This window comes from Bacteroidales bacterium (assembly GCA_041671145.1).
Lineage (GTDB): Bacteria > Bacteroidota > Bacteroidia > Bacteroidales > JAHJDW01 > JAQUPB01.
On sequence record JBAZBZ010000001.1, the window covers coordinates 1 to 57,671 of the forward strand.

Consider the following 57,671-nt stretch of genomic DNA (forward strand, 5'->3'; position numbering starts at 1 on the left):
CAGAATACATACCACAAAAATACACATTAGTGCGGTAAAATTCATTTTTTTAGATTATAAACTCCTTATTTTCTGATGTTTGTTTTTTTGGAATTTTAAATTTTTAGCAAATGTCACAACTCAGGACATATTATAAAATTATTTTTTTATCTGTGAATTTGCGGCGATTTTTATTTTGAAATTTTAATTTTAGAATTATTCAAGAAATCATATATTGAACTCGGCACCTGTGTAAGCAAGAAAAATATCGAGTTTTGGTAAAAGTTCTTTTATGTGCAGCAATTTATCAATTCTTATTTTTCCGATAATATAGCTAAAATCCCTTCCAACATATCGTTCCGAAACGTAATCAAGATGGAAATGATTTAAATCCCTTTCATTATAATAGCGGATATAAATTTCAATTGCAGCATCAGTGGTATAACTGAAGCCGCCATAATATTTCATTTTTTTATACTCATATTTATAATCGTGAGTTGTTGCGGTAATATCTGACAAAACTGCCGAACCTGTGGGATTTCCGCCGGCTCCTTTGCCAAACATAAATTGCTTGTCGTAAAACAAACCTTCTATTACAACTCCGTTAAACTGATATTCCACGTTGTAAATATATTCATCGGGTTTTACAAATTTAGGCAAAACAAACAATGATATTTTTCGCTCATTTATTTTATTCACCTGAGCAACAAGCTTTATTTTATAACCTTTTTCACGGGCATAATTTATGTCATGCTCCGAAATATTTTGTATTCCGTAATTCAGAACATTATCGGGATTCACAATCACACCAAAACTGTGAATGGTAATTATTATCAGTTTATATAAAGAATCAAAGCCGCCAACATCAAGCAGGGGTTCACTCTCGGCATAACCAAGTTCCTGTGCTTGTTTTAAAGCTGTTGTATAATCGAGCTTTTCATTAAATATTTTTGAAAGAATATAATTTGAAGAGCCGTTTAAAATACCGCTTACAGAAAGCAACAAATCATTATCATAGTATTCTTCAAGATTTCTTAAAACGGGAATACTTCCGCATGAAGACGCTTCATATAGCAAGGAAACATTGTTCTTATGCTGCAATTCTATTAATTCTTTCAGGTGATAAGCAAGCATTTTTTTATTGGCAGAAACAACATTTTTCCCGTTCATCAACGATGATTTCACGATTTGATATGCTGCATCGGCATCGTCAATAAGCTCAACAACCAGATTTATTTCGGCATCATTAATAATTTCATCTGTGTTGTATGTAAATAATTCTTTTGATATTGAACGTTGCTTGTCTTTATTTTTCACACAAATTTTTTTTATTTGTGCATCGTGTCCTTTGCTCTCTTTTAAAACGTGATAAAGTCCTTGCCCAACCGTGCCGAACCCGAATAATCCTATTTTTATTTTTGAATTCATAATTATTTTTTTTGATTTTTTTTAGACTCTGACAGGTTGAAAAAACCTGTCAGGTCTAATTAGTTCCATAAAATCGAGAATTTGGTTCAGAATGTTAGAGTTCGAGGCTTTCGAAGTTTTAAAAATCAGGAGTCCCGCATGTGCGGGATGACTGATTTTTAAAACGAGAATAACGAAGAAATAGGACATTCTTTAACCTGTTTTCATAAGACCTGACAGAGTTTTTTCAACCTGTCATAAGACCTGACAGAGTTTTTCAACCTGTCATAAGACCTGACAGAGTTTTTCAACCTGTCAGAGTCTATTTAATTTAAATTTTTACCAATGCCTGTTCAAAATCCGCAATAATATCATCTATATGCTCAATACCCACAGAAACCCGCAATAATGATGGCTGAACACCCGCAGCAAGTTGTTCTTCATCCGACAATTGCTGATGAGTTGTTGCAGATGGCTGAATGATTAATGTTTTTGCATCGCCAACATTTGCAAGATGACTAACTAATTTGAGCGAATCAACAACTTTTGTTGCATTTTCTTTTTCTCCTTTTACAATAAAAGATAACACACCGCCAAATCCTTTTTTCAGATATTTTTTTGCAAGCTCATGATACGGACTGCTCGGCAATCCCGGATAATTAACTTTTTCAACTTTCGGATGTTTTTCGAGCCAGTTAGCAAGTTCGAGTGTGTTTGCCACGTGACGTTCCATTCTCAAAGATAATGTTTCCAATCCTTGAATTAGCTGGAACGAATTAAACGGACTAATTGCCGGACCAAAATCCCTAAGTCCTTCAACTCTTGCACGGATAATAAATGCAATATTTCCGAACTGACTTTTTGAACCGAACACATCCCAGAATTTTAATCCGTGATATCCTTCCGATGGTTCTGTAAATTGAGGGAATTTTCCATTGCCCCAGTTAAAATTACCACCGTCAACAATAACACCACCCATGCTTGTGCCATGTCCGCATATCCATTTTGTTGCTGATTCGACAACAATGTTTGCTCCATGTTCTAATGGTCTGAATAAATATCCTGCACCGGCAAACGTGTTATCAACGATTAATGGAATTTCGTGTTTTTGCGCAAGCTTTGCTATTGCATCGAAATCGGGAATATTAAATTCAGGATTGCCGATAACTTCCAGATAAATTGCTTTTGTTTTTTCATTAATTAATTTATCAAATTCATCGGGATTATCATTTTTTGCAAAACGAACTTCAATGCCTAAACGCTTGAATGAAACTTTGAATTGATTGTAGCTTCCACCATATAAATATGAAGTGGAAACAAAATTATCGCCAACTTGCAAAATATTATTTAACGCAATAAATTGCGCTGCATGTCCCGAAGAAACCGCCAATGCGGCAACTCCGCCTTCGAGTGCTGCTATTCGTTTTTCGAAAACGTCAGTTGTAGGATTCATTAATCGCGTATAAATATTTCCAAATTCCTTTAATGCAAAAAGGTTTGCACCATGTTCGGAATTTTTAAATAAATACGAGGTTGTTTGATAAATAGGTACTGCTCTTGACAAAGTAGTTGCATCAACTTCCTGTCCGGCATGAACCTGTAATGTTTCGAATTTTAAATTGTTTTTTTCCATTTTATTTTTATTTATAAGTTTAAGATTTATTTATTTTATTTAAATCAAACGGTGTTGTTTGATATACATAGTAATTTAGCCAATTTGCAAATAACAAATTTGCATGACTTTGGCATCTCGTCAAAGGTGGTTTTGTAGCATCATCATTTGGAAAATAGTTTTTGGGTATTGCTATTTTCAATCCTTTTTTGATGTCTCTTTCATATTCATTTTTCAAAGTATCGGGCTCGTATTCGGGATGACCTGTTACAAAAACTTTTCTTCCATCCTTAGATGCAACCAAATAAACACCGGCTTCTTCAGATTCTGATAATATAACAAGTTCTTTTATTTTTTCGATATCTTTCCTTTTCACTTCGGTATAACGCGAATGAGGAGCAATATAAATATCGTCAAATCCACGAACTATGGGATACTTCTTGTTACTCACATTATGCTCAAAATTTCCCGACACTTTTTCTTTTAAAGGATATTTAGGAATTCCGTAATGATAATAAAGTCCCGCCTGCGCTGCCCAGCAAATATATAAAGTTGACGTAACATTATTTTCCGCCCAATTCATTATTTCTTTCATTTCATTCCAGTAATCAACATCTTCAAACTCCATTTCTTCAACAGGAGCGCCTGTAATTATCAATCCGTCATATTTTGAACTCCTTATTTTACTAAAGGTTTTATAAAATGATTTTAAATGCTCAGATGATGTGTTTTTTGAAGTATGCGTTTCGGGAAGAAACATATCAATTTCTATTTGTAATGGCGTATTGGAAAGCAGCCGTAGAATATGTGTCTCGGTTACTATCTTTACCGGCATTATATTGAGTAATGCAATTTTTAACGGTCGGATATCCTGATGAATCGCCTTTGATTCCTTTATTGTAAAAATATACTCCTTATTCAATATCTCTATAGCCGGCAGTTTATCTGGTATGTTAATTGGCATAAAAATTCAATTTTAATTGTTTATAATAATAATTAAATAATTTGATTTTGCTTCCTGAATAGCCCCTGTTTTGATAGTTTTTAATTAAGTAAAAAAAATAAAACATCAAAAGGGGCATTGCATGCAACATAATTTGCATGTAATTAATTCGATTGAAATGTGTGTGTTTTTCATGTTTGTAATTAATTTATATTTCCCGTTCGGGTCAGGAGTTGGCACCTTTTCCACGTTGGAGGGTTGCCAGAAGGTTATAGAGCCTGTTCTCTCGCTTCTTCTTTATAAATCAATTGCTATCTTTTTGAAGGGTAGTAATTGAAATGCGTTGCAAATATACAAAAAATATTTTATTTAAAAAATTTTAATTTTTTATTTTAGCTTTACTAAACTTTGAAAGTTTAGTAAAGCAGTTTAAAAAGCATAAAGTAATGTTGATAAATATCTTTCACCTGTATCAGGTATTATCACAACAATATTTTTCCCTTTGTTTTCCTGTCGTTTTGCAATTTGTAATGCTGCATATACAGCAGCACCTGAAGAAATTCCTACAATTAATCCTTCTGTTCTTGCTAATTTTCGACCTGTTTCAAATGCTTCTTCATTTTTAACAGTTATAATTTCATCTATTATTGATTTGTTTAATACATTTGGAATAAAGCCGGCACCAATTCCCTGAATTTTGTGTGGTCCGGCGTTTCCTCCTGACAACACAGGAGAATCGGTAGGTTCAACTGCAATAATTTTAATATTGGGATTTCGTTCTTTTAATACTTCTCCCACGCCCGTTATGGTTCCACCTGTTCCAACACCCGAAACAAAGATATCAACCTTACCATCGGTGTCTTTCCATATTTCTTCTGCGGTAATTTTTCTGTGAATATCGGGATTTGCAGGATTATTGAACTGTTGAGGAACAAACGAATTTGGTGTTTTAGAAGCTAATTCATTTGCAGCTCGGATTGCACCCGACATTCCTTCTGTTCCGGGAGTTAAAACCAATTCGGCTCCCAGCGCTTTTAAAAGATTTCTGCGTTCAACACTCATTGTATCGGGCATTGTTAAAACAAGATTGTATCCTTTTGCGGCGGCAATAAATGCAAGAGCTACACCTGTATTTCCGCTGGTAGGTTCAATAATAACTGTATCTTTCTTTATTAATCCTTTTTCTTCAGCATCTTTGAGCATTGAATATCCGATTCTATCTTTAACGCTGCCACCAGGATTGAAATATTCCAGTTTCCCGATTATAGTTGCTAAGGTGTTATTCTCTTTATTAAAATTTGATAATTCCAGTAAGGGAGTATTACCAATTAGCTCAGTTAAATTTTTTGCTATTTTTGACATGGCTTTAATTTTTAAATTTTATAATGCAAATTTAGATGTTTATTTTAAACTGTGCAATACCTTAAAATAGGTATTTTAATCTATTTTATAATTTAATTTCACAACTTCGCCAACAATAATAAGCAAAGGAGAATTAAGCATATTTGCTTTAGGAATAATATCGTTGAGCATACCAATAACTATTTGCTGTTCTGGCATCGAAATATTTTCGATTAATGCTATTGGCGTATTTGGCAACCTTCCAGATTCAATCAACTTATCTATAATAATATTAATATTTGAAGCCGCCATATAAAAAACTATTGTATCTGTATTTGGTATAATAATACTTTTTTCGGGATGTCCGGTGCAAAAAGCTACAGATGATGATATGCCTCTGTTTGTGAGCGGAATTGCGGCATAAGCTGCTGCTGCAAGTGCTGAAGTTATGCCGGGAATGATATCTACTTCAACGGCTTTTTGTTTAAGATATTGGTACTCCTCCCCGCCACGACCAAAAATCATCGGGTCGCCACCTTTTAATCGAACAACAATATTTTTTTCTAAAGCATATTTATATATGATTTGATTTATTTCTTCTTGATTTTTACTGTGCAACCCTTTTCGCTTGCCTACATATATTTTTTCTGCTTTATATTTATTTAAAGCATCTTTATTAATTAAATCATCGTAAATAATTACTTGGCTTTGATGCAAAATTCTATCGGCTTTAACCGTCATTAATTCGGGGTCGCCCGGACCAAAACCTATAATATATACTTTACATTTTTCTGCCATTTACGTTTTATATTAAACATCATATTTCTTCTTTTTCAAACATCTTTTTTATTCTATTTCTCCACTCAATAGCTTTTTTTACATTTGTTCCGCTTGAACTAACGGCAACAGTAATATTTTCTTCTTTATATATAGCAGGAGAAATAAAGTCGCACAATGAAGGGTCGTCAACTACATTTACCAATATATTTAATTTGGCAGCATCAGATTTTATTTGAGCATTAATCTCTTTGTTATTCGTGCATGCGTAAACAATATAGAAACCATACAAATCAACTGTATTATATTCTTTATTTATTTTCTTGAAATTAGTTTTCTTAATATTATCATTAATTTCTTTTGAAAGAATAGTTATTTTATCGGTAAACGCAGAAATGCTAAATAATTTTTGTTCGGCTATCTTTCCGCCACCAATAATAAGAATACTTTTATTTGTGATGTCTAAAAAAACAGGTAAATATATTTTGTTATCTGGCATTTTTTAGTTTTGTTAAGTTGCAATATGGAAGTTAAACTGTTTGCTGATTTATTCCATTTTACTTTTGCATTTCGCATTAATTTTTTTTAATTAATACCGACCAATAATCTCCATTTCTTTCTTGTTTTAAAATATCATGACCTTCACTTTTTACCGACCCTGGAACGTTTTCAATTGGTTCGCCATCGTCGAGTAGCACTTCTAACAATTCGCCCTGCTTTAAAGTAGTAAGTTCTATTTTTGTTTTTACAAAATTCATCGGACATTTTATTCCCCTCAAATCTTTTGTTTTATGTGTATTTTCCTTTTTCTCTGTTACAATTACTTTAGCAGATTCTGTTTTAAATTGGAGCGAATCGTCCATGTTTTCGTACAATTCAATTACGTCGGCAGATAACATATAAATATTATCTTTGTCCGGAGTAAAATCAAGAGTTTTGTTATTATTAGCTGCTTCTATCAAGTATTTATATTTGCTGTTTACTAAACCTTCATTGATAAAATTATTAATAAATGAATTGTAAAGTTCGTTATCATTTTTGGGCTCAATAGCTTTTGTTATCAATAGCATTCGCGATGATGAAAAAATAATTTTATATAACAATTCATTAATATATTTTTTATCAGATGTTTTTGAAATTTCATCTTTGCTTTGCTTTATTATGTTCATGTCAATATCTATCATGTCAAAAAGACCAACGGAACATTCGCCCAAGCCACGCCCTATCAAAGAGAAAACATTTTCACTTCCCCAGTCGAAATAATAATTTTTGTCATCTTCAAAATTAGGGATAATAAATTTGCTTGAAAGTTCGGCTATATCTTTCTTTCCTTCAGATGATATATATTCAGAGAATTTTTTATATTTAGTTTTTTTATTTAAATATTTTTCAAAAAGCTGAATAGTAAATTTAGGTAAATCGCGTGCGTTTATTTCGCCAAATTGCTCTGCAAGTTTTGCGTCATATTCAGATTGAACAGCACCTGCAAATATTTTATAAGCCGGATACATTCTGTCGTTACGTCCTACCACACCATAAAAACCTAAATCGGCTGCTGCTTGTTGTCCGCATGAATTGGGGCATCCTGAAATATTAATTTTTATTTCGTTTAATTCATCCAATGCCAGTGTGCTTTTCGCCAACTCTTTTCTCAATCCTTTTATTACACCTTTTGACAAGCATATTCCCAAGCGACATGTATCGGCACCGGTGCACGAAACCAAAGAGTTTAAAATAACCGGCTCGTTAGTTTGCACGCCTGTTTTAACAAGCAAATTATAAATATTGCCCACAAATTGCTCCGGAATATTTCGCAAATGAATATCCTGCCGCATCGAAAATCTAATAACATCATCTCCAAATGCCTCAAAGTATTCGCCAATAATATTAACTGTTTCGGCAGAAATATTTCCATTTAAAAATGGTACCGTTATGCTAAATAACCCCGATTGTTTTTGTGTTTTAACATATCTTTTTTCCCAAATATAAAACTCAGGAGTGTTTGCTATTTCTGGTTTTACGGAAGGAATGGTATTTTTATAATTAATTTCAGGAATAACTACTTTGTTGATTTCATTAGTTTTTACTTCATTATAAATATCATTAAACAACTCGAAAGTTTTTTCTTTTCCGAGTTTAAAAAACACATAACGCAAACGAGCTTTATGTTTATTTTTTCTGTTGCCATAACGAGAAAATAATTGTTTTGCTGCATCAGCAACAATGCCAATTTCATCAACGGAAATAAAATCGAACAAAACCGGACTAACCATTGGCTTAGAGCCAAGCGAGCCACCAAGAAATACCTTAAAGCCCTTTTTCCCGTCTTTTAATTTTGCAATAAAACCCAAATCGTTGAAAGCTGCATTGGCTGTATCTTTATCGGAGTTTGAAAATGCAATTTTAAATTTTCGTGGTAAAGTCCATGAATCGGCTTCGGCAATAAGTTTATTTGTTAGAGCAACAGCATAAGGATAAACATCAAAAACTTCATCTTTATTAATTCCCGAATCAACTGAAGTTAAAATATTTCTTACAGTATTGCCTCCGCCACCACGCGACGAAAGCCCAATTTCATAAAGGTCATTAAGAACATTAACTGTATTCTGCAATGTAATATTTTGTATTTGAATTTCCTGTCTTGTAGTTATATGTAGTAATTCCGAGTTGTATTTTTTTGCAATTAATGCAACTTGTTTCAAATGCGAAGGATTAATGTAGCCACCTGCACAACGAATGCGAACCATAAATGTTCCGTCTTTTCGTTGTTCGTAAATACCCATAGGCACTCGCACTGTTTTAAATTTCAGCGGCTCTATTTTTTTATTAATAAAATCGGAAACAACTGCTTCGTAATTTTTTATTTCGTCTAATAAATTTAATGGTAATGTGTACATAATTTAGCTTGGGATTATTATTCAACAATAATTATTTGTTCTTCTTGGGTATTAAATTCAATAATTTTAAATGCTTTTAAAACCGGTATGTTTTCGGCTAAGGAAATTATAAAATATAAAATATTTGGGTCGAAAGCTAATTTAATATCTTCTTCCGATGGGCGTGATGGTGTTTTTGGATGACTATGATAATTGGCTATTATTTCCAATCCGTTTTTTCTTGAATTTTTTAAAACTTCAAATTGTTCAATTTTATCAAATGAAAAATGTTCTTGGCTATTGTCAATATTTTTCATTTCATATATTTTTGTTATTGTATTAGCACTACCAACTAAATAACCGCAAGCTTCTATTGGATTTTCTTTTTTTGCATGTGCAATAATTTTATCAATAATTTTTTGTTTTATCTTTATCATTTTCCAACGATTATTTTTTCATTATTAATATTCCGTAATGATATGGTTCAAGCACAAATGTTTTTTTTATTAATTTCCATTTTGATTTATTTAACAATACAATAATCTCATCAGGTTTTGGCCTTATTGATAAATCTGGTCCCCGCGGTGTTTTTATATCGCTTCTCCAGTGAATAATTCCAACCTTTCCTTTCGGGCGCAAAATTCTATATGCTTCATTGAACAATTCTTCCGGATTTTCATGATGCAGAATATTAAATAACATAACATAATCAATAGAACCGCTCTTTAAACATGTCGTCTTTTGTATTATGTCTTTATGATAAAGTTTAATATTCCCTTTAGATTCACACTGTATTCTGTTCTTCACAAATTTTATCATCTCTTTATCAATGTCGAAAGCATACAGAATGCCTTTTATTCTTTTTGATGCGGGTATTGTAAAAGTTCCATAACCACATCCAATTTCAACTAAGTTATTGATACCTGAATTGATTTCCAAACCGGATAAAATTGTGTCAACATCAAAGAATGATTCCCATAATTTTTGCTCCGGCATCCCACTGTCTCTTATTTTCATATTTCATTTTTTAAATGATACATTTATTTCTATTTTGCAAGTTGTTTTTTTATTATTTGTGTTTTAAATCGCATACCGGCATTTCTTCCTGTATTAATTCTGTAATTGAAGGGTGCGAACCACAAACAGGACAATTGTCATTTCTTTTAAAATCAGATGTTCTGAAATTCATGTTAAGTGCATTAAATATTAAAAATCTATTTGTAATTAATTCGCCGATACCTGTTAAATATTTTAGTGCTTCTGTTGCCTGAATAGTTCCAAGCATTCCGGCAATAGACCCTAAAACTCCGGCTTGCGAACAAGCAGGAACGAGCCCTTTTGGTGGCAGTGTTTTAAAAACACATCGACAACACGCATTGCCCGGAGTGTGGGTCATTGTTTGTCCGTCGAATTTCAATATGCCTCCGTGAGAGAATGGCTTACCAAACATCACGCATGCATCATTAATTAAAAACTTAGTAGGAAAATTATCAGTTCCGTCAATTATAAAATCATATTCCGAAATAATTTTTTTTATATTATCAACAGTTAAAAGCTCTTGGTATGTTATTACATTTACATCGGGATTTATTTTTTCTATTTTTTCTTTAGCTGAAATAACTTTTGCCCGATTTATATCAGGCGTAGTGTGTATAATTTGACGTTGTAAATTTGTAATATCTACAACATCGCCATCAATAATGCCAATAGTGCCAACACCTGCTGCAGCCAAATAAAGAGCAGCCGGAGAACCTAAGCCACCGGCACCAACTACTAATACTTTTCCTTCGAGAAGTTTCATTTGTCCTTCAACTCCAACTTCTTTTAAAATAATATGTCGGCTGTATCTTTCTATTTGTATGTCTGTAAAATCCATTTTTTATGATTTTAAATTTTCTAACGAATATTTTATGTCTTCTATAATATCTTCAATATCTTCTATTCCTAATGATATTCTAATTAACGTTTCTGTTATATTCAATTCTTTTTTAATTTCATTTGAATATTCGCTATAAATTGTAGATGCAGGGTGAATAGCCAAAGTTTTATTATCGTTTAAATTAGTTGCCCTACGAATAATTTTAAGGTTATTGAGAAATTCAAAACAATATTCTTTTTTGAGCATTTCAAAGCTTATTATGCCCCCATGAAGAGAACCAAACTGTTGATTTCCTATTTCGTGAAATTCCGAATTGCTAAGTCCGGAATAATTTATTTTTGTAATTAATTTTTGTTTTTGAAGCCATTCGGCAAGCAATTGTGCATTATAACATGACTTTTCAACCCGTAAAATAAAAGTTTCTAATCCGAGAGTTTGCAAAAACGCATTATGAGGCGATAAGCATGCACCTATATTCCTAAAAACTTCTTTTCTTAATTTTGCAATGAAAGTAAATTTTCCAAATTTTTTATTGTCTGCTGATAGTTTTGGAATATGGCTCCAGTTAAAACTACCATGGTCTATTATTATTCCGCCAACAGAAGTAGCACCACCTGAAATATATTTTGTTGATGATATAACTTCAATATCAACACCCAATTCTTTTGCTTTAAAAAAACAAATTGGCGTAGCAGTAGAATCAACTATTAACAAAAGATTATGTTTTTTTGCTATTGCTGAAATTTTTTTTAAATCGGCAATTTCATTTTGAGGATTTGTAACTGTTTCTAAAAATATTCCTCTTGTATTTGAATCAATAAGTTTTTCAATGTTTTCAACATTTTTAACATCGGCATACTTAAAAGAAATGCCAAATGGTTTCAATGTGTTTTCAAATAAAGAATATGTATTCCCGAATAATTTATTCGATGAAATAAAATTATCACCTGTTTGAGATAACCCAAAAAAAACATTCGAAATTGCTGCCATACCCGACGACAATGCAATAACTCCTGAAGAATCTGTAAGATTTTTTACAACACTTTCAAAGTATTCAACAGTAGGGTTCGATAATCGCGAGTAAACGTGAATTGCTTGCGTTCCTTTGAAAGCATTTTCCATAGTTTCAGCATTTTCAGTTTCAAATGCAGCATTGTCATATACCGGCATACGCAAAGAACCGTGAATGTCTTTTTTGTTAAAAGGAGTATGTATGGCTTTTGTAGCTAATTTCATTCTAATCTTTTTTATTCTTTTAATTTTTCAATCCTTTTAATTCATTTTTTTTATCTTCCTCCACCCATAAAATAGAGAAAATCTAACTCGTCATTTTCTTTTATTTTTATTTTATCGAAATCATTAATATCAACAAAGTTTCCGTTTAATTGTACCGAAACCATTTCAAAAGACGCTACATTATTTTGTTTAAGTAGTTCCGAAATAGTAATTTCAGATTGTTCGATTGTTTGGTCTTTGCCATTTACTTTGATTTTCATAATGATATAATATTAAGAGTTTTTATATTTCTTGGTTTTGTTTCTATTGATTATTAGTTTCACAATTCACACAGCAAAATTCGGAAATTAACAAATGCAGAGCAATACCTCAAAATAGGTATTTTTAATGTGGTTAATTGGAGATATTAAATGTAGTATTCAATTGTGTCGATAATGCCTTTTCTTACGGCATACATAATAAGCTCAGAGGTATTATTTATGTTGAGTTTATTAAGAATATTCTTTCGGTGTGTATTTACTGTATGAATGCTTATGAAAATTTTCTGAGCAATATCTTTTGTAGTTAATCCCTGAGCCAGCAACTTAATAATTTCAATTTCTTTATTTGTTAAGTGAACATCGCTATCTTCTTTTGAATCGTAATTGTTTTTATTTAATAGAATTCCTAATATATATTCATTAAAATACTTTTTGCCGTTAACAGTTGTTTTTAAAGCATTTTGGAATTCCTCAATGGAACAATCTTTTTGAATAAAATTTATTATTCCCGATTTTAATACTTTATTTATTGTTTCTTTGCTTTTGCTGGCAGTAATTACAAGAATTTTAATGTCGGGTAAAATTGACTTTATTTCCTTAATATTTTCAATTTCAAAATCCAATACATTCTCAAAATCTATTAAAATCAAATCGGGTTTATGTTCTTTGATTTTTTGAAATAATTCCTGTTTGTCGGTTGCAAACCCAATAATTTCAATATCCGGATTTTTTTGCAGAATATGTTTTATTCCTTCAAAAAATATTATTTGCGTATCAGCAATAAGGATTTTATTGGTTGTCATTTTAAATAGGAACTAAAATTCATTTGTAAAAATTATTGTGCATTTTTTGCAAAGTTAATAAGAAAAGTATTTGCGTTGGTATTTAAAGAAATTAAATATTGGATTCGGGAAGCAATAGCTCAAAAAAAGTAATGAAATATTTTATTGAAAAAATTTAAAAGTAAAATTTGTTTTGCTTAAAGCTTGGATACCGAAGACAAAGGTTTAACCCACATAATTGCTCCGGTTGGTAAAAGTGTTAATATATATACTCTCAAAACAGACAGGCTATTTGCCAAAAACTTATAAGTTGATTGTTTAAAATTGCTAATGCTAATTTGAACTGCAGGAATTAGTTAATTGTATCTCTTGTTTCGCCGCATGTGAGCATCATATTACCATAAAATGGATTCCGAATCTGTTTTTCGGTACTCAACCAAAATGCACCGATTTTTTGATTTGCCATCGGGCAAAACTGAACATATGCTTTATTCTTGCCTGTTCCGAAAGCTTTGAATACTTTAATCAGGTTTTCGGATGTTGAAACAAATGATTTTCTGATTTCATCAACATTTGAATTTATTTTTATCTCTTTTAAAGAAGTTAAAATCAAATTACTTTTTGTCATCCAATATTCATGCGAGGCACCGGAAAAAAGATTCATGTCAGTTGTTTCAATTTTTTTAATCAGGTTTTGAGCTTCGGTAAATGCACCGTTAGCATCTGATGCCACAAGTCTATTTTTAAAAAGAATATAGGCATTGAAAATCAAATTTAATTGATTGGCAAGATTTGCAGAAGTCATATTTTTAAAATCAGGAATAACTTCATTTTTAGTTTCTTTATTACGGTTCATCATGCTTGTTTTACCCGCCAACTGAGCGGCTGCATCAAGGCTGAATACACCGTTTGTAACCAATTCTTCGCCTTCCTGTAACCCGCTTAACACAACAAAACTGTTACCCAGTTCCGGACCTAAGTCAATTTCCCGCATTTCAAAAGTGGGTATTTGCTTATCGGGGATTTTAACGTAAACAACAGAGCGTTTACCTGTCCAAAGAACCGCCGAGCGAGGAATGATAATATTGTCTTTAAAATTTTCTAACTTGGCATTTACTATACCTGTTGCAAACATGCCTGGTTTAAAAATTCTGCTATTATTTGCAAGCTCGATACGAACTTTTGCAACTCTTGAAAAATCATCAATTACAGGTGCTATAAAAGAAATATTGGCAGTAAAATTTTTTCCGGGAATTGATTGTAAGATAAATTGCACTTTATCGCCTTGCTTAATCCATGGCAAATCACTTTCGTAAGCATCAAATAAAATCCAGACCTTTGATAAATCAGAAACTTCATACAACGCAGAACCCTGAGAAACATAATCGCCCTGATTTACAATTTTTTTAGTGATAACTCCGGAAACTGTTGATTTTACAGCAAAATTCGAAATTAATTTTTCTGTTTTTTCGATTTCGGAAATTTGCGAATTAGTAAGTTTCCATTGACGAAGTTTTTCCCGTGCTGCTTCCAGTACACCAGGTAAAGTATTGGCAAGTTTTTTTGCTTCGAGTAGTTCTTGTTGAGCCTGAATAAGTGTTGGCGAATAAATTACTGCAATAGTTTGTCCTTTTACCACTTCATCACCGGTAAAATTTACCAATAATTGCTCAATACGCCCCGGTACATGTGCGGGGACAGTTTGTATTAAACGTTCATCCGCTTCAATACGGCCATACAAACGAACTTCTTTTTCGGGTTTTTTACGTTTAACAATAGTCGTCTGAACATTGGCTAATTGCAAAGCATCTGTTGAAAGTTCGATGGTATTTGAACCTGAACTACCGGAGTTTTGAGTAAGCGGAATTAAGTCCATGCCGCAAATCGGACATTTGCCTGGTTTATCTTGTCTTATTTGTGGATGCATGGCACAAGTCCAGATTGTACCAATATTTTGCGAACTTAAAAGAGTATGATTGTCAGGTGGAGTTGATTTATAAAACATCAACCAACCCAAAAATATACCTAAAAGGAATATAACTGTCCTGTGAAAATATTTGTTTTTAATGAACTTTTTCATATCTCTTATTTTAATTTTTCGAAAGTAATTTTTGTAATCCTGCAATGGCAGAAAGTTTATCAACCTGTGCCCGAAAAATATTTAATTTGTAATCCAATAACTGACGATGCAAACGAATTAAAGCATCAAAATCGGCACCCGACGAGGAGTATTGCACTAATAATAAATCAAAACTTTTCTGTGTCAAAGAAATAATATCATGATAAATTGATGATTTGCGTTCTGCATCTTTTAAGGCAAACTGGTATTCGTAAAATTCCATTAAAAGTATGTTTTCTGTATTGCTCAATTGTTCATCGGATGAATTTTCCAGATATTGTGCTTCTTTGATTGATGCATTATATTTTTTGCGGTATATTGGAAGTTTTAGTGTAAGCATTGGCATGAACATATCTTTACCGTTCATTCCGGAAGTGCTCATATCGCTTTTATTTATCAGCATATAATTTAATCCCATGCCAATCATCGGATATCTCAGTTTTTTATTCATCTGCTGCTGTTGTTGATATGCCAAAACATCAGCTTTATTCATTTTTATCATCGGATTATTCACTTTAATACTATCGAACAAAGCAGGATTGTGAAAGTCGAAAAAAGGAATATTCAAACTGTCAGGGATAAAAATTTCAGTATCTGAATTTCGATTTAATAACAAATTGATTTGAATGATTAACATTTGTTTTCGATTTTTCAATAAAGCTATATTATCTTCCAGTTCTTTTATTTCAACCTGTAAACGCAATAAATCAGAAAAAGCGGAACTGCTACCCGTCATTGATTGACTGTTTATGGTAGTCATTCCCTGCTGGTTTGACAGCTGACTATTTGAATTCATGTTCATTGAATTATTTCCCTGAACTATGTTGCTATTTAATATTTGATTGCCTGTGTTTACTTGATTTGTGTTACCGGTATTGATGGTCGCGGACTTAGTTAAAAGTAATTGTTCGATGCTTTTCAGTAAAACAAAAGTTGTATCATACACCTGAATTTGTTTTTTTGTAAGAAAAAGCTGATAGTAATCATTTCTGATATTGAAAAATATCTCTTCTTTTGCAGCCCTGAATAATTCAAATGAAGATAAAGTCATTGCTGATGCTTCATTTCTCGCAGCTTTAAAAGTGCCAAACCATGGAAACATTTGCATGAGTTGCATTTGTGCCTGTTGATTTCCGTTGACCAATTCCATCGGTTTAATAAAATAACCAAACGAAATATCAGGATCGGGCAAACTGCCTGCTTGCCGGATTTTTTGTGAATCGGCAAGATATTTATTGTATTTTGCTTTTAACCCCGGATTATTTTTTGCTGCTATTTTAAGTAAGGTACCTATATTTTCCTGTGCGTTTAATTTTAAAAAAAACAATACAGAAAAGATAATCAGGATATGTTTGAAATTTACACTCATAGCTTATTGTTTTTTTATTGCATTTTCCCGCCAGATAGCTTGAAAAACAGGAACTACAAACATAGTCATCAATTGAATAATCATGCCACCAAAAGTTGGGATAGCAATAGGAACCATTATATCTGATCCTTTCCCTGTTGAAGTAAGAACCGGTAAAAGAGCAATAATAATTACAGCAGCAGTCATCATTGCAGGACGCACACGCTTTTTGCCTGCATCAACTACTGCTTCACGTACATCATGAATCGTAGCAGGTTTGCGTTCTTCGAATACCTGATGTATGTATGTTCCCATGATTACTCCATCATTAGTTGCCAAACCGAATAATGATATAAACCCCACCCATACTGCGACACTGAGGTTTATGGTGTGCATTTGGAATAAGTCACGCATGTTAACTCCTGCTACCGAAAAATTCATAAACCAACCCTGTCCGTACAACCACAATAATATAAATCCTCCTCCAAAAGCTACTATAACACCTGAAAAATGGATAAATGAAGCTGTAACTGTTTTGAATTGAAAATACAAAAGCAAGAAAATTAATATCAAACTAATTGGTATTACAATTGAAAGGCGTTTGGTAGCCCTTAACTGTTGTTCATAATTGCCTGCAAAGTGATAAGTTACACCTTTGGGAATAATCAATTCGCCACTTTCGATTTTTGATTTCAAATAATTTTCTGCCTTATTAACCACATCTACTTCGGCAAATTCAGGTTTCTTATCAAAAATTACATATCCTGTAAGAAAAGTATTTTCACTACGTATCATTTGAGGTCCACTTTCATATTCGATACTTGCAAGTTCGCCAAGCGGAACCTGAACGCCTGTCATGGAGGGAACAAGTATCTTTTTTAAATCATCCGGTGTTGTTCTTAATTCCCTGGCGTATCGAACGCGAACAGGGAATCGTTCTCTTCCTTCAACAGTTCTTGTCAGTTCCATTCCACCGATTGCTGATTGAATAACATCCTGAACTTCTCTAATTGTTATGCCGTATCGGGCAATTGCTTCACGATTAATATTAATTAATAAATAAGGAGAACCAACAACTCTTTCAGCAAATACAGAATTTGCTTCAACAGATGGAACGTTCTGCAGTTGTTTTTCAATTTCTATTCCTGTCTTTTCAATAGTTTCCAAATCCGGTCCATAAACTTTAATACCCATTGGCGCACGCATTCCGGTTGAAAGCATTACTAAACGGGTTTCGATTGGCTGCAATTTTGGAGCAGATGTTAAACCCGGTAATTGAGTTGCTTTTACAATTTCCTTCCAAATATCATCAGGCTTACGGATTTCAGGTCTCCATTGACGAAGATATTCACCTCCGTTATCGGCAATAAGTAAAGTTGTATCTATCTTTTTAAAGCCATCTTTATCGGGATTATACTTTATGCCATTTTTCAGAACATAGATACCTAACCCATCGGTTTTAAAACGTTTACGATGCCCTGCATGATCTAAAATATATTCCGGTTTATAATTGATAACAGTTTCAAACATCTGAATATTTGCAGGATCGAGTGCGGAATTTACACGTCCCCATTTGCCAACTGCAAGCTCTACTTCAGGAATTGATGTCAATCGCAAATCGAGCATTTTTGCATAATCAATATTTTTTTCAACACCTGCATGAGGCATACTTGTTGGCATAAGCAAAAATGAACCTTCGTTTAAAGCAGGCATAAATTCATTGCCTGTTCCCGGAAATACTTCTGAAATTCCTTGCCAGACATAAGTTTCGCGAATATTCCAACCGATTTTTTCAGAACTTTTTGCAACAAAACCAAACACTGTATTAAAGCCCAACCAAACTAAAATGCCAAAAAATGTTGTAAAAGCAGGAATACATAGAAATTTAATTTTGTTAGCCAAACACCAGCGAAGTATGGTTTCGTAATATTTAACCACAAGAGAAAGAATAGTAAGTACTGAGCCAATGAGGAAAACAACAAATAAAAAGTTTTTGGCGAAATGATTTTGAGCACCTAAAGGCAACCATTCAATAATTAAATAATATACTGCATATAAAACAACAATTACCAGATTTATATATTCAGGTATGCGTTTGTATTTATCTTTCCATTTGTGTTCAAATAAATTATTTATACCAATGAAAATAAGGGCAACTGCCGGCCATATATTCCAAATAACAGGAATTAAAATACCTGCAGTTATTAAAATTACATTCCATATTCGTTTAATTTTTTTTGTATCGGAACGTATCGAGAAAATGAAGTAAGCCAAAGTTGGTAATACTACAAAACCTAATATGAGAGATGAAAAGATTGCGAATGTCTTTGTATAAGCCAAAGGTTTGAACAGTTTTCCTTCTGCTGCTTCCATTGCAAATACCGGCAAAAAACTAATTAGCGTGGTTCCTATTCCAATCATAACAGCAGTTCGTACTTGTGTTGTTGCATTATATATTAATTGAATCAATGATTTGCCGCGTACATTATTATTTCCCGGCATTTCTTTATGCCGGATTATGTTTTCGATATCAACAATACCAACATCAGCCATGACTCCAATTGCGATAGCAATTCCAGATAAAGCGACTATATTGGCTTCTATACCAAAAAAATACATTAGAATAAAAGTCATTAATACTCCTAAGGGTAATAGAAATGCCACTATTAAAGATGACCTGAGGTTCATTAACAAAACAATAATAACAATAATACTTATGAGTATTTCGTGAGATAAAGCTGATTCTAAAGTTCCGATTGTTTCTCGTATAAGATCTGTGCGGTCGTAAAACGGAACAATTGTAACTTTGCTGACAGTGCCATTGTCAAGTGTTTTAGTTGGTAACCCGGGTTCAATTTCTGCAATTTTCTTTTTAACATTATTTATTACTTCCATTGGATTAGATTTGTAGCGTGCTACAACAACTGCACCTACAGCTTCTGCGCCAAATTTATCCAAGCCGCCGCGACGTGTAGCTGGTCCAAAGTTAACTTTCCCGATTTGTTTAATTGTGATAGGGACATTATCTCTAACGCTCACAACAGTTTGTTCAATATCTTCGAGTGATTTTATATAACCCAACCCTCTGACTATATATTCAACCTGATTTAATTCAATGGTTTCAGCTCCTATATCCAGATTTGCATTTTGAATTGCTTTCATCACATCCATAACAGAGACATTATAGGATTTCATGGCATCGGGGTCCATGTCTATCTGATATTCTTTAATGTAACCTCCAATTGATGAAACTTCGGAAACGCCTTCAGCAGAAGACAAAGCATATTTAACGTAATAATCCTGAATGGTTCGTAATTCCTGAGGGTCCCAACCTCCGACAGGTTTTCCTGTTTTCGGATTTCTTCCTTCAAGTGTATACCAATATATTTGTCCTAATGCTGTTGCATCCGGACCTAACATCGGTTGGATGCCTTCCGGCAAAGTTCCGGGTGATAATGAGTTTAATTTTTCCAACACACGCGAACGACTCCAGTAAAATTCAACATCATCTTTAAAAATGATATAAATAAAAGACATCCCGAACATTGATGTGCTTCGAATAGTTTTAACACCAGGGATACCCAAAAGAGCTGTTGTAAGAGGATAAGTAATTTGATCCTGAATATCCTTTGGAGAACGGCCCATCCATTCGGTTGCTACAATTTGCTGGTTCTCGCCAATGTCGGGTATGGCATCCACAAGTACAGGCGTACGCGGCAAGAATCCTGTATTCCAGTCAAACGGAGCTGTTACTATTCCCCATCCAATGAAAGTCAATAATAAAATAATTGTTATTAATTTATTGTCGAGGAAAAATTTTATGATTTTATTTATCATATATTTTTAGTGTCAATTAGTAATTTTTTAATGAAAAATAAAGAACACTTATGTTCAAAATTCTTCAATAACAAATTATTTTGCTCTCACGTATTGACAACATTTAGGCAAGGCATTGTATACCTTATCACTTGCTTTCATTTTATCGGTATCATGACCGGCACGTGCAATATTACTATGAATTTTATCCAAAGTAACAACATTTGGGTCAAAAGTGATTTTTAAGATTTGGGTTTTTATGTCCCAAACAACCGAAGACACACCTTTCACTTTTGCAGCTTTCTCAATACGAGATTTACACATTTCACAACTTCCATAAACTTTGAATGATTCTGTTTTCAATTTATCATTTTTTTGTTTACGTTGCGAATAATTACTGTTTAAATTGCTTTGACAAATTTTAGCATTTACTTCTATTGAAATAAAACTAAACGCAATTATTATTAAAATGAATTTTATCGTTTTCATAAATTTAATTTTTAATTGTTTGCAATATAAATAAAGTATTCGTAAAAAGGTACATATTGAACAATACCCTTTTGTGTAATATTCTTAAAACCAGCTTATAAACGAAAAACACAAATGTCTGAAAGTTTTACGGCACTTGTAAGCAAACTACCTGGTGGGCTATTATTACCGTATGAATTATTATATTCAAACCTTAATGGAATACATAAAAAATTCAGAAGAATTTGATTTATGTTTTCTTGTATTTGAAGTGAAGCGGGGATATAATTATTTTCAACTGTATAAACGAAAATTTTATCGCTGCAACAAATAGAACTAATGCTATTATGCGATGGGCATGTTTTTGCAGAACTTTCCATACCGCATGAAGCTTTTCTGCCTTCAAAAGAAATTTTCACGGCAACTAACTCTTCGCAACAAAAATGAACAGCAAACGAAATATGTAATACTGAAATTACAATTAACAATGCAAATAATATAGATAATATTTTTTTTGTCATTTTCTAAGCGAGAATTATCAATAAGTATATGCTTTATTTTTTTAGTAAATAAAGTTTTTGATTTTTTTCAATTTGTGTTTGCATTTAGGACAAAATCCTTTTTTATCCTGATGTATTTCAGAATCATTGGTACAGGTAAAGTAAACTTCTTTTTTTACTTTATCTGTATTATCATATTTAGTTAAATCCATACCGCATTTCGTACATTTTCCGGGAGTTTTTGCCCGAATTTCGGGATGCATAGGACACTGATAATATAATCCTTTGCATGGAGATTTATTTGAATTACTATAGCTTGAATTGTTAGAATTATCAGACCCGCCGTGACATGATTGTGCATATATCGTTTTTACATTAAATAAAAACAACATGATTGATACTATGATTATGTTTAGGATTTTATTTTTCATTGTTATTTATTAAATAATTTTAAATCTCTTGTTAAACCAAATGCTATTGAAAATTTATTTGTAATCTGTGAGCCTTTATAATTCTTATATATAGGAATATCTATTAACGTTGATATTTTCCATTTTTTTGATAACGTATAGATTATTTTTGGAGAAATAACTACCAATTGGCTTCCTGTATTTATTTGTTGTTTTGTTCCATTATAACTATAAAATTCATCGTAATTGTAGTCGGATGTTTTAATTTCGTTTCTAACTTCAACAGCTCCGGAAAACAATTCATTTAATTTATACGATACTATCAGAGCATTTAGAAAAAATCTGCCGGATTTATATTTATACGGATTTTCGCTATTCCACTCAAAACGATTATAAGAAAGAATTTTTATTTTAGAGGTTACTTCTTTAGAAATTAAAAGTTGTTCAATTAAGCCAAAAGCTCCGGTTGAGGGTTGTATTTCTTTCGGCAATTGAGTGTTGTTTTCATCGTATAGAGGTTTTGATGAAAAAGGTATTTTCCCTCCGGAACCAATTGTAATTTCAAACTTGCTTGAATCGCTTTTAAAAATAAGATATTTAAGAGATATCGAAGTAGAAGAAAACCCATATCCTCTTTTTCGAAATTCCGGCAAATCCATTACTTTCCAATTCTGAGTTTTATTAATATAATAACCTACGTCTATTTCAGTTGTTAATTTTTTTAGCAACCCATAACCTACATTAATATTAGTGAGATTATAAAAGGTGTTTAACAAAGGTGCATGATTAGGTGTTTTATCAATACTTGTTCCTCTATAAAATTTTTCCAAATAGCTGTGGCGAAACGATGCGTTCAATCTCAAAGTATTTTTTTCCAATACACCAAAATGAGCTGATGCGCAAACTGGACTACCTGTAGAACAGCATTGGGTATAAGCTTTTGTGCTAATGAAAAATATTAACAAAATAAATTTTGATAATATTTTAAGCTTAAACTTATTATTGCGATCTAACATATACTTCTTTTGATAAGGATTTCTTGTTTTCATCTGAAACTATGCATCTGATTTTAAATATGCTTGCGTGACAGACAGTCCATGAAACTTTATTTCCGCTTCCATAAAATGTTCCCCATCCATCTTCGCAACTCCATGTGTATTTTAACCTATCACCTGTTGCAGTAGCTGTTAATTCTGTTGTTGCATTAACAGTAAAAACAGAATCTTTTGCAACCAAACTTGTAAAGGTTAAAGGAGTTGTTGTATCGGCAGATTTGTCTTTTTTACAAGCAAAAATTAAAACTATTAATCCAATAAATGTTATTTTTAAGAGCTTTTTCATTTTATATTAATTTATTTTATTATAAATTTCTTACATAAAACACTTTCGTAATTTTGAATTCTAAGAAAATAAATGCCTTTATTTAAGCTATAAATTGGAATTTCTTTTTGATTATAGCCAGCATCAATTACAAATAAATTTGAGTATATTCTTTTTCCGGTTATGTCTATAATTTCATATTTAAATGTTTTATTAATTTTATTACTAAATGTAATTTTCAAAACTTTTGAATCAATAATGTTAGGATATAAGCTTATTCCGTCAACAATTGTTTTCGCTTCAGAAATTACAGTTGGGTTTTCCAAAAGTGCATTATAAATTGCATTATGAATTGAATTAGTATCAGGTATGGAGGGGATGGTGTTTTTGGTTTTATAATATATCTTATGTGAAGCACCACAAGCAATAACTACTATAGGCATACCAATTCCATATGGTGAGGAGAAATCATTGGAATATTGAAAAGTTATTCCTGGTAATAAATTATTATTTATAATCCAATTGCTTGTTGAAGTGCAATTATTTCCGCCATTATCTAAATAGAAGATTTTTATTCTTGAATTACCTGAATAAAAACCATCAATAATTGTTTTTATATTTTTCGAACCTGTTATGCAATAACTGCACTGGTGTTCATATACCAATATAATAACATCTTTCTGATCAAGATAAGAAAATAAATTCCGAGAAACAGCATTACAATCTGTCAATGTGAAATCTATTGCAGTTGTTTGAGCTTTCGATACAAGATTTCCTAATAAAGAAATGCTTAAAATAATAAAATAAAAATTTTTCATATTTTATTTTTTTCATTAATTTGTATTGATTATTGAAGAATAGTTTATCTTCTTGGCTACATATTGAACATATACGGATACATCTTTTGATAAAGAGTTATTGTTTTTATCTGTAATTATACACGTGATTTTAAATATGCGTGGGTGACAAAGAGCCCCTTCAACTTTACTGTCGTTTATATAAGTCCATGTAACTTTATTTCCGCTTCCGGCAAATGTTCCCCATCCATCTGTGCAGCTCCATGTGTAATTCAACCCATCACCTGTTGCAGTTACTGTTAATTCCGCTGTGATACTGTCTGTTGAAGCATTAGCAATAGTAAAAACAGAATCTTTTGCAACCAAACTCGTAAACGTAAGAGGTGTATTAATGTCAGAATCTACAAGGACATTATTGTCTTTTTTACAAAAAATAAAAAAGGAAAGTCCTAATGCAAGTAATAAAAATTTAATTTTTGTTTTCATGTTTTCTAAGTTTTATTTCTTATAGTAAAGATAGAAAATCAAGAAAGCCAGTGCAATACCTAATTATGGGTATTTTCATATACCTAATTATAGGTATTATCCAAATATAGTATTAAATTATATCAATAATGCTTTTTTTACGGCGTACATGACAAAGAGCGATATCCTATACTTTTCGGCAGATTTAGAAAAATGATCGAAACACTTTTTCCTCAACTCTATGACCAATTTATACTAAAACGAAATTATGCTAAATCTTTTACTGGTCTTTTTATTCATATAATCCCTATAATATCTTCTGTTACCATGTTGCGATTTATTAATGTTCAAAATAATAAACCTATTAAGCATTTAAAATACACACTACTTTTTATTAGCACAACAGATTTTATTTATCAAAAAGTTTTTGGGGAAATTTTACGGACAGTTGGTTAATTATTTTTTTATTTTCAATGGTCTGGTATGTATTCCGCATTCGCCTCCGCACTTGCTTGTGCCTATCCATCTGCCTGCTCTTTCATTATCGTCATTTGTAATATTTGAACACGGCGCACAGCCAAGCGACCTGTAACCTTCTTTATACAAAGGATTAACTTTCACTTCGTACAAAGCCAGATATTGCCATATTTCTCGTTCTTTCCATATCAAAATAGGATTTAATTTTATCAATCCTTTATCGCGTTCCTCAACTTCTTTGAAATCGGTTCGTGTTCTGCCTTCCGTGCAACGCAATCCGGTTACCCAGCACGAAACATTCATTTCTTCAATTGCTTGTCGTGTTGGTAAAACTTTAAGCAAATCGCAGCATTTGTCAGGCTCGGTTTGATAAAGTTTATCAGATATTTCAACCTTATTATTATGATAAACTTTTAATTCGGGATATTCTTCAACTATTTTATTCATAAAAGCAACAGTTTCCTTTGGTTTAAATCTTGTAGTAACAATAAAACCTTTTATTTTTTTATTTACCCTTTTTGCCAAATCCCAAACAGTAACCGAATCTTTTCCCAGACTGTTTGCAACAACAAGCCCATCGCCATACATTTCGTATGCTTCTTCGATAAGCGTGAGCGACCTGTCAACCTTTTGTTTGAAATTTAAAGAGTCAACAAGTGTTTTTAAATCGTCATTGTTTTTTAATAAATTCATTTTTACCTCCTTTAGTTTTAATTGGTTTATATAATAATTTTTAATTTAATTCAAGTATTTCTATGATTAACCAAAATTTCCGGAAACGTATTTTCGGGTTAGTTCTTTTTGGGGATTATTAAATATCTGTTCGGTTGTCCCAAATTCAATAATTTCACCCATGTAAATAAAAGCAACATTATCTGCAATTCTTTTAGCTTGCCTGAAAGTATGAGTTACCAGAACAATTGAATAATGTTTTTTCAATTTAACAAAAAGTTCTTCAATCTTCATTGTAGAAACAGGGTCGAGAGCCGATGTGGCTTCGTCGCCTAAAATAATTTCGGGTTCAACTGCCAAACCTCTTGCCAAACATAATCTTTGTTGTTGTCCAATTGATAACCGGGTTGAAGGACTGTGCAATCTGTCATAAACTTCATTCCAAAGAGCGACAGCTTTCAAATATCTCTCAACTATTTTATCTAATTTCTTTTTTCTTCTTATCCCGTGAATTCTCGGACCATAAGCAACATTATCATATATAGACATTGGAAGCGGACAAGGACGTTGAGACAGCAATCCCATTTTTTTTCTTATACTAATTATTTCTGCATCTTTACTGTAAATATTTTCGCCATCAACTAATAATTCTCCTTCAACTCTAACTTCCGTAGAATCATCATTCATACGGTTAAATGTTCTTAGTAAAGTTGTTTTTCCGCATCCTGAAGGACCTATAATACAAGTAATGCTTTTATCAGGCAATTCAAGATTAATATTTTTTAAAATATGATTATTTTGAATAAAAACATTAAGATTTCTCGCAACAATATGAGTTATATTTTCAGGATTAATATTTAATTCCTCATCTATTAATTGAGCAGTTAATGTATTTTCCATAATAATTAAATTTTGTTTTTTGATAATTTTCTACTAAAAAAACGTGCCGATAAACTAAGTATTAAAACTATTATTGTTAATATCAGAGCAGCGGCATAAGCTCTGTTCTGAACTTCTTCAATCGGGCTACCAAGCTGAAAGAAAATAGCAAGAGGTAAAGTTGCAGTTTGCTGATTAAAAGAAGTAGGAATACTATCAGTATAACCGGCAGTGAAAAGAACTGTTGCCGCATCGCCAATTGCTCTGCCAACTGAAAGCAATATAGCAGTAGTAATACCCGGCATTATTTGTCGTATAATAACTTTAATCATTTCAAATTTTGTAGAGCCGAGAGCTTGCGGTGTTTCAATCAATTCATTTGGAACACGTCGGGCTACCTCATCAATGGATCGAATCATGATTGGTAATATTAACATTCCGACAGTAACAATACCTCCTAATAATGACGCTTTCAAACCAAAATAAATCATAACAACAAATCCAAATGCTCCATAAACTATCGAAGGAATACCAAACAAAATGTCGTATGAAAAACGGCAGACCTCTTTATAAAATGAATTTTTCTTTAAATGAAAATTTATATACATCACAATTGGTAAACTGATAATAATGCTAAAGATGACAGAACCAATAACAATATATATAGAACCGATAATAGCGTTCAATATCCCTCCTTCTTTTCCAAGGTAAAACCCTCCTGTAGGTATTTCCGAAATCATTTCCCAATTCAGTGAAGGCAGTCCTTTTCTTACGATACTATAAATTATAAAAAGCAAAACACTCAATATTGAAATTGCAGACAATATCATAAGCGATTTAAAAAATGCTTCTTCAAGTTTTTTCAAAGCTAACTGCATGTTGTATATTTTAAATCTGATTCTTTTCATTCTTTAATATCCTTTTTTACGATTTCACAAATTAAACTACAAAGCATATTTTCTTTCTATTCTGATTAATATAAATCTTGAACCAGCATTAAATAAAACTATAATTACAAAAAGCAATAATGCTGCAAACATCAAAGCAGATTCATAATCCGGCATTGACATCATTTCGCCGTAGTTATTTGCAATCAGTGCAGGCAAAGGGTAACACGATTCAAAAATACTTTTTGGTATTATTGCAGTATTTCCGCATACCATTAAAACTGCTATAGTTTCGCCGAATGCTCTTGAGATTGCAAGAACTATTGCAGCAATAATTCCAGATAGTGATTTTCGTAAAACAACTTTTTTAATTGTTTGCCATTTTGTTGCTCCAACTGATAATGAAGCTTCCCGCATTTCTTTGGGAATGGCATTAAATAATTCAGATAAAATACTTACAATTAAAGGAATTATCATTATTGCCAAAACTATCCCACCTGCCAAAACAGTGTATCCTGTTGAAAATTCAACAAAATGAGGAGCCAATTTATCGGAAATAAAAGGAACGATTGTGATAATTCCCCATACTCCAAATACAACAGGCGGAATGCCCGAAAGAACATCAACAAACGGATAGGCAATTTTCTTAACTCTGCTATTTGCATATTCCGTGAGGTATATCGCTGTCAGCAAAGAAACAGGTAACGCAATAATTATAGCAATTGCCGTTACTTGTAATGTGCTTATAATATATGGCAAAAATCCATATTCTCCTTTGAATGGTTTCCAGCTGCTTGCAGAAAGCAAATCCCAAATATTTTTGCTTTGCATTATTGGCAAAGCTTTGAAAAATAGTCCCGTTGCAATCAGAAATAAAAATGTAAGCGATAAAACTGTAAGCCCTGACATAGTATGCCGGGCAATTTTATCTTTGACAATTCTAAATTTTATCATTTCAATTTATTTAACTCGACTGCTATTTTTTCTTTTGATAAATTTATATAACCCGATTCATGTACGAATTTCTGACCATCTGTAAGAATCCATTTAATAAATTCCACTACTACCTGTTTTGTCGGTTTTCCGTTTGTTACCAAAAACAAATCTCTTGCAGGAGGTGAAGGATATTTGCCGGTAGCTATTGCATTAATAAGCTGATCTAAATTGGAATAGAAATTTTCATCAGCATCAATTTTTCCATTATTGTTTAAATCTATTGGCAATACAATGATTCCCGGATTCGACTTTTTGGTTTTTGCATCATACGCATAACCTATATTGTTATAACCAATACCCGCAGGGTCTTTCTTAACTGCCTGAGCTAAACCGGGGTCACCAAATACTCCAACGCCATTAAGATCTTCTTGTTTTTTGCCAAAATATTTTGCCCATACTTCTGCTGCACCGCAAGCATCGGAGCGGGTATAAATATGAATTGGAGTACTGCTTTTTATTCCAAATGCCTGTCCCCAAGTTTGATATTTTCCGGTAACCCAAATATCATTGCCTGCATTTTTTTTCAACCCTTTTGCCAATAATTCTTTAAGCAAAGGATTTGACGCACTAATCACAGGCACTACAGCATCTTTAGTTACAGCAATTCCATAAGCACCTTTTTTAACTTCAATAGAATAAATTTCTCTGGAAACCATTCCAATGTCTACCATTTTAGAAAGCACATCTGTCATTCCTTTACCTGCACCTCCGGCGGATATATCAATTTTTACTTTCGGATGAAGTTTTTTAAATTCCTGCGCCCATTTCACAGTCATTGGATATAGTGCAAATGCACCGGAAATTGATATTTGTCCTTCTAATTCATCATTTGTTTTTGTTGTATTATTTGTATAGGAACTTAATCCGAAAAATAATACTACTGCTATTAAATAATTTAATACTTTTTTCATTTTCATTTTATTTTTTAATTGTTAAACATTTAAAATCCTATTTGCAATTGAACAACACCAAAATTATTTCGGCTATTTAATGCTACTCCTTTAAAAGGTCTGTTTGATTTATCGCCAAAATAATAACCACCTTGTAATTTAACCAATGGTGTGAAATTATAATTCAACAGGAAAATGTAATTTGTTGTTATATCAGCAGGAAAAGAAGTATTTTGGTCGTAATCGTCATATTTAAAAATAACTTGCAGTTTCTTAGGAAAAACAAAATAACCTATTTGAGCATAATACCCTTCTTTGTTAATGTCTTTCCATTTGCTGTCTCTGCCATCTTTACCATTTATGTATTCGCCCCTGAACGACAAACCTTTTATTTCGTAACTTAATTCAATGCCTATGCGGTTTCTTGCCTGATTTATTGACGTTGTTTTTGTAGTTAAAGTTGATGTGGATTTTGACACAAGAGAAGCTGATGTTGTAGTTGTAGTAGTTACAGTTGTTGTTGTGGTTGGAATATTTGCATATCCGCTATAAAAACCGCCACCAATTTTCAGGTTTTTTATTGGCTGAAGAACAAGTCGTCCGCCAATATCTCTTGCTTTATTGTTGTCAGAGAAGTTAACTCCTGAACCATTAAAAACACCAACAGCATAATTAATCAAATTATAATCTTTAATCTTTACCACATCACCTGTAACTTTAACACCTAAATCCAAACCATTAAAATTTCCAATTACATCTTGTCCTCTTGAGCAAAGCGATTCTACAACCTGTGAAAGGTCTATAGTTTCAAGTTTATCAGTTGGAGTATTGTTTTCAAGAGATAAAGGAATTTTTATATTACCTGCTTGAACTCTTAAGTAATCTGCAAATTTATATTCAGCATAAGCATCAAGTAATTTAGGAGCTGTAGCAAATTCAACTTGCAAAACATAACTCCATGAAGACGAAATAGAACCCTTAGCTGATAATCTTGCTCTGCGAACATCTACAGCATCATTCTTTGCAGGGTTTCCGAAGTTCTGATAGCGAACTTGCGTAAATCCTGATAATTTTAATTTCTTTGATGCTTCAACTCCAAACGAAGTTCTGAGAGAATCTGTTTTTTGTTGTTTGATAGCAGCTTCAGCTCTGATTGAATCTGCTTGTTGTTGTGTAATTGTTTTATTTGCAATCAGCAAATTTAAAATGTCATTGCTCGTTTGAGTTTTAGCTTTGCCAAACGCTAAAGCAATTAATAACAGTAATGTGATTCTTTTCATTTTTTTCATTTTTCATTTTTAATTAATACTATTTCTATCGATTTAGTCGACAAATGTAAAATTTTATTATATTTGCAAAAAAAAATTCTTATTGGAATTTTATAGTTTAAAATATGAAATTTTGCAGGTTTTGAAAAATTGCCTTTAAAATCAATAGTTTTGAGAATAATTAAAAGTTTAATTTTATGATTCAGGAAAAGAAAAATTTAATTTTCAATTGCGATTCGTGTTTTTTTAAACATATAATGAAGCAGTATATAAGCGATGAACAATTTGAAACGCTTTTCAACAGTGCAATTCAATTAAAGTTTAAAAAAGGGGAACATTTGCTTAAACAAAACAACAAATTTACACATGTCGCTTATCTGCATAAGGGCAGAGTAAAATTTAATTACGAAAATGAATTTGGTAAAAATCTTGTTCTTACTGTTGTTAATTCACCAATTTTACTTGGAGGTGCAAACCTTTTTAATGAAGATACTAATCTGTTTTCAATCACTGCTATTGAAGATTGTGAAGCATGTATGCTCGATGTTTCGATTTTAAAAAAACTTGTCATTAACAATAGTGCTTTGGCAATACATTTGCTTGAATTCACAACATCATTGTTTAAAAGTTCAATTTTGAATTTTGTAAGCTTGGTGCATAAGCAAGTAAATGGACGAATTGCCGATATACTTATTTATCTTTCACAGAAAATATACAAAAGTGAAAACTTTATGCTAACTCTTACAAGAAAAGAATTAGCTGAATTTGCAGGATGTTCGCAGGAAAATGTTATTCATACTCTGACACGTTTTCATAAAGAAGGTATTATTAAATTAGAAGGAAAGAATATTGAAATCATTGATGGCAACCGACTATCTGAAATAAACAGATTAGGATAAAAGGAAATTAAATTTATTTTTGTAAAATTCCACCCTCTGCTTTATTCTGCCATTCATGCCTATGTTGCCTTTAAATACATGTCGATTGATAATTATTTATATTTTATTTATGTAATTCTTTGATACGATAAACCATTCTTTTATTACTTTTGTTTTTATTAAGTTTAAGAATAAAAAGAAAAACAGAATTGAATTTTTTATTAATGTTTGAGTGGTATCAATCTTTGTTAGAAAAAATATAGTTTAAAAGATGGGTAAAAAAACAAAACAACAAAAACCAATAGTCAGAAAAAACATTAAAGCTGTTGTAAATATTAATTTTCTCGAAAAAGCAGAAAAATATTTTACTAAAAAAAATAAAATCTTTTTTTTGATTTCATTAATTTCAGCAATTATTTTCGGAGCACTATTGTTTAATTTTTTAATTGACGAAGGCGGTGACGATTCGGGATATATAGTGGCAGCAAAGGATTTTATTGATGGAAAACAATTCCCGACATGGCATGGTTCTTTATATCCGATATTTCTTGGTTTGCCGATGTTATTCACTGGCGTTAATGTTGCATTTTTTAAAATCATTTCTTTTTTTCTGATAATAGGAAATTTGATTTTGCTGTTTTATACTTTCAAAAACAGAATTCCTTCGTCAATACTCGTATTTACAACAATTCTGACAGCAATAAATTGCCACATCCTTTTTTATGCAAGTTCTACATATAGCGAAGCATTCTTTTTATTCATGCAAATATTAACCCTTTATTTTTTCTTTAAACTTATTGATAAATTAAATACAAGCCCGAATAGTTTGAAAGAGCATTGGAAAACATGGCTCATATTTGGCTTATTTGTGTTTTTACTGAGCTTAACGAGAAATGTCGGCATTGGATTTATTATTGCCGTTTTGCTGTACTTTTTGATAAACAAGAAATATATTCAATCGTTATATTCATTGGCATCTTTTGTAATTTTCCAGATACCGTATACTATTTACAAAAACATTTTCTGGAAACTCAATAAAACAGATTACGAAGGCAGATTCGGAGAAATGTTCTGGAAAAACCCTTATGACAAATCATTAGGAAAAGAAGATTTTTCGGGATTTATAAAACGTTTCTTCGAAAATACCGACCAGTATTTATCTAAAAATTTCATGAAGATAATAGGACTTAAACCACTCGAATCAAAGACAACAAGTATATTTTTTACAATCTTAATTTGTCTGTTGTTTTTTGGAGCAGTTTATATTATTTTTAAAAAGAACAAGTATTTGCAATTTATTTCCATGTATTTGATGATATCAATATTTATAACATTTATATCACTGCAGGTTTTATGGGACCAACCAAGATTAATTTTAGTTTATGTGCCCTTAATAATATTAATACTCTCTGTTGGAATATATGAATTATCACAAAAGTATAATTTAAAATTCATGCAATATTTTCTGATTATTTTTCTATCGATATTGGTATTGCTCGAATTTGCACAAACTAAAAATAAAATTGAAAGCAATATTCCTGTTTTAAGAGAAAATATTAAAGGAAATAAGTTTTATGGATTTTCTTCCGACTGGAAACATTTTTTGCAAATGAGTGAATGGGTGTCAAAGAATATACCGGAAAATGTTGTGATTGCTTGTCGGAAACCATCAATGTCGTTCATTTATAGTGACGGAAGAAAATTTTTCGGGATTACAAATTTTCCTGTCGAAGAACCTGAATTTGCCATTCAAAATTTAAAAAAACAAAATGCTAATTATACAATAATTGACCACTCACAGTGGAATGAAATAAATTCCAATTTACGTGAAAAGTGTGCGCCATTCTTTAAAGTATTAATAAATGACAAAAAAACTCAGGGATATGCCATTTACGATTTTTGTAAAGACACCAGTGTATATGCTGTATTAAGAAGTGGAAAAATAAAATTCACAATTAACATTGACGATATTTTAATTAAATTAAGAAATAATAAAATAAGATGCAGGGCTATTATTCCTGACTCTTTATATGATAACCTGAAAAAAAATAAGGTAAAATACATAATTGATTATTCGAGTAAAAAAAACGCCATAAGCAATACTCTTAAAAAATACATGGCAGGTATAATGCTAAAATATCCTCAAAGTTTAAAACTTATAAATCAAATGGGAAGTGATAATGATAATCCCACGAGATTATATGAGTTTATATATTAATTCTCTTATAAATAAAAAATATAAGAAAGATGAGTAAAAAAACAAAAAAGCAAAAATCAGATGGAAGAAAAAATATTAAAACTACAGTAAACCCTGATTTTATCGCAAAAGCAGAAAATTATTTCACTAAAAATAATAAAATTTATTTTTGGATTTCGTTGATTTCAATAATTATTATTGGAGTGCTGTTATTTAATGTCAAAATTGATGAAGGCGGAGACGATTCTGGATATATAGTGGCAGCAAAGGATTTTATTGATGGAAAACAATTTCCAACATGGCATGGTTCTTTATATCCGATATTTCTTAGTTTGCCGATGCTATTCGTTGGTGTTAATGTTGCATTTTTTAAAATCATTTCTTTTTTTCTGATAATCGGAAATTTAATTTTATTGTTTTATACTTTCAAAAGTAAAATTCCTTCTTCAATACTTGTATTTACAATAGTTCTGACAGCAATAAATTGTCATATACTTTTTTATGCAAGTTCAACATACAGCGAAGCATTCTTTTTATTTATGCAAATATTGACTATTTACTTCTTCTTTAAACTGATTGAAAAATTAAATACAAACCCGAATAGTTTAAAAAAGCACTGGAAAACATGGTTAATATTTGGCTTATTTGCTTTTTTATTGAGCATTACCAGAAATGTTGGCATTGGATTTATAATTGCTGTTTTGTTATATTTTTTAATAAACAAACAATATATTCAGTCGTTATATTCATTTGTGTCTTTTATAATTTTTCAAATACCATATACTATTTATAAAAACATTTTCTGGAAACTTAATAAAACAGATTACGAAGATAGATTCGGAGAAATGCTTTGGAAAAATCCTTATGACAAATCATTCGGAAAAGAAGATTTTTCGGGATTTGTAAAACGTTTTTTTGAAAATACCGACCATTATTTATCGAAAAACTTCATGAAGATAATAGGGCTTAAACCTATCGAATCAACTACAACAAGTATATTTCTTACAATTTTAATTTGTCTGTTGTTTTTTGGAGCAGTTTATTTTATTTTTAAAAAGAACAAGTATTTGCAATTTATTTCCATGTATCTGATGATATCAATATTTATAACATTTATATCACTGCAGGTTTTTTGGGACCAACCGAGATTAATTTTAGTTTATGTGCCTTTAATAATATTGCTAATAGCTGCTGGAATATATGAATTATCACAAAAATATAATTTAAAATTCATGCAATATTTTCTGATTATTTTTTTATCAATGTTGGTATTGCTCGAATTTGCACAAACTAAAAATAAAATTGAAAACAATATTCCTGTTTTAAGAGAAAATATTAAAGGAAATAAGTTTTATGGATTTTCTGCCGACTGGAAACATTTTTTGCAAATGAGTGAGTGGGTATCGAAAAATATACCGGAAAACGTTGTGATTGCCTGTCGGAAACCCTCAATGTCGTTCATTTATAGCGACGGAAGAAAATTTTTCCCAATTATGAAATTCCCGGTCGAGGAAGCTATAATTGCAATTCAAAATTTAAAAAAACAAAATGCTAATTACACAATAATAGATTGCTCACAATGTAATGAACAAAATTTCAATATATATGAAAAGATTGCACCATTTTTAAAAATATTGGTGAATAACCAAAAAACACAGGGATATGGTATTTACGATTTTGGTAATGACAGCTCTATATATTCAAATTTAAAAAGAAATAATATAAATTTTTCACTCGATATTGACGACTTTTTAAACGCATTAAAAAACAGCAAAGCAAATCTTCGTGCTATTTTTCCTGATTCTTTATATGATAATCTTAAAAAAAATAATATAAAATATCTTATGGATATTTCATTAACTAAAGTTGAAGGAAATCAGTATAGCACGAATTTTACAAGTATTCAAAATTATATAGTAAGTATAACCGCAAAATATCCGGGAAGTTTTAAAGTTATAAATCAAATAGGAAACAATACTGATAGTCCTTCGAGATTATATGAATTTATGCCGAGACACTAAATATTTATTGCTAATTCTTTCCCCTGCTTTATTCTATCAGCCATTCCGATGCCGCCTTTTAGATTTCCACCGATAAATAAACCTCTATATTTTTTTTCAATTTCTGCAACAGCATTAAATCTTTCTCCGCTTTCAATTCCGTATTGCGGAATTGCTTTGTTGTGGCGTATAATTTTAAACATGTTTGGATTAAATTGTTTTAATGACAAAAGCTCCACACTTTCTTTTTCCACAACTTTTTTAATTTCATTGTCATTATAATTCATCATATCTTGTCTTCTTACACCGCCCATGAATATTGATAAAAGCGAACCATTTGAGGGAGCTCTGTTTTTAAATAACGATGACATAAAAAGTATTCCAAGTAAATCGCGTTTTTCAATAAAAGGAATCAAACCGCCAAAACCATCGAGTTTCATTCCATTCCATTGCTCAAATCCTAAAATTATTTCTATAACTTTTGTGTAAAGCAACGAATCAATTTTTGAAATAATATTTTTTTCAATGAATGGAAATATTGCTCCAAGCTCATAAGCGCCAACAGTTGTTATTATTTTATTTGATTTAATAATTATTTCGCTGCCTGTTTTATCGTTGTATCTGATTTCAAATCCATTTTCTGTCGGATTTATTTTTATGTCAGTTACCCCAAGAATAAAATTATTTTCATCAGCCGATTTATACAAAGCATTTGTAAGTGAACTCAAACCGTCTTTAAAAGAAAAAACTTTTCTGTTTGCTCTTTTTTCCAATTCGGTTTTCTTTTCAAATCCTTTTTTAATTGAGCCACCGATGAAGCTTCCATAATCATGTTCTAAATTATAAAGTTTTGGTAAAGCGTATTTTGGTATTAAATAATCAGGGTCTCCGGCATAAACTCCAAGAATGAATGGGTCAACAGTGTATTTTAAAAAACTTTCTCCCATTCTTCTTCTTACAAGTGCAGAAAGATTTTCATGCGACTCTTTTCCGGGTGCCCTGAATGGCTCACCAAGTATGCGGATTTTATCTTTGAAAGTAAATAAAGGAGTTTTTATTGCATCAAATAATCCTAAAGGCAAATGTTCCCATTTCCCGTTTTTTAAAATATATCTTTTGTTAACTGCATCGGCAGCAATTTCCAATTCACACAAATCCGACAAATCATCAAAAAGTTCAACAACTGTTGTATTGCCTATTACTCCTGTATTAGGCCCTTCTTCATATATAAAATTATTTTCTTTAATTGAGTTAATAACTCCACCAACTCTGTTGTCTTTTTCTAAAACAATAAATCTTTTATTTTGTTTTTTTAAATAATATGCAGTTGTAAGTCCTGTAAGTCCTGCTCCTATGACAACTATTTCAGTACGAATTTCCATTAGAATTTTAATTAATAATTACGGATTTAGGAGTTTAAAATAAAATGATATTATGTAAATTTACTAATTTACTTTTATCTGCTTATAATCTTCGTATTTGAAAATGTTTATATATTTATTCTCAAATCCGTTGTTTTCAGTTTTCTGGTAAATATATTTATTCTGAAGGGGATTGGTTTTAATGTTATTTAAATTATTCTGAAAATTTACTCCGTAATCTTTTAATGCTTTCAGAAAATAAAAACATATATCAAAGCCCACAAAGGCGTACTTATGGGGTTCGGTTTTAAAACGGTCTCTGTATTTTATTACAAAATCTTTTACGTTTTCCTGCTCATAATCTACAAAAGTTGTTGAGTATAGCTGTAAATAAAGCTTAACGAGATAAGTAATTTCCATATTATCGAAATGACGCCAGCCCGAAAGTCCGAGAACTTTAATTTTAAAATCTTCAATCCGGCTTGTAAATTCGGGTGGTTCATCTTCTTTCTTATTCGGTTTTTCTATTTCATAGCGGCTGCATAAACTTGTTATAAGATTGCTTACAAAAATCTGATTATTGGAAAGGATTAATAATACATTCTGGGTGTCTTTTATAAAAATTTTATCAAGTCCACTTAATCCGCTTTTGTTATAAGGCAATTCGGTAGCAACAAGACATTTTCCTGAACTATCGGGAGTATTTTTAAAAACGGTTTTAAATTTCTGAAGCATTATTTTTTCGTTTTCGTTATTATCGTTATAAACAATAACAAGGTTGGTGCTATGGATTTTTTTTGCAATATAGCTTGCATACAATTCGAGCTGAACCATCATAGACGGAGTTGCTTTAAAAACGAATGGATTATTTTCCAGAACTTTATTTTCGGAAGTTAAAGGAGAAACGATTTTTATTTCATATTTTTTTGCAAATCCAGCAACGATTTTAAAAGGTGTTTCAAATAAAGGACCTATTATCAAATCCATTTTTTGAAGTTCTGGTTTTCTTAAAATACCTAATGTTTGAACAGAATCATCATTAACTTCATAAACATGAATTTTCAAATTCATTCCTGTTTTCTTCAATGAATCAATCGCTATCAAAGCTCCCTCATAAAAACCAATAAATAAAAATGATTTCTGGTTGCTTGCAATATTTTCTTCGGGATTATCATTTATTTTTATTTCATCGGCATATTGAAGATTAAATGGCACCATTAAAGCAACATCGTAAATGACTTTTAGCTCCGACTTTGTAATTTTTTTTCTGTTAGTATCAGTTATAGCATTTTCTTTCTGCTTTTTATATTTCTCGGGAATTTTAGTTGTAACCGGAATATTTAATATTTGTCCTTCTTTGATTACATCGGCAATATCGGGATTTACCCTTTTTATTTCATCAACAGAAATACCATATTGTTTTGAAATGTTATAAAGGGTTTCTCCCTGCTCAACTTCATGTGTTAAAAAATTTTCTTCTGATTTTGGTTGAGAAATTTTTGATATGAAAGGTATTTTAATTGTTTCCCCTTCTTTCAACTTCTTTTTCAATTCGGGATTTGCTTTTTTTATTTCATCAACTTTAACCGAATATGCCTGAGCAATGGTTGATAGCGTTTGCCCTTTTTCTATTTTATGAATATAGTATTTCTTTCCGCTTATTACTTCTGTTTGGGCTGATCTTGTTATTTTTTGCTTTACTTCTTGCGAAAAAGTAACTACAGAAAAAATAAAATTTATCAGTATAAAGATTATTATTTTTCTCATAATAGTATTTTCAAATTTACAAACTTTTTGTCTAAAAAAAATGATTTTTTATAAACAAAAAATAAATCCTATTGATGTGCTGAATGTTGAAAAATCATTAAACTCGTTAATATCAGTAGAAATTTTATAATTATTATAATCAATAGTATATTTAAATTCATTAAAATTATTTAACAAATAACCAACTTGAAAAGATAATGAAAGTTTTGATGAGATTTTATAATAACATCCCAAAGCAGCTTCTGCTGCTATATTATGACACTTTACTTTTGAATTAAATGCATAAGATGTATTATTAACAAGATTTGAGTATCCTACAGAAACATTAGTGTATATATTAAATTTTTCATTTTCATACGGTTTGTAAAAAATAGTAGGAGCAATGAAGTTTAAGTAGATATCGTCTTGTAATTTATATGTCAATGAAATGGAATCAATTGTTAAACAAAATGAATTGATACTATTATGAAAATATCCAAATTCATATTTTATTCCTATACCTAAATGTTCATTATTATAAAAATGAATAAACGCATTGAAGTTATATCCATTTCTAAGTTTTTGCAGGTAATTTGAATATATTTTTCCTAAATCAGTTTTGGCAAAATTTTTATTTAAAATATGACTATATCCAACATTTAGAGAAAAATAAAAATCTTTATACTTTAATGGTTTTGTTGTTTTGTAAAAATTAAATTTGAATCCAGAAATCATTGAGCTATCTATTATGATTTTTCTTTTATTTTCTTTACTGCCAACTATTATTGTAACTTTATTTTTTTCTATTTTTTTAATTGTACAGTTTACAGAATCTTTTTTATTTATAATGATAATATCTTGAGAAAAACTCAAAGAACTTATAAAAAATAATAAAATTGTTAAATAATTTTTCATTTTGAATGTATTTATTCGTTTTTTATATTTTATTCCCATTCAATAGTAGCAGGTGGTTTGGAACTAATATCATAAACAACCCTATTTACACCTTTTACTTTATTAATAATTTCATTCGAAACTTTTGCTAAAAATTCGTAGGGCAGATGAACCCAGTCGGCAGTCATTCCATCGGTTGATGTTACTGCTCTGAGGCAAATTGCATTTTCATAAGTTCTTTCATCGCCCATTACTCCTACAGATTGAACTGGCAGAAATATTGTTGCTGCCTGCCAAACCGAATCATACAAGTTTTCTTTTATAAGACCTTCAATAAAAATATCGTCAGCTTCTTTTAAAATATCAAGTTTTTCTTTTGTTATTTCTCCCAGAATTCTTATTCCGAGACCAGGACCCGGAAAAGGGTGTCGTTTCAAAAAACTTTCATCAATGCCGAGAATTTTTCCAACCTTCCTGACTTCATCTTTAAACAATGTATTCAACGGCTCTGCAATTTTCAGTTTCATAAAATCCGGTAACCCGCCAACATTATGATGAGATTTGATGGTTGCCGAAGGTCCTTTCACCGACTTCGATTCTATAACATCGGGATATATTGTTCCTTGTGCAAGCCACTTTACATCTTTTATTTTATGTGCCTCTTTATCGAATACATCAATAAATGCTTTGCCAATTGCTTTTCGTTTTTTTTCAGGATTTGAAATTCCTTTAAGCTCGTTTAAAAATATATCTGAAGCATCAATACCGATTACGTTTAAATCAAGTTTTTTATATGAATCAAGAACTTTTTGAAATTCATTTTTTCTCAACAAACCATTATCAACAAAAATGCAGTAAAGATTTCTTCCGATTGCTTTATTTAAAAGAACTGCTGTAACAGTAGAATCAACACCTCCCGACAATCCCAAAACAACTTTATCGTTGCCAAGTTTTTCTTTTAACTCTCTAATTGTTGATTCGGCAAATGAATCGGGAGTCCAATTTTGTGAAGCATTACAAACATCAACAATAAAATTTTTCAGCAATCTTATTCCTTCGGTTGTATGGTAAACTTCAGGATGAAACTGCACTCCAAACACATTTTGATTTTTTAATTCAAATGCGGCAACTTCAACTTCAGGGGTGCTTGCAAGAATTTCGGAATTTTCGGGAATCTTTTTAATAGTGTCGCCATGCGACATCCAAACCTGTGTTCCTTCCGAAATATTTTTAAATAAAATGTTATTTTTATTTATTGATGAAAGATTGGCTCTTCCGTATTCTCTTATTTTTGAAGGTAAAACTTCGCCACCGTAATTTTGAGCAATAAGTTGAGCTCCGTAGCAAACGGCAAGAACAGGCAGGTTTTTTCTTATATTTAAAATATCAATAAATGGAGAATTTTTGTCCCTCACAGAATATGGACTTCCGGAAAGTATTATTCCTTTTATTGTTTCATCAATTTCAGGAAAATTATTGTAAGGATGAATTTCGCAATAAACATTAAGTTCTCTTACCCTGCGCGCAATCAACTGCGTATATTGTGAACCAAAATCGAGAATTATTATTTTTTCCTGCATAATCTGTTTTATATGTATGCAAATTTATGAATACTAATTGATTTGTGGAAAAGTATGTATAATTATTTTTAATATGTTGATAATTTTTATTTTTAATTTATTAACTTTGTTAAACTTATTTAAGTAATGGTTGATTGGTGCTATTACTATATACGACTATATTGCTAAATTGTTTAATTGTTGTTTTGATTCAACAAACCTACTTTTAACAATTTTTCAATATAATAATTAAACAATTTTATTTTAGCATAAATTAAATTTTAACCGTTTTTAGTTTATATAAAAATTACAAAAATTAAGAAATTTTAAATATGCCATATCGCAAGTATATCAGGCGTTATCGTTGGCAGATAAGTTTCAGTTTTATACTTATTCTGGTTTTTATTATTTTAAACTTTATTCATTTTCTTATTTACCGTGATTTTCATCATATTTTTCTCTGGACAATGACAAACCTGGCTTTCTTGCCAGTATATATTCTGTTCGTAATAATAATTCTTGAAGAAATTTTAAATCAGCGCGAAAAGTTATCAATACTTGAAAAACTAAACATCGTTATAGGTACTTTTTTCAGCAACATGGGAACGAACCTGCTGAAAATAACTATAACTGTTGATACAAAAACAGATACTATCAGAAAACTGCTCAATTTAACGCTTGACTGGACAGATAAAGAATATTTGGAAGCAAAAAAAATAATCGGGGATTATAAATCCAAAGTGAAAGTTAAACCTGATGATTTGAAAAAGATATATGAATTGCTTGCGGATAAAAAAGGGTTTTTATTGCACATGCTCGAAAATCCTTATATGGTAGAGCATGAATCGTTCACAGAGCTACTGATGGCAGTTTTTCATCTTCTTGAAGAACTTGCAAGCAGGAATAGCTTTAGTAATTTGCCTGAAACAGATATTGAACACCTGCAAAAAGATATAGAAAGAATTTGCAACCTGATAATTATTGAATGGTTGAATTACCTTATGTCTCTTAAAAAAAATTATCCTTACCTTTATTCGCTTGCTGTGAGAAGAAATCCGTTTAATAAAGACGCATCAGCAATTGTGCTAAAATAAAATCACAATAATTGTTTATTTAGTAATTTTCCTGATTCCATAAGTTTTTTAAAATACTTTTCGCATGCTGATTTCTCGAGCTCTTCAAAATATTTCTGATTGTGCAAATCACTGCCTATAAATTCTATCATATTATTGTCAATAAGCTTTTCAGCTATCTTTTTCGTTGGTAAAGAATAATAACCTGTTAGTGAAATGGCATTAAGTTGAAAATAAACTCCTCTGTCTTTAAGTTTTTGGTAGTGTTCGAAATCGCCGTACCAGTATGGATATCTTTCCGGATGTGCAAGTATTGGCTTATATCCTTCTATTTGCATTTCAAATAAAACCGATTCCAGATTTTCAGGTGGATTGAAATATGCCAATTCAATTAAAACATGTTTATTACCGAAAGAAAGAAATTTTCTTGATTTAAAAATTTCCTCAAAAGAATAATCGAGCAGATACTCAGCAGCAGCATCAACTTCAATGTTTATATCATTTTCATTCAAATGTTTTTTTAGATTATTAAGTCCTGCAATAATTGTTTCATTGGTATTTCTGAATGAATCCTGCATTACATGCGGAGTAATTATTAGTTTTTTATATCCGAGTTCGTGCATATTTTTAATCAGAGCAATGCTTTCATCAATTGATTGTGCTCCATCATCAATGCCGGGAATTAAATGCGAATGCATATCCACAGTGATTTCTGAAAAATCAATGAGTTTGTTTTTTTTCCCAGAACTGAAAATATTTTTAAACATTTACTTTTTATGCTAACGTTTTATATTGTTGTTCATAATATTTCTGGTAATCGCCTGATGTTACATTATTCAGCCATTCTTCATTTTCAAGATACCAGTTAATGGTTTTTTCCAATCCTTCTTCAAATTTTACAGAAGGTTTCCAGTTTAATTCTTTTTGGATTTTTGTTGAGTCAATGGCATAACGCAAATCGTGACCTGCACGGTCTTTCACAAATGCGAGCAATTTTACGGAAGTTTCTTTTGAACGGTTCAATTTCAAATCCATTATTTCACAAAGTTTTTTTATGAGTTCCAAATTTGCCCATTCATTATTTCCACCGATATTATACGTTTCGCCAATTTTGCCTTTATGATAAATCAAATCAATTGCATTGGCATGGTCTTCAACATACAGCCAATCCCTTATGTTTTCACCTTTTCCGTATATCGGAACAGGTTTGTTGTTTTTTATATTATTAAATGCAAGAGGAATTAATTTTTCGGGAAACTGATATGGTCCGTAATTATTCGAGCAATTAGAAATTACAATTGGTAATTTGTAAGTATGAAAATATGCTCTTACCAAGTGGTCGGAACTTGCTTTTGATGCGGAATACGGACTTCGCGGGTCATAAGAAGTAGTTTCCGTAAAACGTCCGGTTGCACCAAGCGAGCCATAAACCTCATCTGTGGAGATATGATAAAATTTTTTATTCTCAAAATGAGCTTTCCATATATTTTTTGCAGCGTTCAATAAATTTATTGTACCAACAATATTAGTATAAATAAATTCAGTTGGATTTGTAATAGACCTATCAACGTGCGATTCGGCAGCAAGATGAATAACTCCATCGAATTTATATTTTTCAAATAAATTTTCAATAAAATCCTGAACAACAATATCACCTTTTACAAATTCATAATTTTGTTTTTTTTCTATATCCCTAAGATTAGCAAGATTTCCGGCATAAGTGAGTTTGTCAAGATTAATAATTTTATATTCAGGATGTTTATTTACAAATAACCTGACTACATGTGAACCAATAAAACCTGCGCCACCGGTAATTAAAATTTTTCGCATATTTAATTATACTTTTTTATTTAATGAAATTTCCCAATCCCACGCCGATTTGAGCATTTCGTTTAAATCTTTTTCGGCTTTCCATCCTAATTCTTTATTTGCATATTCTGTGCTTGCCCAAACTTTTTCAATATCTCCCGCTCTTCTTTCAACAAGTTTATAATTTAATTTTACTCCCGAAACTTTTTCAAATGTTTTAATGACTTCTAAAACCGAATTTCCGTTGCCTGTTCCGAGATTGAATATTTCATAAGCAGATTTATTTTTATTGTTCAATAATCTTTCAACGGCAATAACATGGGCTTTTGCCAAATCTACAACATGAATGTAATCCCTGATACAAGTACCATCGGGCGTATTGTAATCGTTTCCGAAAACTCTTAAAAATTCGTGTTTTCCTATAGCTGTCTGAGTTATGAACGGAACAAGATTATTTGGAATTCCGATAGGAAGCTCACCAATTAATGATGATTCATGAGCACCTATAGGATTGAAATATCTTAGTAATATTGATTTAAGGGATGTTGTTTCTACTGTGTCTGAAATAATTTCCTCTGAAATTTGTTTTGTGTTGCCGTAAGGTGACAATGCTTGTTTTATAGGCGCTTTCTCTGTTACGGGCAATTCATCAGATTGTCCGTAAACAGTACATGAAGAAGAAAAAACAAAATTATTCACACCAAATTCATTTGCACATTTAAGAAGATTAATAAGCGAAAACAAATTATTATGATAATATTTCAGCGGTTTTTCAACTGATTCGCCAACGGCTTTGAATGCTGCAAAATGTATTATCGCATCAATTTTATTTTCTTTGAAGAAAGAATAAGTTTTTTCAAAATCACATAAATCAAATTCCTGAAATTCGGGATGTATATTTGTTATTTTTTCAATAGAATCAACTACTTCATGATATGAGTTTGAAAAATTATCAACAATAACAACATCAAATCCTTTTTGCTGAAGCTCCACTACTGTGTGGGAACCGATATATCCTGTTCCACCTGTTACAAGTATTTTAGCTTTATTCATTTTTAATATCAATTTGTGAAGTGGTGAATTTGTGAATTTTTTATTTAACTGAATTTAATATTACTAAAAGTACACCCACCCATAAAACTTCTCCTAAAACAGCAGAAGTCACATTAATTCCTTTTGCTCTTCTGCTATAGCATTTCAAAAAAATTCTATTATGGTATAATTCTTTATGTTCAATTTTATCTTTATTTGGAGGCTTAGTTGGTGATGCGGCAACTATACCTACGCCTATTACTCCGAACCAAAATCCTGCCATCAAATTGCCAAAAACTCTATTATGATAATTATTAGCATCTTCCTTTCCCCTAAGACATTCGATACAATTTTTATCAAAAATGATTTTTATTTTATTAAAGTTTTCTATCCTTCCATCTTTGTATTCTATTTTTTTTACTAAATTCTTGTCTATTTCAAAAACTATATTATTACCATATTTAGTATATTTAATACATTGGGAATCTACAGAAATAATATTACAAGCAAAATAATCAAAATCTCTAAGATGTATAACATCTTGTGATTTTATTTCAAATGAAACAAATAAAAATATCAAAAAAGAAAAAATTAATTTCATTATATTTTGTTTTGCCACTTCACCTCCTAATCACAAACTCCAATAGTTCATTTCTTTTATTTTTTTACGATAAATGCCTTTTATGTCAACAACTAAGCCATTTTCTTTTGTAATGGATTTAAAATAATTTTCATCCAGTTCAAGATATTTATCGTGATTAACGGCTATAATAACTGCATCATAATCGTTGGAAACATTGTTTGTTAAAGAGATTCCGTATTCGTGTTTGAAATCTTCGGATGAAGCATACGCATCAACAATGTCAACTTTAACTCCATAAGATTTCAATTCATTTATAAGGTCGGGAACTCTTGAATTTCTTATATCACTGACATTTTCTTTAAATGTAGCTCCCATTACGAGAACCTTGGATTTTAAAACATTTTTACCAAGAGCAACAAGTTTTTTGAAAGTTTGCTTTCCCACATAATATCCCATTGAGTCGTTAATAAGACGACCGGAAGTTATAACCCGTGAATGAAACCTGAATTCTCTTGCTTTATGAGTAAGGTAATACGGGTCAACGCCTATGCAATGTCCGCCAACTAAACCGGGATAAAATTTCAAAAAATTCCATTTTGTGCCTGCAGCTTCGAGTACATCATAAGTATTAATTCCCATCCTGTTGAAAATTATTGATAGCTCATTCATCAAAGCAATATTTATATCGCGTTGAGTGTTTTCAATAATTTTTGCTGACTCTGCAACTTTAATTGACGATGCTCTGTGAACTCCTGCTTTTACGACTATTTGGTATGTTTTTGCAACTACATCAAGTGATTCTTCATCACAACCCGAAACAATTTTTATTACCGAAGTTATTGTATGTTCCTTGTCGCCGGGGTTTATTCTTTCGGGAGAATATCCAACTTTGAAATCATTCACTACTTTTAAACCCGAAAGTTCTTCAAGCACGGGAATACAATCTTCTTCGGTACATCCAGGATAAACTGTAGATTCAAAAACAACGTAATCGCCTTTTTTAAGAATTTTACCAATTGTTTTTGTGGCACTTATCAGTGGGAATAAATCGGGAAGGTTATGCTTATCTATAGGAGTAGGCACAGCAATTATGTGAAAAGTTGCATCTTTCAAATCCTCAAAATTTGCAGTAAATTTTATATCACAATTATCAAAAGCCGATACAGGAAGCTCTCCACTCGGGTCTTTTTTGTTCTTCATCATTTCTACTCTGTCGGGTTTAATATCAAAACCGATAACGGAAATCTTTTTTGCAAATTCCAAAGCAATTGGTAACCCAACGTAACCAAGTCCTATAACAGATAACTTGGTTTCTTTTCTCAATAATTTATTATACATGATTATAATTTATTTTTTAATGAATAAATACGTTCAATGATTTCAACTACTTTTAAACCCTCCATTGCGTTTGTTGTTGCAGTGGTTCTTCCTTTTAAAGTATCTACGACGTTTTCTATTATATAATGATGATTAGCAGCAGAACCTTTATAATGTCCGTAATCATTTGCTGGATTTGAAGGAGGTAATACAGGCATTTGATAATTTTTAATGTTGCAATATTCAACTTCGTTCATGTACTGACCGCCGATTTTAACACTTCCGTTGCTTCCGATAATTGTCAAACTGCTTTCCATATTTTTGTCCCATACCGCTGTGGAATAGTTAAAACAACATATTCCTCCACCGAGAAAATTAAAATTAATGGTACCGGAATCTTCAAATTCAGTTAAATTTTCATGATTAAAATTCTGAAATTTTGCCTGAATATCATTAATATCACCGAAGAGCCAATACATGATATCTACAAAATGTGAGAACTGTGTAAAAAGTGTTCCTCCATCAAATTTCTGCGTTCCTTTCCAATTGCTCTTTTTGTAATATCTTTCATCCCTATTCCAGTAACAGTTAATCTGAACAAAATAAATATCTCCGAGAATTTTATTGCCAACAATTTCCTTAATCCATACAGAAGGCGGCGAATAGCGGTTTTGCATGACATTAAAAACATATTTATGTGCTTGCAATGATTTATGAATTACTGTTTCGCAATCGGCTTTTGTAAGAGCCATGGGTTTTTCACAAACAACATGCTTGTTTTGCTCAAGTGCTTTTATTGAATGTTCGGCGTGATAGCCATTGGGAGTGCATACATTCAAAACATCAAATTCAATCTTTGATGAAAACAATTCGTCAATATTTTTTAAAAAAGGAACATTGTAACTTTCGATGCCAAGTTCTTCTTTTGGCTTTATATCACATAAAGCAGCGAGTTCGGATTCGGAATTTCTGCAAATCATTTCTGCATGCCGTTTCCCAATAAATCCACATCCGATTACTGCAAATTTTATTTTTTGGTTTTGTGAATTCATTTTTAAATTTTTAATTTAAAATATAAATTATATCAATTAAGAGCTGAGTTACTTGCAAATAATGCATTTGCATAATGCAAACTTTTATTACGATTATAACATAATTCAAAAAAACCTAAAAACAAATATTCATATTTTTCAAGAAAATTAAAAACTTCCAACCAGTGTGTATGAGAAACGTCATTAATATCAAATCCCACCTCAACATATATGAAATCGATTTTTTTTATTTCTAAACATTCTTTAGCTCCTTTTAATACGTTAAGTTCAAAACCTTCAGTGTCAGTTTTCAATATATTTATTTCAGAAATATTATTTTTTGTAACAAAGGTATCAACTTTTTCAACTTTAACAATTTCGGAAGTTAAAGTCAGATTATTTTTTTGTGTAGTGTTTGCCCTTTCATTCAAGGAATTCCAACGGTCATCTGATTGATGGAAAACTTTAATTTCTCCTTCTTCGGAACCAAATGCGAAATTGTAAGTTTTAATATTATCACAATTTTGAACATTGCAAACAAGTTTTTCAAAAGTATTCTTTATTGGTTCAAAACAGTATATGCACGAATTCTGAAATTTTTTATTAAATTTTAACGCTGTTTGACCTATATTAGCTCCAATATCAAAACAAAGAATGGAATCTTTTTTATTGAAATAATTATTGAAAATGTAATTATTATCCAAAAAAGATAATTGGTTAAAGTTAGTCAATGCATCATAATGTTTTTTTTGAATCAAGGCAAATCCAAACACATTAATAATTTTTTTTATCTGATTTTTTAAATGCACTGCTTTTTAATTTGAAAATTAATATTATGTTCGCTTTTAAAATCCGCCTTTCTTCTTTGAATCTTGAAAGCTCCCGAAATTATTATATTCAGAGCTTTTTTACTTTAGCATTTTCTAATTTATATTTCTCTTTACTTTCAGGACAAACAGCAATTCCTTCATTATTAAAATTCAAACGATGTCCAAATTCACTGAGCCATCCGATTTGCTTTGCTGGATTTCCAACAACAAGAGCATAAGCCGGAATATCCTTTGTAACAACTGCTCCGGCTCCTATAAAAGCAAATTCGCCAATATTATTTCCGCAAACAATTGTTGCATTTGCTCCAATGCTTGCTCCTTTTTTTACAAGTGTTTTAGCGTATTGGTCTTTGCGAATGATTGCGCTTCTCGGATTAATAATATTTGTGAAAACCATTGATGGTCCCAGAAAAACATCATCCTCGCAAACAACACCCGTATAAATCGAAACATTATTTTGAACTTTTACATTGTTTCCTAAAATCACTTGGGGTGAAACAACAACATTTTGACCGAAACTGCATTTTTCGCCAATAACACAATCCGACATTATATGTGTAAAATGCCATATTTTAGTTCCTTTTCCGATTTTGCAATTTTTGTCAATTACTGCTGTTTCATGTGCAAAATAATCTTTTCCCATTTCTATAAACTTTTTAAAGATTCTATCTTCTTAATTTTTATTTACAAATTCTAATATGTTTTTTGTAATATATTCTAATTGTTCATTGTCAAGTTCTGTGTGCATAGGTAAAGAAATTACTCTTTTGCATAAATCTTCGGTAACAGGAAAATCACCATTTTTATAACGTTTATCGCTATACGCTTTCTGCAAGTGAAGAGGCACAGGATAATAAATCATTGCCGGAATTTCTTTTGACTGCAAATATTCCTGAAGTTTTGCACGGTCAATATCTTTTGTTAGCAATGTATATTGATGAAAAACATGAGTTGAATTTTTATAACGTACTGGAATTTTCAATTTTGGATTATTTGCAAATGCCCTGTCATAATAATCTGCTGCAACAATTCTTGCTTTTGCATATTCATCAAGGTATTTTAATTTAACCCTTAAAACAGCCGCCTGAATACTGTCGAGCCGTGAATTTACTCCAACAGCATCATGATAATATCTCACAGTCATTCCATGATTAACTATTGAACGAAGTTTTTTTGCAAGTTCATCATCGTCAGTAAAAACAGCACCTCCATCGCCATAGCAACCTAAATTTTTTGACGGAAAAAAAGAAACACATCCTAAATTGCCTATTGTTCCTGCTTTTTTCTTTGTTCCGTTTTTGAAAATATATTCTGCTCCAATTGCCTGACAGGTATCTTCAATGACATATAAGTTATTTTTTCTTGCAACTTCACATATCGCATCCATATTTACACATTGTCCGAACAAATGAACAGGCACAATTGCTTTAGTTTTCGGAGTAATTGCTTTTTCAATTGCTTCGGAAGCAATGTTAAAAGTATCGGGTTCAACATCAACCAAAACAGGAGTTAACTTTAGTAAAGCAATAACTTCGGCGGTTGCAATAAAAGTAAAAGAAGTGGTAATAACCTCATCACCGGGTTTCAAGTCAAGTGCCATCATTGAAACCTGAAGTGCATCAGTACCATTGGCACACGGAATAACGTTTTTTACATTCAGATATTTTTCCAGAGCGTTCTGGAATAATTTCACTTCAGCACCATTAATAAAAGCAGTCGAATCTATCACATTCTGAATGGAAGTATTTATTTCGTCTTTAATTTTTTCGTATTGACTTCGCAAGTCAACCATTTGAATTTTTTTCATTTTAATTGCATTTTTTTTACTTCAATAACTGCTTTTTCAAATTTGTGCAAACCTACATAAATTTGATATAATAACAAAATCAACAGGAATTTATTGCCTGCAAATTTTATGTGAATTACTAAAGATGTGAATTAACTTATGATAGATATAATTAAATATACAATGATGTATTTAATGCTTCAAGAAAATTTTGGAATTAGCTCAGTTTTGCTGAAAATTAATGTTATTTTCTTGCTGCTTCAAGTGTATTTAAAAGAAGAGCAGCTCTTGTCATGGGACCCACTCCACCTGGAACGGGCGTTATAAAACTGCATTTTCCCGAAACTTCATCAAATTTAACATCACCAACTAATTTTGTTCCCGATTTGGTTTCTTCCGATTCAATTCTGTTTGTGCCTACATCAATAACTATCGCTCCATCTTTCACCATATCGGCAGTAACGAAATGTGGTTTTCCGATTGCTGCAATAATAATATCGGCTGTTTTACAAATTTCTTTTATGTTTTTAGTTTTGCTGTGGCAAAGAGTTACAGTGCAGTTTCCGAAACTTGTATTTCTCGAAAGCATGATACTTAATGGAGTTCCGACTATATTGCTTCTTCCTATTACAACACAGTTTTTTCCTGAAGTTTCAATTTTATATTTTTCCAAAAGTTTTATTATTCCGAATGGTGTAGCAGGAAGGAATTTGGGAGTTCCCGCTACCATTTTCCCGATATTAATCGGATGAAATCCATCAACATCTTTTTCGGGATTAATGGAGTTAATTATTTTTTCAACAGAAATATTTTCTGGAAGAGGCAATTGAACAAGAATGCCGTCAATTTCATTATCTTTATTTAGAAAATCTATTGTTTGTAAAAGTTCTTTTTCCGAAATTGTTTCAGGATATTTATATATTGAGGAATCAAAGCCAACTTCGTGGCAATCCTTTATTTTACTGTCAACATAAATTTTGCTTGCCGGGTCTTCGCCAACAAAAACTGCTGCAAGATGAGGCAATTTTTTCCCGTCATTTTTCATTTTTAAAACTTCCTTAACTATTTCGGCTTTAATTTCATCGGAAGTTTTTTTTCCATCAAGTAACTTCATGATTTTTAATATCAACTATTTTACTGTATTACTTTTTATTTATATTTGATTTTAATTCCTGTTTTAAGAATTTCAAAAGCAAGAGGATTTGAAATATTAAAGTCAGATTCGTTTATAGGGTGCGGTTCGATATCAATTGAAAACTTGCGGCGAAGTATCATTAGCTGAATCTGAAAGTCAATTACATCTTTTACATCAGGCATTATAATTGCAAGGTCAATATCACTATCATCATTAAATTTATTTTTAGCATAAGAGCCGAACAAATATGCTTTGTTTATTGCTATTTTTTTTTCGTGTACTAAAAAACTTAAATATTCTGCAGCTATTTCAATTGCTTTTCTTTTATCCATTGTCGTAGTTCTGTTATATTATTTATCCATTTTTTAGTAAATACTTGTGTGCATTTTTTATAAAAAGTTTGTTTATAATCATCGTATCGGGCATTAATATTAAATGTCGTTATTGTATCTAAAATCAATTTTTGTTTTTCATTCAAATTAATTTCTGACTTTAATGCTAATTTAAGCAAATCATGAATTAGTGGAGGATGAGTTTCGCTATTTCTTACATAACATGCTTTTAATAATTTTTCAATTACTAAATGCCCGACAAATAAACTCCAGCTATAACGTTTAGCATTATACAAATCAAGCATTGTTCCATAATCCGAATCGGACATATTTTCCCATGCTTTTGCAATCACTTCTATATTTATTACCTTATTTTTATTTGTATTCACAAACTATTTTATTTAAACAAAATTAATCATTTTTTTATTTCTAACAACCAATAATAACTTAACAATTCAGCAGTTCAATTTCCGGCATCTAACTTCTATCTTCCTCCCATTTGCTGCATATTCCTCATCATTCTCATTGCATTTTTCGGATTTGTCATCAATCGCATCATTTTGCGCGTATCCTCAAATTGCTTAATTAGTTTGTTTACTTCCTGAATGTTTGTTCCGCTGCCATCGGCAATCCTTTTTCTCCGGGTTCCGTTTAAAACATCAGGATTTTTTCTTTCTTCTTTTGTCATAGAACAAATAATTGCTTCAATACCTTTAAAAGCATTATCTCCAATGTCAACATCTTTCATCATTTTACTCATTCCGGGAATCATACCTGCAAGGTCTTTTACATTTCCCATTTTTTTTATTTGCTGAAGTTGTGCATAAAAGTCATCAAGATTAAATTGATTTTTTGCAATTTTCTTCTGAAGTTTTTGTGCTTCCTCAACATCATACTGTTCCTGTGCCCGCTCAACAAGTGATACAATATCGCCCATGCCGAGTATTCTGTCTGCCATGCGTTCGGGATAGAAAATATCTATTGCATCAACCTTTTCACCTGTACTTACAAATTTTACAGGTTTATTCACAATGCTTTTTATTGTGAGTGCGGCACCGCCTCTTGTATCGCCATCCAATTTTGTCAAAACAACTCCGTCGTAATCGAGTTTGTCGTTAAATGCCTTTGCGGTATTAACAGCATCCTGACCTGTCATTGCGTCAACAACAAATAATATTTCATGTGGATTCAAAGCTCTTTTAAGAGCTGCAATTTCATTCATCATTTCTTCATCAATAGCCAAACGACCAGCAGTATCAACAATTACAGTGCTTATTCCGAATTCCTTTGCATGAGAAACCGCTGCTTTTGCAATTCCGACAGGGTCTTTGCTTTCATCTTTAGAAAAAACTTCAACATCAATCTGTTCGCCTAAAACTTTTAACTGCTCAATGGCTGCCGGACGATAAACGTCGCAGGCAGCAAGCAAAACAGTTTTTCCTTTTTTTGATTTCAGGTAATTTGCAAGTTTTGCCGAAAATGTAGTTTTTCCCGAACCCTGCAATCCTGCAATTAAAATTATGGCAGGCGTTCCTTTAATATTGATATCGGTTTTTTCACTGCCCATCAATGATACAAGTTCATCATGAACAATTTTAATCATCAATTGCCCGGGCGAAACTGCTGTGAGAACATTCTGTCCTAATGCCTTTTCCTTAACTTCTTCGGTAAAAGTTTTTGCAATTTTATAATTAACATCCGCATCAATCAATGCTTTTCGGACTTCTTTCAGCGTTTCGGCAATATTTATTTCGGTGATTTTCCCTTGCCCTTTTAAAATTTTAAAAGCCCTGTCAAGCTTGTCACTTAAATTATCGAACATATTTGAAAATATTTAAAATATTCTGTAAAATTATAAAATAAAGTGAAAGCTAAAAAATAAATTTTAGAATTGAGAATTTAAAAATTGGAAGATTAAAAGATTTAAGAATTACGAGATATGATTAAGAGGTGCTATGATTAAAATTTATGAATTTACAAAAAAAATATCGAACATCGAATACAGAATGTCGAATTTCGAAGTTTTTTATTAATGACCAATGAATAGTGGCTATTGTTTAGCATCCCAGGTATCTTGCTATAACTAATCTTTGTATTTCGGATGTACCTTCACCAATTTGTAAAAGACGCTGGTCGCGATAGAAACGTTCGATATCGTAATCTTTCATCAAGCCGTATCCACCGTGGATTTGAACGGCTTCATCGGCAACTTCTTTTGCAATTTCAGAGCAATAAAGTTTTGACATTGCTGCTTCCATTGCGAATGGCTTATTATTATCTCTCAGCCAGCATGCTTTGTAAAGTAGATTTCTTGCTAATTCCACTTTCATTGCCATGTCGGCAAGTTTGAATGCAACTGCCTGCTGCTTGCAAATGGGCTTTCCGAATTGAACTCTTTCTTTTGAATATTGCAATGCGAGTTCAAACGCTCCCTGTGCTAATCCAAGTCCCATGGCACCAATAGCCAATCTTCCGCAATCGAGTGTGCTGAGCATGATTTTGGAACCCTGCCCCCTTTCACCAAGGAGGTTTTCTTCGGGAACTTTGCAATCGTCGAAATACAATTCAGCAGTATTTGAAGCTCTCCACATCATTTTATCGTGCATAACTTTAGCAGTAAAACCAGGAGTTCCGTTTTCAACAATAATTACAGAAAATTCTTTTTCTCCTTTTTTATCAGTGCCGCTTACAACCTGAACAATAGAGCCAAGTGTTATTTCGGATGATGCATTTGTAATAAAAATTTTAGAACCATTGATAGTCCATTTGCCATCTTCGAGTTTGGCAATGGTTTTTGTTCCCCTTGAATCGGAACCTGCATTAGGTTCGGTAAGACCAAATCCGAACAAGTGTTGACCTGAACAAAGTTTGGGTAAATATTTTTTCTTGTGTTTTTCATTTCCGAAGTAATAAATCGGATTCATGCCGAGGGAATTGCCTGCTGCAACAGTTACTGCCTGGGAACTGTCAACTCTTGCCAACTCTTCAACTGCAATTATGTATGAAAGATAATCTAATCCCTGTCCGCCGTATTCCTGTGAAACAATCATACCAAACAAACCGATTTCTCCCATTTTTTTTGTGAGTTCGACAGAGAATTTTTGATTGTCGTCAAGTTCCCTTGCCAGAGGTTTAATTTCACGTTCAGCAAAATCTCTTACGCTTTCTCTGATAAGATTATGTTCTTCTTTTAAAATATACATATTTTAAAATATTTAATAATTTCATAAATAAAAAGGAAAAAATATAATAAACCTGACAGGTTTTTTTTTCAAAACCTGTCAGAGTTTATTTTCAGAAAAAATTATATTCCTACATCAGGAACAAATTTATAGGCATACATTATCATACCTGTTTTTCCGTCTTCGTTCATGCGGCGGAACTTGGCAATAAGCTTATCTCCTGTTTTCAGTTCTTCAGGATTGCAATCGGTAATTTGTGCCAGTATTTTTGTTCCGTCATCAAGTTCAACTATTCCAACAGCGTACGGAGCAAGGTCACTAAAGCCCTCAGGTGCTGTTCTTATAATAGTATGAGTAAAGAGTTTCCCTTTTCCTGAGAGTTTGTATTTTGTAAACTCCCGGGATTTACAGTCGGGACAGATGATTCTTGCAGGGAATAGAACTTTCCCGCATTTGGAGCATTTCACTCCTTCCATTCTGTATCTTTCGGGCGTTTCACGCCAATGTCTTGCTACTTCCATTTATTTTGCCTCCAATATATGAATTACACAACTACCGCCGGAACCTCCCATGTTTTGCGTCAGGGCTGTTTTGGCATTTTTAATTTGACGCTTTCCTGCTTTACCGCGCAATTGTAATACGGCTTCGCATACTTGTGCTACACCGGTTGCGCCTACAGGATGTCCTTTTGATTTTAATCCGCCTGATGGATTTATCGGGAATTTACCGGTTAACGATGTTAATCCGGAAACAGTTGCGGGACCGCTTTGTCCGGGTTCAACTATTCCTAATGCTTCAATCACCATTAATTCGGCTATTGTAAAACAATCATGCACTTCAGCGAAGTTAATATCTCTGATGGTTTTGCCTGCCATCTTCAATGCACGTTGTCCTGCTAACTCAATAGCATCAAGTTTCAGAATGTCTCTTCGCTGACAAAGCTGAATTGTATCAGTTGCTACGCCTATTCCGCTAATCACCACTAATGGTTGCTTGCCGAGTTTCTTTGCTTCATCAACCGTTGTGATGAGAACAGCGGCTGCACCATCCGTAACAGGTGAGCAATCGAACAAACGTAAAGGGTCAGCTACCATTGCTGATTTAAGAACCGTATCCTTTGTAATTTCCATTGGAAATTGCGAATGAGGATTCAATGCACCGTTGCGATGATTTTTCACTGCAACTTCTGCAAGCTGGTCTCTAGTTGTTCCGTATTTTTCCATGTGAGCTTTTGCCATTAATGCATACAAGCCCGGAAAATTTATTCCGTGAAATGCTTCATAATCTCCATCGGCAGCGGTTGCAAGTGCATGAGTTGCCTGATTTCCGTCAACATCATTCATTTTTTCAACGCCGAGAGCGAGAACATAATCCGACATTCCTGATGCCACTTCCATGAATGCTGAACGCACAGCCATTCCTCCCGAAGCGCATGCAGATTCAACACGTACTGCAGGTGTTCCGAGTCGTCCCATATAGTCAGGGATTAAACTTGACAGATGTTCCTGTCCGTTAAACAAACCACCCGACATGCAGCCGATAGTGATTGAATCAATCCTGTCGGTTCCTGCATCACTCAAGCAGTTTAAAGCAGCTTCAACAGCGATATCTCTGAGTGATTTTTCCCAGAGTTCGCCGAATTTGGTCATTCCAATACCAATAATTGCTATATCTCTCATATCTTTTTCCTCCTATTCTGGTTTAAGTATTTTACGTCTGAATTTGGCATATTGACCGTATTCAAGATATAATTTATGTTCATCTAATTGTTTTCTTACTTTCGGAACCATGTTACGAACTTCGTTTAATCTTTCAGTGGTTTTAAAGATGAAAGCATCGCTGCCTGCACCTGAACCGTAAGAAACAATGAGAATAAGCTCGTTTGGTTTTGCTTCATCAAGCGTGGCTGCTAATCCGAGTGGAGAAGAACCTGAATATGTATTTCCGAGTGTTGGAGTTAAAAGTCCATGACGGAATTGAGGTTCTTTGAAACCAAGCTTTAACGCCATTTGCACAGGAAATTTTCCATTCGGCTGGTGAAATATCATGTAATTGAAATCTTCGGGTTTCATTTTTGTTTTTTCCAAAATTGCATTCACTGCACCTGAAACATGTTTCATATATGACGGTTCACCTGTGAATCGTCCGCCATGCTCAGGATAATGAGCATGCTCGCGACGCCAAAAATCAGGAGTGTCGGTCATATAACAATGTGTGTCTATCAGTTCTGCAACTATTTTATCAGCGCCCATAACATAAGCTGCGGCACCTGCTGCTGCAGAATATTCTAGTGCATCACCGGGAGCTCCCTGTGATGTGTCGGCACCGATACCGAGTGCATATTTCACTACACCGGATTTTACAAGATGCAGAGCAACAAACATTGCTTCTGTTCCTGCTTTGCAGGCAAATTCAAAATCTGCCGTGTGCACATAAGGACAAGCCCCAAGTGCTTCCGAAACTATAGTTCCGGTTGGTTTTACTGCATAAGGATGAGATTCGCTTCCTACGTATACAGCACC

At 31.9% G+C, this 57,671-nt stretch carries 54 protein-coding genes and 1 riboswitch (1 of these 55 running past the window's edge); of the genes, 4 read left to right on the top strand and 50 right to left on the bottom strand.

Annotation, left to right across the window (positions count from 1 at the left end):
- Positions 1 to 207 precede the first annotated feature (207 nt).
- The 29 genes from WC223_00005 to WC223_00145 all read right to left on the bottom strand — a co-directional run bounded on the left by WC223_00005 (position 208) and on the right by WC223_00145 (position 30,416).
- Entirely contained in the window at positions 208 to 1,407 is a 1,200-nt protein-coding gene (locus WC223_00005; protein MFA6922610.1) for a homoserine dehydrogenase, read from the bottom strand.
- Between the two features lie 310 nt (positions 1,408 to 1,717).
- A complete protein-coding gene (locus WC223_00010; protein MFA6922611.1) occupies positions 1,718 to 3,019 on the bottom strand; it encodes an O-acetylhomoserine aminocarboxypropyltransferase/cysteine synthase in 1,302 nt (433 codons plus the stop codon).
- A gap of 19 nt (positions 3,020 to 3,038) precedes the next feature.
- Complete coding sequence (gene metA / locus WC223_00015) at positions 3,039 to 3,962, bottom strand: homoserine O-succinyltransferase (protein MFA6922612.1); 924 nt, start codon at positions 3,960 to 3,962, stop codon at positions 3,039 to 3,041.
- A gap of 184 nt (positions 3,963 to 4,146) precedes the next feature.
- A riboswitch (SAM riboswitch) is annotated at positions 4,147 to 4,247 on the bottom strand.
- Between the two features lie 123 nt (positions 4,248 to 4,370).
- Complete coding sequence (gene cysK / locus WC223_00020) at positions 4,371 to 5,303, bottom strand: cysteine synthase A (protein MFA6922613.1); 933 nt, start codon at positions 5,301 to 5,303, stop codon at positions 4,371 to 4,373.
- Between the two features lie 75 nt (positions 5,304 to 5,378).
- The gene (gene cobA, locus WC223_00025; GenBank protein MFA6922614.1) at positions 5,379 to 6,080 is read right to left on the bottom strand and encodes a uroporphyrinogen-III C-methyltransferase; all 702 of its coding nucleotides are present in this window, start codon (positions 6,078 to 6,080) and stop codon (positions 5,379 to 5,381) included.
- 19 nt (positions 6,081 to 6,099) lie between these two features.
- Positions 6,100 to 6,558, bottom strand: a complete 459-nt coding sequence (locus WC223_00030; GenBank protein MFA6922615.1) for a bifunctional precorrin-2 dehydrogenase/sirohydrochlorin ferrochelatase — start codon at positions 6,556 to 6,558, stop codon at positions 6,100 to 6,102.
- Positions 6,559 to 6,634: 76 nt separating this feature from the next.
- Positions 6,635 to 8,956, bottom strand: a complete 2,322-nt coding sequence (locus WC223_00035) for a sulfurtransferase TusA family protein (GenBank protein MFA6922616.1) — start codon at positions 8,954 to 8,956, stop codon at positions 6,635 to 6,637.
- Positions 8,957 to 8,973: 17 nt separating this feature from the next.
- Positions 8,974 to 9,372 (bottom strand): M67 family metallopeptidase, encoded by a 399-nt coding sequence (locus tag WC223_00040; protein MFA6922617.1) that lies wholly within the window; start codon positions 9,370 to 9,372, stop codon positions 8,974 to 8,976.
- Between the two features lie 10 nt (positions 9,373 to 9,382).
- Entirely contained in the window at positions 9,383 to 9,952 is a 570-nt protein-coding gene (locus tag WC223_00045; GenBank protein MFA6922618.1) for a class I SAM-dependent methyltransferase, read from the bottom strand.
- Positions 9,953 to 10,004: 52 nt separating this feature from the next.
- Entirely contained in the window at positions 10,005 to 10,811 is an 807-nt protein-coding gene (locus WC223_00050) for a HesA/MoeB/ThiF family protein (protein MFA6922619.1), read from the bottom strand.
- Positions 10,812 to 10,814: 3 nt separating this feature from the next.
- Positions 10,815 to 12,050 (bottom strand): aminotransferase class I/II-fold pyridoxal phosphate-dependent enzyme, encoded by a 1,236-nt coding sequence (locus WC223_00055; GenBank protein ID MFA6922620.1) that lies wholly within the window; start codon positions 12,048 to 12,050, stop codon positions 10,815 to 10,817.
- Positions 12,051 to 12,100: 50 nt separating this feature from the next.
- Positions 12,101 to 12,310 (bottom strand): sulfur carrier protein ThiS, encoded by a 210-nt coding sequence (gene thiS, locus WC223_00060; GenBank protein ID MFA6922621.1) that lies wholly within the window; start codon positions 12,308 to 12,310, stop codon positions 12,101 to 12,103.
- Positions 12,311 to 12,456: 146 nt separating this feature from the next.
- Complete coding sequence (locus WC223_00065; GenBank protein MFA6922622.1) at positions 12,457 to 13,113, bottom strand: response regulator transcription factor; 657 nt, start codon at positions 13,111 to 13,113, stop codon at positions 12,457 to 12,459.
- 331 nt (positions 13,114 to 13,444) lie between these two features.
- Positions 13,445 to 15,172 carry an efflux RND transporter periplasmic adaptor subunit gene (locus WC223_00070; protein MFA6922623.1) on the bottom strand — a complete coding sequence of 576 codons (1,728 nt, stop codon included), beginning with the start codon at positions 15,170 to 15,172 and terminating at the stop codon, positions 13,445 to 13,447.
- A gap of 10 nt (positions 15,173 to 15,182) precedes the next feature.
- Entirely contained in the window at positions 15,183 to 16,580 is a 1,398-nt protein-coding gene (locus WC223_00075; protein ID MFA6922624.1) for a TolC family protein, read from the bottom strand.
- A gap of 3 nt (positions 16,581 to 16,583) precedes the next feature.
- The gene (locus tag WC223_00080) at positions 16,584 to 20,396 is read right to left on the bottom strand and encodes an efflux RND transporter permease subunit (protein ID MFA6922625.1); all 3,813 of its coding nucleotides are present in this window, start codon (positions 20,394 to 20,396) and stop codon (positions 16,584 to 16,586) included.
- Positions 20,397 to 20,471: 75 nt separating this feature from the next.
- Positions 20,472 to 20,864: a heavy-metal-associated domain-containing protein gene (locus WC223_00085; protein ID MFA6922626.1), complete on the bottom strand. Its 393-nt coding sequence runs from the start codon at positions 20,862 to 20,864 to the stop codon at positions 20,472 to 20,474.
- A gap of 95 nt (positions 20,865 to 20,959) precedes the next feature.
- Positions 20,960 to 21,364 carry a hypothetical protein gene (locus WC223_00090; GenBank protein ID MFA6922627.1) on the bottom strand — a complete coding sequence of 135 codons (405 nt, stop codon included), beginning with the start codon at positions 21,362 to 21,364 and terminating at the stop codon, positions 20,960 to 20,962.
- A gap of 41 nt (positions 21,365 to 21,405) precedes the next feature.
- Positions 21,406 to 21,774: a heavy metal-binding domain-containing protein gene (locus WC223_00095; protein MFA6922628.1), complete on the bottom strand. Its 369-nt coding sequence runs from the start codon at positions 21,772 to 21,774 to the stop codon at positions 21,406 to 21,408.
- 2 nt (positions 21,775 to 21,776) lie between these two features.
- Complete coding sequence (locus tag WC223_00100; GenBank protein MFA6922629.1) at positions 21,777 to 22,769, bottom strand: hypothetical protein; 993 nt, start codon at positions 22,767 to 22,769, stop codon at positions 21,777 to 21,779.
- Positions 22,753 to 23,094, bottom strand: coding sequence for a hypothetical protein (locus WC223_00105; protein ID MFA6922630.1), 342 nt, complete (start codon positions 23,092 to 23,094; stop codon positions 22,753 to 22,755). The genes WC223_00100 and WC223_00105 overlap by 17 nt, the downstream gene beginning before the upstream one ends.
- A gap of 11 nt (positions 23,095 to 23,105) precedes the next feature.
- The gene (locus WC223_00110; protein MFA6922631.1) at positions 23,106 to 23,891 is read right to left on the bottom strand and encodes a T9SS type A sorting domain-containing protein; all 786 of its coding nucleotides are present in this window, start codon (positions 23,889 to 23,891) and stop codon (positions 23,106 to 23,108) included.
- A gap of 15 nt (positions 23,892 to 23,906) precedes the next feature.
- Positions 23,907 to 24,356: a hypothetical protein gene (locus tag WC223_00115; protein MFA6922632.1), complete on the bottom strand. Its 450-nt coding sequence runs from the start codon at positions 24,354 to 24,356 to the stop codon at positions 23,907 to 23,909.
- A gap of 435 nt (positions 24,357 to 24,791) precedes the next feature.
- A complete protein-coding gene (locus tag WC223_00120) occupies positions 24,792 to 25,505 on the bottom strand; it encodes a phosphoadenylyl-sulfate reductase (protein MFA6922633.1) in 714 nt (237 codons plus the stop codon).
- Between the two features lie 66 nt (positions 25,506 to 25,571).
- Positions 25,572 to 26,384, bottom strand: a complete 813-nt coding sequence (pstB, locus tag WC223_00125) for a phosphate ABC transporter ATP-binding protein PstB (protein MFA6922634.1) — start codon at positions 26,382 to 26,384, stop codon at positions 25,572 to 25,574.
- Between the two features lie 5 nt (positions 26,385 to 26,389).
- Entirely contained in the window at positions 26,390 to 27,271 is an 882-nt protein-coding gene (pstA, locus tag WC223_00130; protein MFA6922635.1) for a phosphate ABC transporter permease PstA, read from the bottom strand.
- A 36-nt stretch (positions 27,272 to 27,307) separates the two neighbouring features.
- Positions 27,308 to 28,204, bottom strand: a complete 897-nt coding sequence (pstC, locus tag WC223_00135) for a phosphate ABC transporter permease subunit PstC (GenBank protein ID MFA6922636.1) — start codon at positions 28,202 to 28,204, stop codon at positions 27,308 to 27,310.
- A complete protein-coding gene (locus WC223_00140) occupies positions 28,201 to 29,157 on the bottom strand; it encodes a PstS family phosphate ABC transporter substrate-binding protein (GenBank protein ID MFA6922637.1) in 957 nt (318 codons plus the stop codon). Before WC223_00140 ends, pstC begins: the two co-directional genes overlap by 4 nt.
- Positions 29,158 to 29,186: 29 nt before the next feature.
- Entirely contained in the window at positions 29,187 to 30,416 is a 1,230-nt protein-coding gene (locus WC223_00145; protein MFA6922638.1) for a porin, read from the bottom strand.
- A 245-nt stretch (positions 30,417 to 30,661) separates the two neighbouring features.
- Between WC223_00145 and WC223_00150 the strand changes: the two genes are divergently transcribed.
- From WC223_00150 to WC223_00160, 3 genes are all read left to right on the top strand, one after another.
- On the top strand, positions 30,662 to 31,303 hold the full coding sequence (locus WC223_00150) for a Crp/Fnr family transcriptional regulator (protein ID MFA6922639.1): 642 nt from the start codon (positions 30,662 to 30,664) through the stop codon (positions 31,301 to 31,303).
- A gap of 250 nt (positions 31,304 to 31,553) precedes the next feature.
- Entirely contained in the window at positions 31,554 to 33,500 is a 1,947-nt protein-coding gene (locus WC223_00155; protein MFA6922640.1) for a hypothetical protein, read from the top strand.
- A gap of 29 nt (positions 33,501 to 33,529) precedes the next feature.
- The gene (locus WC223_00160) at positions 33,530 to 35,500 is read left to right on the top strand and encodes a hypothetical protein (protein ID MFA6922641.1); all 1,971 of its coding nucleotides are present in this window, start codon (positions 33,530 to 33,532) and stop codon (positions 35,498 to 35,500) included.
- Here WC223_00160 and hemG read toward each other — a convergent pair.
- The 4 genes from hemG to guaA form a co-directional block, all read right to left on the bottom strand.
- Positions 35,497 to 36,861, bottom strand: coding sequence for a protoporphyrinogen oxidase (hemG, locus tag WC223_00165; protein MFA6922642.1), 1,365 nt, complete (start codon positions 36,859 to 36,861; stop codon positions 35,497 to 35,499). The genes WC223_00160 and hemG overlap by 4 nt on opposite strands.
- A 63-nt stretch (positions 36,862 to 36,924) precedes the next feature.
- Positions 36,925 to 38,607 (bottom strand): LysM peptidoglycan-binding domain-containing protein, encoded by a 1,683-nt coding sequence (locus WC223_00170; GenBank protein MFA6922643.1) that lies wholly within the window; start codon positions 38,605 to 38,607, stop codon positions 36,925 to 36,927.
- A gap of 48 nt (positions 38,608 to 38,655) precedes the next feature.
- Positions 38,656 to 39,501, bottom strand: coding sequence for a hypothetical protein (locus WC223_00175; GenBank protein ID MFA6922644.1), 846 nt, complete (start codon positions 39,499 to 39,501; stop codon positions 38,656 to 38,658).
- 29 nt (positions 39,502 to 39,530) lie between these two features.
- The gene (gene guaA / locus WC223_00180; GenBank protein ID MFA6922645.1) at positions 39,531 to 41,060 is read right to left on the bottom strand and encodes a glutamine-hydrolyzing GMP synthase; all 1,530 of its coding nucleotides are present in this window, start codon (positions 41,058 to 41,060) and stop codon (positions 39,531 to 39,533) included.
- Positions 41,061 to 41,371: 311 nt separating this feature from the next.
- Between guaA and WC223_00185 the strand changes: the two genes are divergently transcribed.
- On the top strand, positions 41,372 to 42,133 hold the full coding sequence (locus WC223_00185) for a hypothetical protein (GenBank protein MFA6922646.1): 762 nt from the start codon (positions 41,372 to 41,374) through the stop codon (positions 42,131 to 42,133).
- A gap of 2 nt (positions 42,134 to 42,135) precedes the next feature.
- On the opposite strand, the gene WC223_00190 is transcribed toward WC223_00185, so the two are convergent.
- The 17 genes from WC223_00190 to WC223_00270 form a co-directional block, all read right to left on the bottom strand.
- The gene (locus WC223_00190) at positions 42,136 to 42,879 is read right to left on the bottom strand and encodes a CpsB/CapC family capsule biosynthesis tyrosine phosphatase (protein ID MFA6922647.1); all 744 of its coding nucleotides are present in this window, start codon (positions 42,877 to 42,879) and stop codon (positions 42,136 to 42,138) included.
- A 7-nt stretch (positions 42,880 to 42,886) separates the two neighbouring features.
- Positions 42,887 to 43,942, bottom strand: coding sequence for a dTDP-glucose 4,6-dehydratase (gene rfbB, locus WC223_00195; protein MFA6922648.1), 1,056 nt, complete (start codon positions 43,940 to 43,942; stop codon positions 42,887 to 42,889).
- 6 nt (positions 43,943 to 43,948) lie between these two features.
- A complete protein-coding gene (galE, locus tag WC223_00200; protein MFA6922649.1) occupies positions 43,949 to 44,974 on the bottom strand; it encodes a UDP-glucose 4-epimerase GalE in 1,026 nt (341 codons plus the stop codon).
- A gap of 40 nt (positions 44,975 to 45,014) precedes the next feature.
- Positions 45,015 to 45,554 (bottom strand): hypothetical protein, encoded by a 540-nt coding sequence (locus WC223_00205; protein ID MFA6922650.1) that lies wholly within the window; start codon positions 45,552 to 45,554, stop codon positions 45,015 to 45,017.
- Between the two features lie 30 nt (positions 45,555 to 45,584).
- Positions 45,585 to 46,874, bottom strand: coding sequence for a nucleotide sugar dehydrogenase (locus WC223_00210; protein ID MFA6922651.1), 1,290 nt, complete (start codon positions 46,872 to 46,874; stop codon positions 45,585 to 45,587).
- A gap of 2 nt (positions 46,875 to 46,876) precedes the next feature.
- Positions 46,877 to 47,905 (bottom strand): Gfo/Idh/MocA family oxidoreductase, encoded by a 1,029-nt coding sequence (locus WC223_00215; GenBank protein MFA6922652.1) that lies wholly within the window; start codon positions 47,903 to 47,905, stop codon positions 46,877 to 46,879.
- 32 nt (positions 47,906 to 47,937) lie between these two features.
- On the bottom strand, positions 47,938 to 48,693 hold the full coding sequence (locus WC223_00220) for an FkbM family methyltransferase (protein MFA6922653.1): 756 nt from the start codon (positions 48,691 to 48,693) through the stop codon (positions 47,938 to 47,940).
- Between the two features lie 88 nt (positions 48,694 to 48,781).
- Positions 48,782 to 49,357, bottom strand: a complete 576-nt coding sequence (locus WC223_00225; protein ID MFA6922654.1) for an acyltransferase — start codon at positions 49,355 to 49,357, stop codon at positions 48,782 to 48,784.
- Positions 49,358 to 49,387: 30 nt separating this feature from the next.
- Complete coding sequence (locus WC223_00230) at positions 49,388 to 50,521, bottom strand: DegT/DnrJ/EryC1/StrS family aminotransferase (GenBank protein MFA6922655.1); 1,134 nt, start codon at positions 50,519 to 50,521, stop codon at positions 49,388 to 49,390.
- A 223-nt stretch (positions 50,522 to 50,744) separates the two neighbouring features.
- Positions 50,745 to 51,614, bottom strand: a complete 870-nt coding sequence (gene folD / locus WC223_00235) for a bifunctional methylenetetrahydrofolate dehydrogenase/methenyltetrahydrofolate cyclohydrolase FolD (GenBank protein ID MFA6922656.1) — start codon at positions 51,612 to 51,614, stop codon at positions 50,745 to 50,747.
- Positions 51,615 to 51,649: 35 nt separating this feature from the next.
- Positions 51,650 to 51,967: a nucleotidyltransferase domain-containing protein gene (locus tag WC223_00240; protein MFA6922657.1), complete on the bottom strand. Its 318-nt coding sequence runs from the start codon at positions 51,965 to 51,967 to the stop codon at positions 51,650 to 51,652.
- Positions 51,940 to 52,356: a HEPN domain-containing protein gene (locus WC223_00245; GenBank protein ID MFA6922658.1), complete on the bottom strand. Its 417-nt coding sequence runs from the start codon at positions 52,354 to 52,356 to the stop codon at positions 51,940 to 51,942. Before WC223_00245 ends, WC223_00240 begins: the two co-directional genes overlap by 28 nt.
- A gap of 95 nt (positions 52,357 to 52,451) precedes the next feature.
- Complete coding sequence (gene ffh / locus WC223_00250) at positions 52,452 to 53,789, bottom strand: signal recognition particle protein (protein MFA6922659.1); 1,338 nt, start codon at positions 53,787 to 53,789, stop codon at positions 52,452 to 52,454.
- Between the two features lie 235 nt (positions 53,790 to 54,024).
- The gene (locus WC223_00255; GenBank protein MFA6922660.1) at positions 54,025 to 55,170 is read right to left on the bottom strand and encodes an acyl-CoA dehydrogenase family protein; all 1,146 of its coding nucleotides are present in this window, start codon (positions 55,168 to 55,170) and stop codon (positions 54,025 to 54,027) included.
- A 101-nt stretch (positions 55,171 to 55,271) separates the two neighbouring features.
- The gene (locus WC223_00260; GenBank protein ID MFA6922661.1) at positions 55,272 to 55,670 is read right to left on the bottom strand and encodes a Zn-ribbon domain-containing OB-fold protein; all 399 of its coding nucleotides are present in this window, start codon (positions 55,668 to 55,670) and stop codon (positions 55,272 to 55,274) included.
- Positions 55,671 to 56,828, bottom strand: a complete 1,158-nt coding sequence (locus WC223_00265; GenBank protein ID MFA6922662.1) for a thiolase domain-containing protein — start codon at positions 56,826 to 56,828, stop codon at positions 55,671 to 55,673.
- Between the two features lie 12 nt (positions 56,829 to 56,840).
- Positions 56,841 to 57,671, bottom strand: partial view of a hydroxymethylglutaryl-CoA synthase gene (locus WC223_00270; GenBank protein MFA6922663.1) — the 3' portion only. The gene runs 216 nt beyond the window's last position; the window shows 831 of its 1,047 coding nt (coding positions 217–1,047); its start codon lies beyond the right edge, outside the window; the stop codon is at positions 56,841 to 56,843.

What these genes read in the sequence shown, in the direction of transcription:
- rfbB (MFA6922648.1), bottom strand. Translation starts at nt 43,942, where the DNA reads ATGCGAAAAATTTTAATTACCGGTGGCGCAGGTTTTATTGGTTCACAT.
- galE (MFA6922649.1), bottom strand. Translation starts at nt 44,974, where the DNA reads ATGAATAAAGCTAAAATACTTGTAACAGGTGGAACAGGATATATCGGT.
- WC223_00225 (MFA6922654.1), bottom strand. Translation starts at nt 49,357, where the DNA reads ATGGGAAAAGATTATTTTGCACATGAAACAGCAGTAATTGACAAAAAT.
- WC223_00095 (MFA6922628.1), bottom strand. Translation starts at nt 21,774, where the DNA reads ATGAAAAATAAAATCCTAAACATAATCATAGTATCAATCATGTTGTTT.
- WC223_00230 (MFA6922655.1), bottom strand. Translation starts at nt 50,521, where the DNA reads ATGAAAAAAATTCAAATGGTTGACTTGCGAAGTCAATACGAAAAAATT.
- WC223_00010 (MFA6922611.1), bottom strand. Translation starts at nt 3,019, where the DNA reads ATGGAAAAAAACAATTTAAAATTCGAAACATTACAGGTTCATGCCGGA.
- WC223_00150 (MFA6922639.1), top strand. Translation starts at nt 30,662, where the DNA reads ATGAAGCAGTATATAAGCGATGAACAATTTGAAACGCTTTTCAACAGT.
- WC223_00035 (MFA6922616.1), bottom strand. Translation starts at nt 8,956, where the DNA reads ATGTACACATTACCATTAAATTTATTAGACGAAATAAAAAATTACGAA.
- WC223_00045 (MFA6922618.1), bottom strand. Translation starts at nt 9,952, where the DNA reads ATGAAAATAAGAGACAGTGGGATGCCGGAGCAAAAATTATGGGAATCA.
- WC223_00065 (MFA6922622.1), bottom strand. Translation starts at nt 13,113, where the DNA reads ATGACAACCAATAAAATCCTTATTGCTGATACGCAAATAATATTTTTT.
- WC223_00265 (MFA6922662.1), bottom strand. Translation starts at nt 56,828, where the DNA reads ATGAGAGATATAGCAATTATTGGTATTGGAATGACCAAATTCGGCGAA.
- hemG (MFA6922642.1), bottom strand. Translation starts at nt 36,861, where the DNA reads ATGGAAATTCGTACTGAAATAGTTGTCATAGGAGCAGGACTTACAGGA.
- WC223_00260 (MFA6922661.1), bottom strand. Translation starts at nt 55,670, where the DNA reads ATGGAAGTAGCAAGACATTGGCGTGAAACGCCCGAAAGATACAGAATG.
- metA (MFA6922612.1), bottom strand. Translation starts at nt 3,962, where the DNA reads ATGCCAATTAACATACCAGATAAACTGCCGGCTATAGAGATATTGAAT.
- WC223_00055 (MFA6922620.1), bottom strand. Translation starts at nt 12,050, where the DNA reads ATGAAATTAGCTACAAAAGCCATACATACTCCTTTTAACAAAAAAGAC.
- WC223_00030 (MFA6922615.1), bottom strand. Translation starts at nt 6,558, where the DNA reads ATGCCAGATAACAAAATATATTTACCTGTTTTTTTAGACATCACAAAT.
- guaA (MFA6922645.1), bottom strand. Translation starts at nt 41,060, where the DNA reads ATGCAGGAAAAAATAATAATTCTCGATTTTGGTTCACAATATACGCAG.
- pstA (MFA6922635.1), bottom strand. Translation starts at nt 27,271, where the DNA reads ATGAAAAGAATCAGATTTAAAATATACAACATGCAGTTAGCTTTGAAA.
- WC223_00085 (MFA6922626.1), bottom strand. Translation starts at nt 20,864, where the DNA reads ATGAAAACGATAAAATTCATTTTAATAATAATTGCGTTTAGTTTTATT.
- thiS (MFA6922621.1), bottom strand. Translation starts at nt 12,310, where the DNA reads ATGAAAATCAAAGTAAATGGCAAAGACCAAACAATCGAACAATCTGAA.
- WC223_00100 (MFA6922629.1), bottom strand. Translation starts at nt 22,769, where the DNA reads ATGTTAGATCGCAATAATAAGTTTAAGCTTAAAATATTATCAAAATTT.
- WC223_00115 (MFA6922632.1), bottom strand. Translation starts at nt 24,356, where the DNA reads ATGAAAACAAAAATTAAATTTTTATTACTTGCATTAGGACTTTCCTTT.
- WC223_00105 (MFA6922630.1), bottom strand. Translation starts at nt 23,094, where the DNA reads ATGAAAAAGCTCTTAAAAATAACATTTATTGGATTAATAGTTTTAATT.
- WC223_00210 (MFA6922651.1), bottom strand. Translation starts at nt 46,874, where the DNA reads ATGTATAATAAATTATTGAGAAAAGAAACCAAGTTATCTGTTATAGGA.
- ffh (MFA6922659.1), bottom strand. Translation starts at nt 53,789, where the DNA reads ATGTTCGATAATTTAAGTGACAAGCTTGACAGGGCTTTTAAAATTTTA.
- folD (MFA6922656.1), bottom strand. Translation starts at nt 51,614, where the DNA reads ATGAAGTTACTTGATGGAAAAAAAACTTCCGATGAAATTAAAGCCGAA.
- WC223_00080 (MFA6922625.1), bottom strand. Translation starts at nt 20,396, where the DNA reads ATGATAAATAAAATCATAAAATTTTTCCTCGACAATAAATTAATAACA.
- WC223_00205 (MFA6922650.1), bottom strand. Translation starts at nt 45,554, where the DNA reads ATGAAATTAATTTTTTCTTTTTTGATATTTTTATTTGTTTCATTTGAA.
- WC223_00170 (MFA6922643.1), bottom strand. Translation starts at nt 38,607, where the DNA reads ATGAGAAAAATAATAATCTTTATACTGATAAATTTTATTTTTTCTGTA.
- WC223_00120 (MFA6922633.1), bottom strand. Translation starts at nt 25,505, where the DNA reads ATGAATTTATTAAAAAACAATGACGATTTAAAAACACTTGTTGACTCT.
- cobA (MFA6922614.1), bottom strand. Translation starts at nt 6,080, where the DNA reads ATGGCAGAAAAATGTAAAGTATATATTATAGGTTTTGGTCCGGGCGAC.
- WC223_00005 (MFA6922610.1), bottom strand. Translation starts at nt 1,407, where the DNA reads ATGAATTCAAAAATAAAAATAGGATTATTCGGGTTCGGCACGGTTGGG.
- WC223_00050 (MFA6922619.1), bottom strand. Translation starts at nt 10,811, where the DNA reads ATGGATTTTACAGACATACAAATAGAAAGATACAGCCGACATATTATT.
- WC223_00070 (MFA6922623.1), bottom strand. Translation starts at nt 15,172, where the DNA reads ATGAAAAAGTTCATTAAAAACAAATATTTTCACAGGACAGTTATATTC.
- WC223_00075 (MFA6922624.1), bottom strand. Translation starts at nt 16,580, where the DNA reads ATGAGTGTAAATTTCAAACATATCCTGATTATCTTTTCTGTATTGTTT.
- WC223_00190 (MFA6922647.1), bottom strand. Translation starts at nt 42,879, where the DNA reads ATGTTTAAAAATATTTTCAGTTCTGGGAAAAAAAACAAACTCATTGAT.
- WC223_00110 (MFA6922631.1), bottom strand. Translation starts at nt 23,891, where the DNA reads ATGAAAAATTTTTATTTTATTATTTTAAGCATTTCTTTATTAGGAAAT.
- WC223_00140 (MFA6922637.1), bottom strand. Translation starts at nt 29,157, where the DNA reads ATGAAAAAAGTATTAAATTATTTAATAGCAGTAGTATTATTTTTCGGA.
- WC223_00090 (MFA6922627.1), bottom strand. Translation starts at nt 21,364, where the DNA reads ATGACAAAAAAAATATTATCTATATTATTTGCATTGTTAATTGTAATT.
- pstB (MFA6922634.1), bottom strand. Translation starts at nt 26,384, where the DNA reads ATGGAAAATACATTAACTGCTCAATTAATAGATGAGGAATTAAATATT.
- WC223_00185 (MFA6922646.1), top strand. Translation starts at nt 41,372, where the DNA reads ATGCCATATCGCAAGTATATCAGGCGTTATCGTTGGCAGATAAGTTTC.
- WC223_00160 (MFA6922641.1), top strand. Translation starts at nt 33,530, where the DNA reads ATGAGTAAAAAAACAAAAAAGCAAAAATCAGATGGAAGAAAAAATATT.
- pstC (MFA6922636.1), bottom strand. Translation starts at nt 28,204, where the DNA reads ATGATAAAATTTAGAATTGTCAAAGATAAAATTGCCCGGCATACTATG.
- WC223_00255 (MFA6922660.1), bottom strand. Translation starts at nt 55,170, where the DNA reads ATGTATATTTTAAAAGAAGAACATAATCTTATCAGAGAAAGCGTAAGA.
- WC223_00240 (MFA6922657.1), bottom strand. Translation starts at nt 51,967, where the DNA reads ATGGATAAAAGAAAAGCAATTGAAATAGCTGCAGAATATTTAAGTTTT.
- cysK (MFA6922613.1), bottom strand. Translation starts at nt 5,303, where the DNA reads ATGTCAAAAATAGCAAAAAATTTAACTGAGCTAATTGGTAATACTCCC.
- WC223_00175 (MFA6922644.1), bottom strand. Translation starts at nt 39,501, where the DNA reads ATGAAAAATTATTTAACAATTTTATTATTTTTTATAAGTTCTTTGAGT.
- WC223_00040 (MFA6922617.1), bottom strand. Translation starts at nt 9,372, where the DNA reads ATGATAAAGATAAAACAAAAAATTATTGATAAAATTATTGCACATGCA.
- WC223_00145 (MFA6922638.1), bottom strand. Translation starts at nt 30,416, where the DNA reads ATGAAAAGAATCACATTACTGTTATTAATTGCTTTAGCGTTTGGCAAA.
- WC223_00155 (MFA6922640.1), top strand. Translation starts at nt 31,554, where the DNA reads ATGGGTAAAAAAACAAAACAACAAAAACCAATAGTCAGAAAAAACATT.
- WC223_00215 (MFA6922652.1), bottom strand. Translation starts at nt 47,905, where the DNA reads ATGAATTCACAAAACCAAAAAATAAAATTTGCAGTAATCGGATGTGGA.